General features: G+C 58.4%; 53 protein-coding genes and 1 tRNA gene (1 of these 54 running past the window's edge). 31 read left to right on the forward strand and 23 right to left on the reverse strand.

What is annotated here, in order from left to right; all coding sequences use genetic code 11:
- The first annotated feature begins 254 nt into the window (after window positions 1-254).
- From MGMAQ_RS08850 to MGMAQ_RS08875, 6 genes are all read left to right on the forward strand, one after another.
- The gene (locus MGMAQ_RS08850) at window positions 255-899 is read left to right on the forward strand and encodes a c-type cytochrome (RefSeq protein WP_052716270.1); all 645 of its coding nucleotides are present in this window, start codon (window positions 255-257) and stop codon (window positions 897-899) included.
- 16 nt (window positions 900-915) lie between these two features.
- The gene (locus tag MGMAQ_RS08855) at window positions 916-2,217 is read left to right on the forward strand and encodes an NAD(P)/FAD-dependent oxidoreductase (protein ID WP_046021255.1); all 1,302 of its coding nucleotides are present in this window, start codon (window positions 916-918) and stop codon (window positions 2,215-2,217) included.
- A gap of 205 nt (window positions 2,218-2,422) precedes the next feature.
- The gene (locus tag MGMAQ_RS08860) at window positions 2,423-2,965 is read left to right on the forward strand and encodes a NapC/NirT family cytochrome c (RefSeq protein WP_046021256.1); all 543 of its coding nucleotides are present in this window, start codon (window positions 2,423-2,425) and stop codon (window positions 2,963-2,965) included.
- A gap of 63 nt (window positions 2,966-3,028) precedes the next feature.
- Entirely contained in the window at window positions 3,029-4,402 is a 1,374-nt protein-coding gene (locus MGMAQ_RS08865; RefSeq protein ID WP_046021257.1) for a hypothetical protein, read from the forward strand.
- A gap of 114 nt (window positions 4,403-4,516) precedes the next feature.
- Window positions 4,517-4,939 carry a cyclic nucleotide-binding domain-containing protein gene (locus tag MGMAQ_RS08870; protein ID WP_052716271.1) on the forward strand — a complete coding sequence of 141 codons (423 nt, stop codon included), beginning with the start codon at window positions 4,517-4,519 and terminating at the stop codon, window positions 4,937-4,939.
- Between the two features lie 163 nt (window positions 4,940-5,102).
- Window positions 5,103-5,645 (forward strand): TlpA disulfide reductase family protein, encoded by a 543-nt coding sequence (locus tag MGMAQ_RS08875; RefSeq protein ID WP_082085352.1) that lies wholly within the window; start codon window positions 5,103-5,105, stop codon window positions 5,643-5,645.
- Here the strand turns inward: MGMAQ_RS08875 and hemB are convergent, their stop codons facing one another.
- From hemB to soxX, 7 genes are all read right to left on the reverse strand, one after another.
- The gene (gene hemB / locus MGMAQ_RS08880; RefSeq protein WP_082085572.1) at window positions 5,646-6,611 is read right to left on the reverse strand and encodes a porphobilinogen synthase; all 966 of its coding nucleotides are present in this window, start codon (window positions 6,609-6,611) and stop codon (window positions 5,646-5,648) included.
- Between the two features lie 135 nt (window positions 6,612-6,746).
- Window positions 6,747-7,490, reverse strand: coding sequence for a cytochrome c biogenesis CcdA family protein (locus tag MGMAQ_RS08885; RefSeq protein WP_046021259.1), 744 nt, complete (start codon window positions 7,488-7,490; stop codon window positions 6,747-6,749).
- A gap of 79 nt (window positions 7,491-7,569) precedes the next feature.
- Complete coding sequence (soxB, locus tag MGMAQ_RS08890; protein ID WP_046021260.1) at window positions 7,570-9,258, reverse strand: thiosulfohydrolase SoxB; 1,689 nt, start codon at window positions 9,256-9,258, stop codon at window positions 7,570-7,572.
- Between the two features lie 105 nt (window positions 9,259-9,363).
- Window positions 9,364-10,185, reverse strand: coding sequence for a sulfur oxidation c-type cytochrome SoxA (gene soxA, locus MGMAQ_RS08895; RefSeq protein WP_046021261.1), 822 nt, complete (start codon window positions 10,183-10,185; stop codon window positions 9,364-9,366).
- Window positions 10,186-10,233: 48 nt separating this feature from the next.
- Window positions 10,234-10,560 (reverse strand): thiosulfate oxidation carrier complex protein SoxZ, encoded by a 327-nt coding sequence (gene soxZ, locus MGMAQ_RS08900; protein ID WP_046021262.1) that lies wholly within the window; start codon window positions 10,558-10,560, stop codon window positions 10,234-10,236.
- Between the two features lie 43 nt (window positions 10,561-10,603).
- Window positions 10,604-11,089 carry a thiosulfate oxidation carrier protein SoxY gene (gene soxY / locus MGMAQ_RS08905; RefSeq protein WP_252508704.1) on the reverse strand — a complete coding sequence of 162 codons (486 nt, stop codon included), beginning with the start codon at window positions 11,087-11,089 and terminating at the stop codon, window positions 10,604-10,606.
- Between the two features lie 48 nt (window positions 11,090-11,137).
- Window positions 11,138-11,599: a sulfur oxidation c-type cytochrome SoxX gene (gene soxX, locus MGMAQ_RS08910; RefSeq protein ID WP_046021263.1), complete on the reverse strand. Its 462-nt coding sequence runs from the start codon at window positions 11,597-11,599 to the stop codon at window positions 11,138-11,140.
- Window positions 11,600-12,112: 513 nt separating this feature from the next.
- On the opposite strand from soxX, the gene MGMAQ_RS08915 reads away from it, so the two are divergent.
- From MGMAQ_RS08915 to MGMAQ_RS08945, 7 genes are all read left to right on the forward strand, one after another.
- Window positions 12,113-12,607 carry a DsrE/DsrF/DrsH-like family protein gene (locus MGMAQ_RS08915; RefSeq protein WP_046021264.1) on the forward strand — a complete coding sequence of 165 codons (495 nt, stop codon included), beginning with the start codon at window positions 12,113-12,115 and terminating at the stop codon, window positions 12,605-12,607.
- A gap of 196 nt (window positions 12,608-12,803) precedes the next feature.
- Window positions 12,804-13,028 (forward strand): sulfurtransferase TusA family protein, encoded by a 225-nt coding sequence (locus MGMAQ_RS08920; protein ID WP_046021265.1) that lies wholly within the window; start codon window positions 12,804-12,806, stop codon window positions 13,026-13,028.
- A gap of 16 nt (window positions 13,029-13,044) precedes the next feature.
- Entirely contained in the window at window positions 13,045-13,410 is a 366-nt protein-coding gene (locus tag MGMAQ_RS08925) for a hypothetical protein (RefSeq protein ID WP_046021266.1), read from the forward strand.
- A gap of 123 nt (window positions 13,411-13,533) precedes the next feature.
- Window positions 13,534-16,410: an EAL domain-containing protein gene (locus MGMAQ_RS19535; protein ID WP_052716272.1), complete on the forward strand. Its 2,877-nt coding sequence runs from the start codon at window positions 13,534-13,536 to the stop codon at window positions 16,408-16,410.
- 111 nt (window positions 16,411-16,521) lie between these two features.
- On the forward strand, window positions 16,522-17,403 hold the full coding sequence (locus MGMAQ_RS08935; protein WP_046021267.1) for a dienelactone hydrolase family protein: 882 nt from the start codon (window positions 16,522-16,524) through the stop codon (window positions 17,401-17,403).
- Window positions 17,404-17,540: 137 nt separating this feature from the next.
- Window positions 17,541-18,620, forward strand: coding sequence for a BMP family protein (locus tag MGMAQ_RS08940; protein ID WP_052716273.1), 1,080 nt, complete (start codon window positions 17,541-17,543; stop codon window positions 18,618-18,620).
- A 7-nt stretch (window positions 18,621-18,627) separates the two neighbouring features.
- The gene (locus MGMAQ_RS08945; protein WP_158498824.1) at window positions 18,628-20,553 is read left to right on the forward strand and encodes a SpoIIE family protein phosphatase; all 1,926 of its coding nucleotides are present in this window, start codon (window positions 18,628-18,630) and stop codon (window positions 20,551-20,553) included.
- Here MGMAQ_RS08945 and MGMAQ_RS20370 read toward each other — a convergent pair.
- Window positions 20,534-20,944: an NUDIX hydrolase gene (locus tag MGMAQ_RS20370; protein WP_082085573.1), complete on the reverse strand. Its 411-nt coding sequence runs from the start codon at window positions 20,942-20,944 to the stop codon at window positions 20,534-20,536. The two genes, MGMAQ_RS08945 and MGMAQ_RS20370, sit on opposite strands and share 20 nt — an antisense overlap.
- Window positions 20,945-21,044: 100 nt before the next feature.
- On the opposite strand from MGMAQ_RS20370, the gene MGMAQ_RS08955 reads away from it, so the two are divergent.
- From MGMAQ_RS08955 to MGMAQ_RS08965, 3 genes are all read left to right on the forward strand, one after another.
- On the forward strand, window positions 21,045-21,440 hold the full coding sequence (locus MGMAQ_RS08955; protein WP_046021270.1) for a cyclic nucleotide-binding domain-containing protein: 396 nt from the start codon (window positions 21,045-21,047) through the stop codon (window positions 21,438-21,440).
- 165 nt (window positions 21,441-21,605) lie between these two features.
- Window positions 21,606-22,400 carry a DUF502 domain-containing protein gene (locus tag MGMAQ_RS08960; protein ID WP_065814686.1) on the forward strand — a complete coding sequence of 265 codons (795 nt, stop codon included), beginning with the start codon at window positions 21,606-21,608 and terminating at the stop codon, window positions 22,398-22,400.
- On the forward strand, window positions 22,390-23,001 hold the full coding sequence (locus MGMAQ_RS08965) for a LysE family translocator (RefSeq protein WP_046021271.1): 612 nt from the start codon (window positions 22,390-22,392) through the stop codon (window positions 22,999-23,001). Before MGMAQ_RS08960 ends, MGMAQ_RS08965 begins: the two co-directional genes overlap by 11 nt.
- Here MGMAQ_RS08965 and recG read toward each other — a convergent pair.
- A complete protein-coding gene (recG, locus tag MGMAQ_RS08970; protein ID WP_046021272.1) occupies window positions 22,998-25,079 on the reverse strand; it encodes an ATP-dependent DNA helicase RecG in 2,082 nt (693 codons plus the stop codon). The two genes, MGMAQ_RS08965 and recG, sit on opposite strands and share 4 nt — an antisense overlap.
- Before the next feature lie 82 nt (window positions 25,080-25,161).
- Here recG and MGMAQ_RS20375 point away from each other — a divergent pair, with 82 nt between their 5' ends.
- Both MGMAQ_RS20375 and mfd read left to right on the forward strand, forming a co-directional pair.
- Window positions 25,162-25,422 (forward strand): succinate dehydrogenase assembly factor 2, encoded by a 261-nt coding sequence (locus MGMAQ_RS20375; protein ID WP_252508705.1) that lies wholly within the window; start codon window positions 25,162-25,164, stop codon window positions 25,420-25,422.
- Window positions 25,419-28,889: a transcription-repair coupling factor gene (gene mfd / locus MGMAQ_RS08980; RefSeq protein WP_046021273.1), complete on the forward strand. Its 3,471-nt coding sequence runs from the start codon at window positions 25,419-25,421 to the stop codon at window positions 28,887-28,889. Before MGMAQ_RS20375 ends, mfd begins: the two co-directional genes overlap by 4 nt.
- Here mfd and MGMAQ_RS08985 read toward each other — a convergent pair.
- The 3 genes from MGMAQ_RS08985 to MGMAQ_RS08995 all read right to left on the reverse strand — a co-directional run bounded on the left by MGMAQ_RS08985 (window position 28,886) and on the right by MGMAQ_RS08995 (window position 36,706).
- A complete protein-coding gene (locus MGMAQ_RS08985; RefSeq protein WP_158498825.1) occupies window positions 28,886-29,572 on the reverse strand; it encodes a DsbA family oxidoreductase in 687 nt (228 codons plus the stop codon). The genes mfd and MGMAQ_RS08985 overlap by 4 nt on opposite strands.
- A 245-nt stretch (window positions 29,573-29,817) precedes the next feature.
- Entirely contained in the window at window positions 29,818-36,249 is a 6,432-nt protein-coding gene (locus MGMAQ_RS21545; RefSeq protein WP_046021274.1) for a FecR domain-containing protein, read from the reverse strand.
- Between the two features lie 367 nt (window positions 36,250-36,616).
- Window positions 36,617-36,706: transfer RNA gene (locus MGMAQ_RS08995), tRNA-Ser, on the reverse strand.
- A 173-nt stretch (window positions 36,707-36,879) separates the two neighbouring features.
- Between MGMAQ_RS08995 and MGMAQ_RS09000 the strand changes: the two genes are divergently transcribed.
- The 11 genes from MGMAQ_RS09000 to MGMAQ_RS09050 all read left to right on the forward strand — a co-directional run bounded on the left by MGMAQ_RS09000 (window position 36,880) and on the right by MGMAQ_RS09050 (window position 46,595).
- Window positions 36,880-37,125: a hypothetical protein gene (locus MGMAQ_RS09000; protein WP_148560908.1), complete on the forward strand. Its 246-nt coding sequence runs from the start codon at window positions 36,880-36,882 to the stop codon at window positions 37,123-37,125.
- Between the two features lie 72 nt (window positions 37,126-37,197).
- Window positions 37,198-37,983: a YdcF family protein gene (locus MGMAQ_RS09005; RefSeq protein WP_046021276.1), complete on the forward strand. Its 786-nt coding sequence runs from the start codon at window positions 37,198-37,200 to the stop codon at window positions 37,981-37,983.
- A 24-nt stretch (window positions 37,984-38,007) separates the two neighbouring features.
- Window positions 38,008-39,210 carry a lytic murein transglycosylase gene (locus tag MGMAQ_RS09010; protein ID WP_052716274.1) on the forward strand — a complete coding sequence of 401 codons (1,203 nt, stop codon included), beginning with the start codon at window positions 38,008-38,010 and terminating at the stop codon, window positions 39,208-39,210.
- A 38-nt stretch (window positions 39,211-39,248) separates the two neighbouring features.
- Entirely contained in the window at window positions 39,249-40,226 is a 978-nt protein-coding gene (locus tag MGMAQ_RS21045) for a septal ring lytic transglycosylase RlpA family protein (RefSeq protein WP_158498826.1), read from the forward strand.
- Window positions 40,227-40,244: 18 nt separating this feature from the next.
- Window positions 40,245-41,396: a D-alanyl-D-alanine carboxypeptidase family protein gene (locus MGMAQ_RS09020; protein ID WP_252508706.1), complete on the forward strand. Its 1,152-nt coding sequence runs from the start codon at window positions 40,245-40,247 to the stop codon at window positions 41,394-41,396.
- Entirely contained in the window at window positions 41,393-42,034 is a 642-nt protein-coding gene (tmk, locus tag MGMAQ_RS09025) for a dTMP kinase (protein WP_046021277.1), read from the forward strand. Before MGMAQ_RS09020 ends, tmk begins: the two co-directional genes overlap by 4 nt.
- Window positions 42,031-43,077, forward strand: coding sequence for a DNA polymerase III subunit delta' (locus tag MGMAQ_RS09030; protein WP_046021278.1), 1,047 nt, complete (start codon window positions 42,031-42,033; stop codon window positions 43,075-43,077). The genes tmk and MGMAQ_RS09030 overlap by 4 nt, the downstream gene beginning before the upstream one ends.
- A gap of 23 nt (window positions 43,078-43,100) precedes the next feature.
- Window positions 43,101-44,660, forward strand: coding sequence for a methionine--tRNA ligase (metG, locus tag MGMAQ_RS09035; RefSeq protein ID WP_046021279.1), 1,560 nt, complete (start codon window positions 43,101-43,103; stop codon window positions 44,658-44,660).
- Between the two features lie 29 nt (window positions 44,661-44,689).
- Window positions 44,690-44,995 (forward strand): hypothetical protein, encoded by a 306-nt coding sequence (locus MGMAQ_RS09040; protein WP_046021280.1) that lies wholly within the window; start codon window positions 44,690-44,692, stop codon window positions 44,993-44,995.
- A gap of 22 nt (window positions 44,996-45,017) precedes the next feature.
- Window positions 45,018-45,809, forward strand: coding sequence for a TatD family hydrolase (locus MGMAQ_RS09045; protein WP_046023156.1), 792 nt, complete (start codon window positions 45,018-45,020; stop codon window positions 45,807-45,809).
- Between the two features lie 12 nt (window positions 45,810-45,821).
- Window positions 45,822-46,595 carry an MBL fold metallo-hydrolase gene (locus MGMAQ_RS09050; protein ID WP_046021281.1) on the forward strand — a complete coding sequence of 258 codons (774 nt, stop codon included), beginning with the start codon at window positions 45,822-45,824 and terminating at the stop codon, window positions 46,593-46,595.
- 228 nt (window positions 46,596-46,823) lie between these two features.
- On the opposite strand, the gene rsgA is transcribed toward MGMAQ_RS09050, so the two are convergent.
- Window positions 46,824-47,774: a ribosome small subunit-dependent GTPase A gene (gene rsgA / locus MGMAQ_RS09055; RefSeq protein WP_198409181.1), complete on the reverse strand. Its 951-nt coding sequence runs from the start codon at window positions 47,772-47,774 to the stop codon at window positions 46,824-46,826.
- Between the two features lie 354 nt (window positions 47,775-48,128).
- Between rsgA and MGMAQ_RS21290 the strand changes: the two genes are divergently transcribed.
- Window positions 48,129-48,383 (forward strand): hypothetical protein, encoded by a 255-nt coding sequence (locus MGMAQ_RS21290; RefSeq protein ID WP_046021283.1) that lies wholly within the window; start codon window positions 48,129-48,131, stop codon window positions 48,381-48,383.
- Window positions 48,384-48,427: 44 nt separating this feature from the next.
- Window positions 48,428-49,225: a nucleoside triphosphate pyrophosphohydrolase gene (gene mazG, locus MGMAQ_RS09065; RefSeq protein WP_046021284.1), complete on the forward strand. Its 798-nt coding sequence runs from the start codon at window positions 48,428-48,430 to the stop codon at window positions 49,223-49,225.
- Here mazG and MGMAQ_RS09070 read toward each other — a convergent pair.
- From MGMAQ_RS09070 to MGMAQ_RS09115, 10 genes are all read right to left on the reverse strand, one after another.
- Window positions 49,222-50,088, reverse strand: coding sequence for an NAD(P)-dependent oxidoreductase (locus tag MGMAQ_RS09070; protein WP_046021285.1), 867 nt, complete (start codon window positions 50,086-50,088; stop codon window positions 49,222-49,224). The genes mazG and MGMAQ_RS09070 overlap by 4 nt on opposite strands.
- 35 nt (window positions 50,089-50,123) lie before the next feature.
- Complete coding sequence (locus tag MGMAQ_RS09075) at window positions 50,124-50,933, reverse strand: inositol monophosphatase (RefSeq protein WP_046023157.1); 810 nt, start codon at window positions 50,931-50,933, stop codon at window positions 50,124-50,126.
- A 10-nt stretch (window positions 50,934-50,943) separates the two neighbouring features.
- Window positions 50,944-51,213: a hypothetical protein gene (locus tag MGMAQ_RS09080; RefSeq protein WP_046021286.1), complete on the reverse strand. Its 270-nt coding sequence runs from the start codon at window positions 51,211-51,213 to the stop codon at window positions 50,944-50,946.
- 83 nt (window positions 51,214-51,296) lie between these two features.
- On the reverse strand, window positions 51,297-51,923 hold the full coding sequence (locus MGMAQ_RS09085) for a LysE family translocator (RefSeq protein WP_046021287.1): 627 nt from the start codon (window positions 51,921-51,923) through the stop codon (window positions 51,297-51,299).
- 11 nt (window positions 51,924-51,934) lie between these two features.
- Window positions 51,935-53,212 carry a GTPase HflX gene (hflX, locus tag MGMAQ_RS09090; protein ID WP_046021288.1) on the reverse strand — a complete coding sequence of 426 codons (1,278 nt, stop codon included), beginning with the start codon at window positions 53,210-53,212 and terminating at the stop codon, window positions 51,935-51,937.
- A gap of 40 nt (window positions 53,213-53,252) precedes the next feature.
- Window positions 53,253-53,513 carry an RNA chaperone Hfq gene (gene hfq, locus MGMAQ_RS09095; protein WP_046021289.1) on the reverse strand — a complete coding sequence of 87 codons (261 nt, stop codon included), beginning with the start codon at window positions 53,511-53,513 and terminating at the stop codon, window positions 53,253-53,255.
- 151 nt (window positions 53,514-53,664) lie between these two features.
- Window positions 53,665-54,348, reverse strand: a complete 684-nt coding sequence (locus MGMAQ_RS09100) for an HAD family hydrolase (protein ID WP_046021290.1) — start codon at window positions 54,346-54,348, stop codon at window positions 53,665-53,667.
- Window positions 54,341-55,198 carry a D-amino-acid transaminase gene (locus MGMAQ_RS09105; protein ID WP_046021291.1) on the reverse strand — a complete coding sequence of 286 codons (858 nt, stop codon included), beginning with the start codon at window positions 55,196-55,198 and terminating at the stop codon, window positions 54,341-54,343. Before MGMAQ_RS09105 ends, MGMAQ_RS09100 begins: the two co-directional genes overlap by 8 nt.
- 10 nt (window positions 55,199-55,208) lie before the next feature.
- On the reverse strand, window positions 55,209-56,585 hold the full coding sequence (gene trkA / locus MGMAQ_RS09110; protein ID WP_046021292.1) for a Trk system potassium transporter TrkA: 1,377 nt from the start codon (window positions 56,583-56,585) through the stop codon (window positions 55,209-55,211).
- Between the two features lie 15 nt (window positions 56,586-56,600).
- A protein-coding gene (locus tag MGMAQ_RS09115; RefSeq protein ID WP_046021293.1) for a sigma-54 dependent transcriptional regulator crosses the window boundary here: on the reverse strand, window positions 56,601-57,671 show its 3' portion. Its footprint extends 324 nt past the window's final position; 1,071 of the gene's 1,395 nt are visible here — the last part of the coding sequence; its start codon lies beyond the right edge, outside the window; it ends in the stop codon at window positions 56,601-56,603.

Genomic DNA, 57,671 nt, shown 5'->3' on the forward strand with positions numbered 1-57,671 from the left:
CGACTTCACGGTGAATAAAGGGGAAGGGCGTCCTGAGGGACGCCCTTTTTCTGTCATTTGCAGGAAAAGGCAAGAATTTGTATGAATATTAGATAATTCTAAAATTAGAAATATTGGATATATGTGTTGTTAATTCTGGATTTATATTTCTAATTCGGGGGATGATTTTGATAAGTATTATACTTTTGTGTTTTAATCCCGAATTCAGTGTGGTATCGAATCCTTACATAAACTTTGTTTTTCAGGGAGGCAAAATGGTGTCCAAGACCGCTTTGCGTACCGCCCTCGCAGCTGTTCTTTTCAGCGGCCTGGCCGGTACCGGGATCGCTCACGCCGATAGCCACGGTGGCATGGCGTCAGCAAGCATGTTGGCAAATACCTGTAACGGCTGTCATGGCCCGGACGGGAACAGCTATGGGCCGGCATCGCCGTCCATCGCCGGCATGAATGACCTTTATCTCACAGAAGCGCTTATGATGTACAAGAGCGGCGAACGCCCCTCGACCATCATGGGCCGGATCGCCAAGGGCTATTCCGAAAAGGAACTCGAGGCTATTGCCAAGTTCTTCGCCGGCAAAAAGACCATACGCGTCGCCAAACAGAAGTCGGATGCTAAAATGGTCGAAATGGGCCAGAAGATTACCCGTGATCTCTGTGAAGGCTGCCACGAGAAAGACGGCTATGCCGCCGAGGATTACCCGATCCTGGCCGGTCAGTTGATGCCGTACCTGCGCAACAACCTGGCGGATTTCGCCTCCGGTGCGCGTAACCTGGACACCAACCCCTCGCTTTCGGCCAAGGAACGCCGCAAGAAAAAGGGCAAGTTGAAGGATCTCCACGATAAGCACGGTAAAGACGGCGTGGAGGCCGTTGTTCAGTTCTACGGCAGCCGTAAGTAAGGGGAGACACGTATCAATGACTGATTTTAATCGTCGCGGATTTCTCAAGCTGACCGGTGGCGCTGCCGCCGTGGCTGGAGCCGCTGTTGCCGCCCCGCATGTGGCGAAAGCCGCTGGGGGCAAGGTTGTCGTGGTTGGCGGCGGTGTGGCTGGTGCCACCACTGCCCGTTACCTGAAGATCGCCGACAAGGCCATCGACGTGACCTTGATCGAGCCCAATGCCACCTATCATACTTGCTTCCTGTCCAACGAAGTGCTGTCTGGTGATCGCACCATGGACCAGATTGCCGTCACCTATGACGGCCTAAAGTCCATGGGTATCAAGGTGGTCAAGGACATGGTTACCGGCATTGATGCCATGGGCAAGAAGGTCATGACCAAGGGGGGAGAGACCTTCTCCTATGACCATTGTGTCGTGGCTCCGGGTATCTCCTTTAAGCTTGATGGTTATGGCGGCGTGTCCGATGGCATGTTCGACAAGATCCCGCATGCTTGGAAGGCCGGTCCGCAAACCGCCCTATTGCGCAAGCAGTTGGAAGCCATGCCTGATGGTGGCACCTTCTGTATGGTGGCGCCGCCGAATCCGTTCCGCTGCCCCCCCGGGCCGTACGAGCGGGCCAGCCAGATCGCCATGTACTTCCAAAACCACAAGCCGAAGTCCAAGATCGTCATTATTGATCGCAAGGAGAAGTTCTCCAAGTTCGGCCTGTTCATGGGAGCTTGGAAGAACCTGTATGGTTACGGCACCGACAACAGCATCATCAAGTGGGTGAAGGCGTCTGAAGCCGGGGCCATTGAGTCCATCGATCCCTCGACCATGACCGTCACCACCGACTTCGAGACCGTCAAGGCCGATGTCATCAACTACATCCCGCCGCAAGTGGCCGGTGAGATCGCCATCAAGGCCGGTCTGACCAACGCCAAGGGCTGGTGCGATGTGGACAAGGTGACCTTCGAGTCCAAGGTACACAAGGGCATTCACGTGCTCGGCGATGCCTCGGTGGCGACCAAGATGCCCAAGTCCGGGTATTCCGCCAACTCGCAAGGCAAAGTCTGTGCCGCCGCCATCAACGCTGCCCTCAAAGGCATGGAGATGGGGCATCCGTCCTACGTCAATACCTGCTACTCCATTGCCGGTAAGGACTATGGCTTCTCGGTCGCGGCTGTCTACAAGTACAACAAGGCCGAGGACCTCATTGCTCCGGTCAAGGGTGCTGGTGGTCTGACTCCGGGTGATGCGTCCGCCGAGGCGCGTCGTCGCGAGGTGGAATTCGCCTACAGCTGGTACGACAATATCGTCAAGGATACCTGGGGCTGATAAGCGCCGGGTCGGGGGCGCAACGACGCTTCCTGACGCTATCCACTGACTTGGCGAGGGCCCTTGTCCCCAAAGGGGGGCAGGGGCCTTCCGTCCCAACAGCAATAACAAAAACAAACTAGAAAAAATTGATCCAGGAACACGTTGGTGCCGACCGCGAGGTGTGTCGGGTCGCGCCATTGCAGAGAGGAACGATACAGTGCGTATGATCTGGAATTGGCTGAAAAATCCCGGTGTCCGCTGGGGGCTGATCGTCGGCGTCGTGGGGACGTTTGTCGGCATCGTCGGCTTCAATGTTGTGGTCGCCCACACCAATACCATGGAGTTTTGCACCTCCTGCCATTCGATGTCTTATCCTTTGGCGGAGTACAAAAAGAGCTTCCATTACAAGAATACCGTCGGTGTTCAGGCCGGGTGCCCGGACTGCCACGTACCCCATACCTATCCCGATCTGCTCATCGCCAAGGTCATGGCGGCCAAGGACGTGTATGGCGAGATCATGGGCCATATCGAGACCCCAGAGCTCTATGAAAAGGAGCGGCTGACCATGGCCAAGCGGGTTTGGGCCAAGATGGAGGCCACGGAATCCAGGGAATGCCGCAATTGCCACGATTTCGAGGACATGCTTTCCGATGAGCAGGGACGCCGCGCCCGCCGTAAACACAGCGAGGCGCAAAAGAAAGGCGGTCATTGCATCCAATGTCACAAGGGCGTCGTGCACGAAATGCCGGAAGGGTATGAAGGATAATACCTTGCCCGACCAATCGTGTTACATTAGACAAGCCTGATATTGATGAGGAAAGGCTCAGATATGTTCAATAGCCGCACTGTATCGGTGGCGAGTGGAGGCCTGTTAGCGGCTGCCGCGTTGCTGATCGCCGGGGCGTATTTCGCCGAACCGGCTACCGCCAAGTCCATGACTTCCGGCGAGACCCATGAAGACAATCTGGTGGCCTCGGTGGCTGCCGGGGGGCGTTTGTACGATGATTGGGCTCGCGAAACCGCAGCCCGTAAGCCACGCAAGGTCCATCCGCTTTATCCCGAGGAAGGCCTCTATGCCGACCAACCTTGGCAGACCTGGCGTTGTGTTACCTGCCATGGCTGGGACTACAAGGGATCCGAGGGTATGTACCATACCGGTCCCAAGTATACGGGGATCAAGGGCATTGCGGGAAAGAGAGGCGCCGAGATCGGCGAGGTCATCGAGATCCTCACCGACGGGAAGCACGGCTACGGCGATATGATGGACGACCAAGACCTGCTTGATGTGGCGTCTTTCGTGGTCAATGGTCAGACCGACGTGGATCAGGTCATCGATCCGGTGACCCGCCGGGCCAAGGCCAAACCGGCGGCGTCGTCGGTGTATTTCTCCACCATCTGCGTGAGCTGCCATGGGGCCGACGGGCGCATGATGGATACCATCCCGCCGGTGGGTGATGTGGCTCGGACCGATCCCTGGCAGTCGTTGCATAAGATGCTCAACGGCCACCCGGGTGATGACATGCCGGCTTTGCGAGCTTTCAGTCTGCCGACCATCCTGTCGGTACTGGCCTATACCCAGACCCTGCCGTCCCATGATCGGCTGGCCTCCATTTCCCGGGGCGGTAAGCTCTATGACGACTGGGCCAAGGAAATCGATCGGCGCTTCCCCGAAGACCCGCATCCGTCCTTTCCCACGGGGGTCGAGATTGCCGTGGGCAGCAACACCTGGCGCTGCGTGGAGTGCCATGGCTGGGACTACAAAGGCAACAACGGCATTCGCGGTATCCGCAATCTGGCCGGGGCCCATCCGCTGGCGATCGAGAAAATCCTCACCGATGAGACTCATCGCATGGACGATTTTCTCAAGCACAAGGATATGACCGACCTGGCCAACTTCATCAGCCAGGGGCAGGTGGAGGTCAACGAGTTCATCGACCCGACCTCCAAAAAGGCTAAGGGCAACAAGGACACCAGTCCGGAATATTTCTTGACCCTTTGCGCGACCTGTCACGGTGAGGACGGTCGCGCCATCCGCACCATGCCGCCCTTGGGCCGGGTCGCCGACAACAGCCCCTGGAAGGTGCTGCATCGTATGTTCCATGGCCATCCGGGTGACTATATGCCCGCCTGGCAAGCGTCCATGCCGCCGACCATCGCCAAGGACGTGCTGGCCAAGCTACAGACCTTGCCGGTGAAGAAGTAGGGCAAGGCTTAGGCCCGACATTTGATCAAGGAATGAAGAAGCCCTGCGCCTCAATGGTGCGGGGTTTTCTTTTGTGCCACACTGGGAAAGGTAATTGAGCAAGGGGGGACGTTCATGGATCGACAAACCTTCGCGCCCGGTGAGGTTCTTTTTAAGCAAGGGGACGACGGTGAGATCGCCTACCTGGTGGAAAAGGGCGCCATCGAGATTTCGGTCAACGAGGGAGCGGACAAGCAGGTGCTCGGCCAAATCGACCCGGGCGGCCTGTTCGGCGAGATGGCGCTGATCTCCAGCATGCCGCGCATGGCCACCGCCACGGCGACCGTTGAGGCCACCTGTGTTGTGATCCCCAGAATGGTCCTGAGCGTCCTCATCGGCGGCGCCGACCCTTTGATGAGCGCCTTGCTTCTCAACCTCATCGGCCATATCCGCTCACTGAACGAAAAGCTCACCCCCGAACTGTTCGAGGACGACGAGGTCCAGTTCTTCTTCCAGGGAGCCGACGGGGCCTATCGGCGGGAAGATCGGCGGGCGTGAGTGGATACTGATCAAGCCGTCGTATATTCCCGGGACGAAGTAGGGGCTTCGATGCGCAGAGCACGACCTTGGCCACCTCACAACTCACACTCCCTTCACACCAGTTTGATTTCCCGATCCGGACCTCGAACTCTACCATCGTGAAATCCTGGGAGGTCCGACCATGCGCCTGTTGCTGCTCATTCTAATGTTGCTGTTCACCGTCGCCACTCCAGCGCGCGCAATGGAATCCGCCCCACCCATGGCCCCGGACTGGACGGTCTCGGAATGGCTGAACGGGGAGGGGAGTACCCTGGCCGACCTGAAAGGCAAGGTCGTGGTCATCGAGTTCTTTCAGATGTGGTGTCCAGGCTGCAATAGCTTCTCCATTCCGCTCATGCACCAATGGCAGACCGAAACTTTCAAGGGCGCCGTGGAAGCAGGGGCATTGCAGGTGGTCAGCATCCACACGGTGTTTGAAGGCCATTCGGTCCAGACCCCGGCAAAACTGCGCAAGTTCATCAAGCGCAAGGGCATCACCAACCTGGTGGGCATCGACGCCTACGAGAAGGGTGATCACTATCCCATCACCATGCGCCGGTGGAAGACCGGCGGCACGCCAGAAGTGGCCATCGTCGACAAGAAGGGCCGCCTGCGATTCCAGGAGTTTGGCGGCTTCAATACCGATACGGCGGAAGCGCTGATCAAAAAGCTGTTGAAGGAGTAGCTACCCTGTCTTCAACAATTTGGCCGCTTCCCGCGCCGCATAGGTGAAGATCCCGTCCGCCCCGGCGCGCTTGAAGGCCAAAAGGCTTTCCATCATCACCGAGTCATAGTCCAGCCAGCCATTGGCGGCGGCGGCCTTGAGCATGGCATATTCGCCCGAGACATTGTAGGCGAAGGTGGGCGTAGCAAAGCTGTCCTTGATGCGCCGGATGATATCCAAATAGGGCAGGCCGGGCTTGACCATCAACAGGTCGGCGCCCTCGGCTATATCCAAGGCCACTTCGCGCAAGGCTTCGTCGGTGTTGGCCGGGTCCATCTGATAGGTTTTCTTGTCGCCTTTCAGGGCACCACCGGAGCCCACCGCATCGCGGAACGGGCCGTAGAAGGCCGACGCATATTTGGCAGCATAGGACATGATCTGCACATCTTGTTGGCCTGCATTGTCCAGGGCTTGGCGGATCTCGCCGATGCGCCCGTCCATCATGTCCGAAGGCGCGTTGATATCGCAGCCGGCCTCGGCCTGCACCACGGCCTGCCGACACAGAGCCTCGTTGGTCTCGTCATTGAGGATCACGCCGTCTTGGACAATGCCGTCATGGCCATTGGAATTATAAGGATCCAGCGCCACGTCACAAATCACGCCCATGTTTGGATGGGCCGCCTTTACCGCGCGCACGGCCCGGCAGACCAGGTTTTCCGGGTTATAGGCCTCGGCGGCCTCGGGGGTTTTGAGCGCAGGGTCGGTATAGGGGAATACCGCGACCGCCGGAATGCCCAAATCCACAGCCACACCGACTTCGTCTACTAGTAGATCTATGGAAAGCCGCTCGACGCCGGGCATGGAGGCCACGGCCTGACGCTCTTTGTCGCCTTCGAGGACAAAGACCGGCCAGATCAGATCGTCGGCGGTCATCCTGGTTTCGCGGACCATGCGCCGGGCCCACTCGGTCTTGCGGTTGCGCCGCATGCGGGTCCAAGGATAGCTGCCCAGGCCCAGGCTTGCGTTATCGGTCACGTCCAGATCCTCCCAAAGTGCGACCGTCGAAGCATAGCGCCGACGGCCCTATTTGAAAGGGGTAATTGCCCCTCAATCACGTCGCAACTAGCTCAATTTCTGCAAGGCCGGGAAGGCTTCCAGGATCCAATTGCTGATGCTGTTCAACCCACCGGTGAGAATAAGCACGCCGGTGAGCACCAGCAGACCGCCCAAGGCCATCTCGATCTTGCCCAGATGGCGGCGGAACTTGGCCAGGAATAACATGAAGCGGCTGGCAAAGGCGGCGGCGAGCAGGAATGGAATGCCCAGTCCGGCCGAGTAGATGGACAGCAGGATAATGCCGTCCCAAATGCTTTCGCCCATGGCCGCCTGCATGAGAATGGTCGACAATACCGGTCCGACGCAGGGGGTCCAACCGAAGCCAAACGCCATACCGATCAAAAAGGCGCCGATCACCCCTGCTGGTTTGTTTTCCAGGTGAAAGCGCTTTTCGAAGTTCAAGAATCCGATCTTGAACAGGCCCATGTAATGCAGCCCGAAGATAATGATCAAGATGGCGCCGAAAATGGCGAATTCCCGTTTGTGCTGACCCATGAAGCCGCCGATGGTGGTGGCTCCGGCGCCCAGGCTGACAAACACGAAGCTCAGGCCGAGGACGAAAAACAGGCCGGAGATCAATGCCCGGCGGGTTGTTTCCGATCGCTGCTTGGAATCCGCGTCGGTCAGGTCTTCCAGCGAGGCGCCGGAGATGAACGACAGGTAGGCTGGCACAAGCGGCAGAATGCAGGGGGCCAAGAAGGTGAGGATACCGGCAACCATCGCCGTACCGTAGGAAACGTCCATGCCCATGATCGGGAACTCCTGACAAACGGGGGCCCCGCGCTCTCAGAGGAGAGGCGCGGGGCAGTAACGGGGGAAACGAACGCGCTTAAGCGCCGACGACCTTAATACTGCGATTGGGCGGTAGGTCGATGACTTTCTTGCGTTGGATGTAGTCGGAGACCACGTCCCAGATGGGCGGACCCTCGGTGCCTTCATTGACCGATGCCCAACCGCCGACGGTGTAGTCCTTGGAGGCCTCGACCTTTTCACCATTGGACAAAAGGGTCATGTCGGAAACCCGGCTACCCATTTTCTCGTGGATATTGAAGGTAAAGCCCATGCCGCCGACACGCACCATGTCGCCACCCTGCTGGTAGTAGGGATCCGGGTTGAACAGGTTGTCGCCCACGTCTTCAAGGATGTCCTTGATGGTTTTTCCGCTCATCTGCGAGCGGTAGCAGGCCGGATAGGTGATGCCGGTCTGATGATAGACATGCTCGACCAGAATGTCCGAGCCCGGGGGCAGGGACGAGCCCCAACGGAACCCTGGCGACAGGGAAATCTGACAATCGCGCTCTTCGATGATCGACTGACAGATCAGATCGTCGAAGGTACCGTTGAAGTTGCCCCGGCGATACAGCAGGGAATCGGTGCGGCCCAGGACCTTGTTGACGTCCTTTTCGTAGGGCGCGCGGATCTGATGCACCAGCTTGGCCATTTCCGGGTCCGGGGTGATGGCATCGGTGAACACCGGCATCAGCTTGAACCGGTAGTCGGCCACTTTTTTGTTTTCCACCTTAACGTCCAGGCGGGCCAGGAACTTGCCGTGGGAGCCGGAGGCCACCATCAGGGTATCCTTGACCTTGATCACGTCGGGAATGGCGTCATGGGTATGGCCGGTCAGCAGCACGTCGATGCCCTCGACCCGCGAGGCCAGTTTGCGGTCCACGTCGAAGCCGTCATGACTGGCCAACACGACCAGATCGGCGCCTTCATCGCGCGCCTTGGTCACATGCTCCTGTACGGTCTCTTCACGGATACCGAAGGACCACTCGGGGATCATGAAGCGCGGATTGGCCACCGGGGTGTAAGGGAACGCCTGGCCGATGACCGCGACTTTGACGCCGCCGCGATCGAAATAGGCATGGCTCTCGAACACCGGCTCCTCGAAATCATTATCCACCACGTTGCCGCAGAGGAACGGGAATTCGAGCATATCCACCAATTCCTTGACCCGCTCGGCGCCATGGGTGAATTCCCAGTGGGCGGTCATGGCATCGACACCCAGGGCGTTCATGGCCTTGACCATGTCCTCGCCGCGGGTCTTCAGGGCGGTGTAGGAGCCTTGCCAGGTATCGCCGTTATCGATCAGCAAGGTATTGTTTGGGCGCTCGGCGCGGATGGCCTTGACCAGCGTGGCCATATGGGCCAGTCCGCCGACCCGTCCATAATCCTTTGATAGGTTGGCGAAATCGGTGCTGCTCAGGGCATAGGCCTCGGGCGTCCCGGCTTGCAATCCAAACATCTTGAGAAAGGCCTCGCCGGTGATGTGGGGCGGCAGGCCATGGACTTCACCAACGCCCAGATTGACCGACGGCTCGCGGAAGTACAATGGCATCAGTTGGGCATGGATATCGGTGAAGTTCAGCAAGGTCACTTGACCTGTGGAATCGAACTTCAGCAGTTCGTCCTGGGTGATCTTGCCCCGCGCGGCGGCATGAGAGATCCCCCCTAAGGGACCGGCAAAGGCGGCGGTGGCAGCGGCGACCTGTAGGAAATCGCGTCGAGTGAGCATCGGAACCTCGCAACTCTCTGAAATATTGTATTTATAGGGACGAAAAAGGGACGGCGCGCGCCTTTGGCTTGCATTGCCGTCCCTAATCTTCAGTCGTCCAGAACCTTAGCGGCGAACCGACGGGGATTCCGAAGGCAGACCGTTGGAGCGCCACATGACGAACAGCTCCAGGTTCGTGTACTCGTCGGAACCACGCTTGTAGGGTTCCGCGCGAATGTTTTTGTTGCAACCGGTGAAGCGGCGTTGGATGGACCCCAGCTTCTGCCATTTCAGGCGGAAGGTCGGGAAACCATTGCCCATGCCGTGGCTCAGCAAGTCGGCGCGGATCATGTTACCGGGATTGTCCATATGGCACATGTTGCAAGACAGGTCCATCTGGCCACGACGCTGAAAGTAGAAGTCGCGTCCGGCTTCGAAGAACGGCTTGGCTTCGCCATCCACTTTGACGTTGATCGGCATGCCGCGAGATTGCAGCTTGATGAGGGCGACCATGCCCAGCATCGGGTCCGATTCCCACTTCCAATCCTTGGCGCCCATCCGTTCGGTCAGGCACTCGCTGATGCGATCTTGCAGGGTCGCAAGCTTTTTGTGCTTGTCGTAGTACTTCGGATAGGTGACCGACAGACCCTTGAAGGTTTCCACGCTTCCGTGGCAGCTGGCGCAGGCCTTGCCCTTGGAACCGTTGACCTCATCCCAGTCTTCCTGCGAATCCTCGATCCATTGGAAAGCGGGGTTTTCGAAGTCGTCTTCCTGGATATCGCGGGTCTCTACGGTGGAATAGACATAGCCGGACTCTTTGTCGCCGACGATGTAATTCTTGATCCGCTCATCGTTCATGATGTTGTCGAATGGGCCGGCTTGGGCCGAGGCACTGACCAGCACGATGCCGGCCAATGCACTCATAATTCCCAGTTTAATCTGCCCCATGACGTGTTCCTCCCAATTTTTATTCACGGCATCCGGTTTTCCGGTTGCTCAGCTAACGGTGATCTTCTTGGTCGCGCTGACGGATTCACCGGTTTCCTCGCTCCAAGTCATCTTAAACTCGCCACTTTCCGTGGCCCGATGGAAGAAAGCGATGTAGGGGCTAGCGGACACAGCGCCTTCGAGAGACATGCCGAACACCGGCTTGCCATTGAAGGTCACATCGAACTTATTGATGATCTTGCGCGGCACGATCTTGCCACCCTTGCCCTTGCGCAGGCCGGATTCCATGTCGTGCTTGATCATGGTCTTGATCTGGAAAGTGTCGCCCTTCTTGGCGCTCTTCGGTACTTTCACGCGGGGTTTCTGCAAAGCCATTAGGTCTTACTCCTTAGAATAACCAATATCGAACCGAGGGAAATCAGCCGCCGCAGCCGCCGATAGTCACCTTGGTTTCCTTCTTGTTCGAAATCACCGATCCGTCGCTCATTTCGGCTACGGCCACGATATTCTGAGTCTTGGCCATGCGGATACGGGTGGCCACTTCGGCCTTGCCGCATTCGGCGGAGAGCGTAAAGGAGCAGACACCCGGGTTGGGGTTGCCCTCGGAGATGATGTGGATTTTTTTGACGTGATCAGCGGCGGTCATCGGGCTTTCGACCTTGACGGTCACCGGCACGGTGTTGCCGTTCTCGGCGATCTCCGGCAGCTTCAGAGACACGCGCGCGTCACCGCCAGCGGGCATCTTACCGGATAACTTCTTGGCCAATTCGGCGGCCTTGTCGGGAGTGGCCTGGGCGGATTTGGGGGTCAGGGTTGCACCGGCCACGGCCAGGGCGCCTCCACCAAACACACCGAGCAGACCGCGGCGGCTTACCGCCATAGAGGTCTTGGATTGATCGGACATGCTACTAACTCTCCTCGTTTTCTTGCGTTGTCGCTCTTGGTCGAGCGGTCAATTTTCCTTCAGGGTCTTCAAATAGGCAACCACATCTTCCACTTCCTGAGCGGAAAGCATGGTCTTGCCCTGATGCTTTTTCATCACCCGATTGAGGCCTTCGATCCGGTAGAACGAGGGCATCATGGATTCAGAGTTGGTGATTTTGGGATCAACGATACGCAGACGAAGCTCGGCTTCACTCATGCGGCTTCCCACACCAGCCAGGTCGGGACCGACCTCGCCGTGAAACTGTTCTTCCGGAATCGGCATTTTATGGCAGGCAAGGCAGTTGCCTTTCTTGCGGGCAACAGCGGTTTTCTTGCCTTTGGCTGCATCTCCGGCCACACCAGCAAGGTATTCGGGGATGCCTTCGCCAACCACGAAAAAGTCAATGGTATCAGCGGCGCGGGCGTCGGTGTGCACCGAAGCGGTCACGGTCAGCGCCAAAGCGGCGCCAAGAATGGCCTTGGATCGCATAATTCCTCCCAAATGTATTTCACGACTGTTTGAGCCGTATGGTTTTTTGAACAGGCCAATGGGCCCTTGCACAGAAAACTAGTCGCCCACGGCTGCCCAATCAACCGAAATATTGAATCTGGGTCGTAATTTTCCGCTATAACGCAATGCAATAACGTAAGATTGATGCGCTATCTGGGAAATTTTACATAGATTGTGCCTAAAATGGTTCGTCGATGAACGAAAGAATCATGTGGCACATGATGGCTGGCCGGATTCGAAAAAATTTGTCGGTCGTCTGTTTCGGTTGGTCTGACCGGATAAAATGAATTACAATCAGTGCCCTTGGGATCAAGTGAAATGATCTTTGAACGACCTTTGAGGTTCTTGGCACCCCCTTGGGTTCACAATTTCCTTTTATCCCTGAGGTTAAATGTATTAGAGTGCCATTAATTAGGAAACGCTAAACTAGCCGGTAGCGCTGGCTGGCAGGGAAAATTCACCTATAGACGCAATGGGTTAGGGAGAGACGTGATGAGCAATACCGACGGCAAGAAGATGAGCATCATTGTGACCAAGGGGACGCTGGACTGGGCATATCCGCCCTTTATCCTGGCGACCACGGCCGCCAGTCTTGGCGTCGAAGTGACCTTGTTCTTTACCTTCTATGGGCTGCAACTCTTGAAGAAAGACATGAGCCACCTGAAGATTTCCACACTGGGCAATCCGGGTATGGAAATGCCGATGATGGGCATGCATATGGCGATGCCGAACATGGTTTCCATGCTTCCGGGTGTCGACGGCATGGCTTCCGGCATGATGAAGAGCCTGATCAAAAAGAAAGGCGTGGCTTCGTTGGAAGAACTGCGGGAAGCGACCGTGGATCTGGAGTGCCGGATGATTGCCTGCCAGATGACCGTGGATCTTTTCGAACTGAAGCATGAGCAATTGATCGATGGACTGGAGTTTGCCGGTGCCGCGACTTGGGTGGAAGTGGCCACGGAGTCGGAAATCAACCTGTTCATCTGATCTCAGATCAAAGAGATCGGGCCTTCGATCATTTTGAGGGCTTGCACGAACCGGCGCTCGCTTTAGAGTGTGCGTTCCGTTTTTTGAGCACGCGGCGGACTTCGCCGTAACGTTAGGGGAAGGTGGTCGCGGTAGACCCGTGCTGCCACCAGGAAAACCGGGGTCTGCCCCGGGATAACAGGAAAGAGGAAAACCTATGACCGTAGAACTTGACACCAAAGGCCTGAACTGCCCGCTGCCCATCCTGAAAGCCAAGAAAGCCATCAAGGATCTGCCGGCCGGTGAAACCCTGAAGGTGATCGCCACCGACCCGGGCTCGGTGAAGGATTTCGAGGCTTTCTGCCGCTCCACCGGTAACGAGTTGCTGGACAGCTCCGAAGACGGTGGTGTCTACACCTTTATGATCAAGAAGACCTCCTAAGGGGTTGAAATTTTTGATGAATAGATTGAGCGCGACAGGGGTGGCAGGGGCCATTCTTGTTGCGCTTTTTCTGTTATCCAGTCCTGTCCAAGCGGCTCAGTTGCTCATGTTTCATGAGGAAGGCTGCCCTTGGTGCCAGGCTTGGGAGCATCAGATCGGTACGATCTATGACAAGACCGACGAGGCGAAAGTCCTGCCGCTGACCCGCTTGGATGTACATGAAGACCTGCCTGCCGATCTGGAACTGAAGTCCCCGGTCAATTTCACGCCGACCTTTGTGGTTATCCAAGATAACAAGGAAGTGGGGCGAATTCCCGGCTATCCAGGCGATGAATTCTTCTGGTTCCTGTTGGCGGAATTGATTGAAAAGATCCCGGAATAGACCCCGCTTTTCGCGCGGGCGAAGGTTTTGCTGGTCTCTCGGCCCTGATTCATGACATAACTAATTGGTGTTGTTGATAAACCGTTCGATTGAATAGGGGCGGCGCAGGCCTGCGAATCAAATATGGCCAGGAAACAAAAGTCGGCCAAGAAGACGCCGACCTGGATGGAACAGCTAACATCATCGGTCAGAGACCTGATCGTCTGTTTTGCCGACGGTCACGTCGTCGAAGCCAATAAGGCCGCCTTGACCCGTCTGGGCTACAAGAATCTATCGGATATGACGGGCGTTACCCCTGAGGCTTTGTTGGTTGTCGGGGATGATTTCGATATATCTTCATTGAGCGACGGCAGAAACCGGTCGCTCCGGTTGCGCCCGCGCAAAGGGGCTGCCTTCGCCGTGGAGGCCAGTCTGCAAAAGGTCGAGGGTGTTCCTAACAAAGTTGCCTTGATCGCCCATGACCTTTCTCTCCATATGGAATCCGCGGATGCCCTATCGGCAAGTGAATCCCGATTTCGGGACCTTGTAGAGAGATCCATCAGCTTCCTTTGTGCCTGTGAGAATGGGATTATCACCTACCTCAATCCGGCCGGATTGGAGATGATCGGACGGAAGAAGCTTTCCAAGGTTGTCGGCAAACCTTTTTCCAACATCGTCCACGAAGATTACCGAGCATTGATTGATGGGGGCCTTGGTGCCTTGTCGGAAGAAGGGGACGTGATCCCCATGAAGTTCCTTTATCGCAGCCGCAAGACGATCGATGTGGAAGTGGGCGTGACCCCGGTCGGCGTGGTCGGCGCCTATATGGTTCAAGCCCGTGACATCACGAGACGGCTGCTTTCAGCCAATCGGTTGCGGGAGCGCGAGGAATGCCTGCGCGGTATCGTCGATACGGTGGCCGAGGGAATCATCACCACCAATACCAAAGGAGAAATTCAGGCCTTCAACAAGGCCGCGGAACGCATCTTCGGCTATTCTCAGACCGAGATGATGGGCGCAAGCGTGAATGGCTTGATGACTCGGTCCCATAGCGTCCGTCACAACGGATTCGTAAAGAATTATTTGAAGGGCGGAGGGCGTCCATTGCAAGGACATGCCCGTCTTCTCGAAGGCTTGCGCAAGGATGGCACTAAGTTCCCATTGGAAATCACCCTAAGCGAACTACGGCAAGGCAAGGAGAAGCTCTTTACCGCCTTGGTCCGCGATATAACCGAACGCAGAAAGACCGAGGATGCCTTGCGCCTGGCTCAGGATGATCTGGAGCGGCGGGTGGAGGAGCGGACTCAGGCCCTGACCCAGGAAGTGGCCGAAAGACGTCGAATTGAAGAAAGCTTGCGCCTGACGGCCCGCGTGATCGAGGCCACCAGCGAAGGGGTGGTGCTCACTGATCCGGAATTTCGGGTGACCAGCGCCAATCCGGCTTTTACCCGTATCACTGGCTATTCCGCCGATGAGATCATGGGCAAGAAGCCGCAGTTCCATACCAAGCTGAAGCGGGACAAGGAACTCTATGCCCAGATGCTGGAGAGCATAGAGAGTAAGGACCATTGGGAAGGCGAGATCTGGAACAAGCGCAAAACCGGCGAACGCTATGCCCAACGCCTGGCCATATCCACCATCCATAGCGAGGAAGGCGAGATCCATCAATATGCGGTGCTGGTTTCCGATATCACCCAACGCAAGCAAGACGAGGAACGAATTCGCTATCAGGCCAATTACGATGCCCTGACCGGACTTCCCAACCGCAGCTCTTTCCTTCAGAGTCTCAATCAGGCTCTCTTGCTCGGCAAACGCCAGGAGCGCAAGGTCATCTTGATGTTCATCGACCTGGATGGCTTCAAGCTGGTCAACGATACCTTGGGACATGAGTTGGGAGACCTCTTGCTCACCCAAGCGGCGGCAAGGCTTTTGGATTGCGTCCGGACCTCGGATACGGTGGCCCGTCTGGGAGGGGACGAGTTCACGATCTGCCTGACAGAAATCTGCGATGAATATGATGCGCCCATCGTCGCCCAGCGGGTCATTGATAGCCTGTCCCAGGCCTTTATTCTGAAAGGACAGGAGGCCTTCGTCTCGGCCAGCATCGGCATCACCACATTCCCCGATGATGCGGAAAACGCTACGGATCTGCTGAAACATGCCGATGCCGCCATGTACCGGGCCAAGGAGAAGGGCAAGGATAACTTCCAGTATTTCACTGCCGACATGAACGAGGAGGTGAAGGAACGCCTGTTCATGAAGAACGGACTGTCCAATGCCCTGGAACGGCAAGAGTTCGTGCTCTACTACCAGCCCAAGATGGGCCTGGAAACCGATGGCCTGACCGGTGTTGAAGCGCTGATGCGTTGGAAGCACCCTGAAATCGGTTTGGTGCCGCCGGGCCGTTTTATCCCGGTGCTCGAAGAAACTGGTTTGGTGGTGGATGTCGGAGTCTGGATCCTGCAGGAAGCCTGTCGTCAGCATGTCGCGTGGATCGAGCAGGGGCTGCCACCGATCCGCGTGGCGGTGAACCTTTCGGCGCGTCAACTAAGGGATACGGCGCTGATCGGTATCTTCGAGCAAGTGTTGAAAGATGCCGGGATTGGACCGGAGTCCATGGAAATCGAAATCACCGAAAGCATGCTGATGTCCGATCATGGCCCGGTGATCAAGGTGCTGGGTGCTTTGCATGAGATGGGCTTGCATGTGGCCATGGACGATTTCGGGACCGGCTACTCATCGCTCAGCTATCTCAAAAAATTCCCCATCGACACCATCAAGATCGATCGTTCGTTTGTCGCCGATATCGCCGTGGACAAGGACGATGCGGAAATCATCCGCACAATCATCAACATGGCACAAAGCCTGCGCCGCCGGGTGGTTGCCGAAGGGGTGGAAGACGCCGAACAGCTTCAAATTCTCAGAGACTACAAATGTCATGAAGTGCAAGGCTATTTCTTCAGTCCACCCATGCCGGCCGCGGAAATGAATGCCTATGTTCTCGGGCTCAAGACTGACTAGAAAAAAGACGGGAAATTCCCAAATCCTCTCCCATATGTGATGAATCCCCGCCGGAATGGGCGGGGGCCGGAGTCTGACTCCACAGTTTCTGGATATCGACGGGAGATACCGATGGACCAGCAAGAAATCGATCCAAAAATTTATGATCTATATGACGAGTATTGCCATAGCCAGATGACCCGGCGGGAATTTCTGAGCCGCGCCTCGGCCATTGCCGTGATCGGAGGCACCGGGTTGGCCATGGCCGAGGCTCTGTTGCCCCATTATGCGGCGGCCCAGACCATTTCCTTCACCGACCAACGCATCAAGGCGCGATACGTGGAGTATGAGTCTCCTGGGGGAACATCCGGTAAGATGCGCGGCTATTTGGTTCAACCGAGCGGAGAAGGGCCTTTCCCTTCGGTGTTGGTGATCCATGAGAATCGCGGCCTCAACCCCCATATCGAGGATGTGGCGCGGCGGGCCGCGACGGAAGGGTTTTTGGCCTTGGCGCCCGATGGTCTCTCTCCCATCGGCGGCTATCCTGGCAATGACGATGACGGCAAGGTGATGCAGAAAACCTTGGACAAAGGAAAGCTGTTTACCGACATTCTGAATGGCGCCAAGTTCTTGAAAAAACACCCTCTATCCAATGGCAAACTGGGGGCTACCGGCTTTTGCTATGGCGGTGGCGTGGTCAATTCTCTGGCCGTGGAAATGGGCGCGGACTTGAATGCCGGGGTGCCTTTTTACGGACGGGCTCCCATGACATCGGATGTGGCCAAGATCCGCGCGCCCATGTTGGTCCATTATGCCGAGGACGACAAAAGGGTTAATGCCACGCGGGCTGACTACGAAGCCGCTCTTAAGGCCCATGGCGCGGATTACCAGATGCACAGCTATGAGGGCACGCGCCACGGGTTCCACAATAATTCGACCCCGCGCTATAACGAGGCGCAGGCCAAGCTGGCTTGGGAGCGTACGGTGGCCTTTTTCAAGCAGCACCTTTCTTAAACCAGATGCCGGGAGCGGCGGGATTCGTCGTTCCCGGTTTTTGTTGAATTTCACGTTTCCTTGATATCGAACGGTTTCCTCAACGGAAGGTTCGGCCTATTCTGCCTCCCGGTGCAAGAGCGGGGAAGGGGGCCGACGTGTTGCGTATTGGTGTTGTCGCGATCGGGCAGTTTGCTCCGCTGCTCATCTGGCTGCTTATTCTTGGCGGTGAAAGTCATGCCGCGCCGCCATTCAAACCAGCCATCTTGTTCGACACCAACGTTCTATTCGATGGTGGCTTTACCGAATCAGCTTATCGTGGCGCTAAATCCTTCACGGAAATCAAGGGAGTAGATGTTAAGACTTTCTCTCCTGGATTTCAGGATAAAAGCAATGACGACGTGGATTATCCACGGATTATACGGGACGCCCTGGCGGCCAAGCATTCGCCGCTCATTGGAGTCGGATACGGCTTCACGGATGAGTTTTCCAGAGTTGCTCCAAAATATCCCGAAACCAAGTTCATTCTTGTCGATGCTGTCATCGATGCCCCCAACGTGCAATCGATCATTTTCCGCGAGGAGCAGGGGTCCTATTTGGTCGGTGCGATGGCGGCCATGGCCTCCAAAACGGGCAAAATCGGTTTTGTTGGCGGACAGGATCTCGGGCTGATTCGAAATTTCGGTTGCGGGTATAGCCAAGGCGCTAATCGCGCCAATCCCAAAATAGAGATCATCACCGCCATGATTGGGGACGATGTGTCAGCCTTTGTGAATCCGCGTGCAGGGAAGGTTCTCGCGCAAAAGATCATCGCGGCCGGGGCCGATGTGATCTATCACGCCGCGGGGCTTTCCGGAAACGGGGTCATCGAAGCCGCGGCACAAGCCGGGGTGCTGGCCATTGGTGTTGATAGCAATCAGAACGCCCAGGCACCAGGCCATGTATTGACCTCCATGCTGAAACGCCTGGACGTTGCCATCTACCGGGCGCTATTGGACCTGGATGAAGGGCGCTGGTATCCAGGCACCCAACATCTGGGGCTGACCGAGGGAGCCATCGGTTGGTCCCTGGACGAAAACAACATCGAATTGGTGTCTCAGGACATGCAAGACCACGTGGAAAACCAAGCCTTCGAGATCATGACCAACCGTGTCCGTGTGGCAGTCTATGACGACGAGGAAGGTTGTCCAGTGGCCGATCCGGTGAAAGTCGATGATTGGGGGATCATTGATGACTGACGGGGCCATGAATGAAGAATCACGGCGCCGGGGCGTGGCCTTTTACCTGCGGGCCGGCTTGCTCGGCTTGAGCATTCTGTCCATTGCGACGCTTTTGGTTGCGTTGTTCTTTTTTTCGCGTATGAGCGGCAATCTCAGTCAGATTAGCCAAACCACCCTTCCCGTATTGGCGCTTTCACAGGACCTGACCCGCCAGACCAAATCCATCGAATCGACCGCCCGACGGATAGCCAACCTGCGCCAACCCTTTGAACTCCAATCCTTGAGTTTTCAGCTATCGGGGGACCTGGACCAACTGACTCAGACGGTGGCCAACCTGGATAAGGCTGGCATCGATGCGACCCGCCGGACTCGCATGACCCATCTGATCGGCGAGATCCGCCAGACGGTGGAGCGGTTGGATTCCCTGGTCGCACAGGTCATCAACGCCGAAGCCCGTTTCCGCCGTTATAGCGCCAGCCTTGTCACGCTGGCCCAGAGGGCCACCGGCCTGGATGCCTACTTGGAAAATGAGAGCATTCTGACCCTGGAACAGCGCCGACGGGTGACGGAGAAGCTGTATGGCACTTTGGAACATGCATTTGTTTCTCTTTCGACCACTGTGCCCGAGGAAATTATCCAGTCGAAGGTTGGATTTCTGTTTTCCGCTTCGGAATTCGAAATTCTCTTAAAGGAACTCAATTTAACCCTGTCCTCTGCAGTTTGGGAAATCCCAGAATTGCTGAAAAGCGTCAATGGGATGTTCATTGACCGACTCAGCCTCATGCGGGTTCAGATGCGGGTGCGCGGGGCCGCCAAGCGACTGGTGATCATCGAGAAAATGATTGCCCTGTCCACGGAGATTTCGCACGAACTGAGCGCCGAGGCCGAGGCTCAGGCTCAAGCCATGCAAGACCGGGCGGGAAACCTGACCCAAGTGATCGCACTGGTGGCCTTGCTTTCCCTGGTATTGGCCATTGCGATCAACCTATTCATCAACCGGCGCATCGTCCGGCGCATGAAGCGGCTGCAACAATCCATGCTGGCCCGTGTGGATGGCTCCGAAGCAGCCATTGATACCAGCGGGGCCGACGAAATCACCGATATGGCCAACAGCTTCAAGTTCTTTGTCGAGGAAGTCAAAGCGCGGGAGGCAAGTCTCCAGGTGCGCACCACCGAGCTACAGGGTGCGTACGACGTGATCGCCGATTCCATTCAGTACGCCAGTCGCATCCAACGTTCCATCCTACCCAACACCGAGATCCTGAATGACTGGTTCAGGGACCATTTTGTCCTTTGGGAGCCCCGGGATGTGGTCAGCGGTGATGTCTACTGGTGCGAGCCCTGGGGCGAGGGCCTGTTGGTCATGCTGGCCGATTGCACGGGCCATGGAGTCCCCGGGGCTTTTGTGACGCTCGTAGCCACGGGGGCCTTGGAGCGGGCTAAACTGGAGGTCCCCGAGGGCGATGCCAGCCTGTTGATCCAACGCATGAACCAGTTCGTCCAGCAAACCCTTGGCCAGGTGGAGCACTCGGGCGAATCCGATGATGGATTGGAATTGGGGGCCTGCTACATCACGCCGGGGGGCAAGGACCTGCATTTCGTCGGCGCCCGTTTCGATCTATTCGTCTGTAAAGATGGAACCATGGATGTGGTTCGGGGGATGAAACAGGGAATTGGTTATCGCGGCGTTCAATCCGACCAAACCTATGACAGTCATGTGATCTCTTTGAAGCAAGGCACGGAGGTTTTCCTGATTTCAGATGGGTTTTTCGATCAGGTGGGAGGCGAGCGCCGTCGTGGGTTCGGCAAGAAACGCCTCGTCGCTTTGCTTGAAGCGCAGCATGGGCAGCCTTCTGTGGATCAAAAAGAACGTCTTTACAAGATGTTCCTGGACTATCAGGGCGCCGAAGTGCGCCGCGACGACATCTCCATCATCGGGTTGCGCTGCTGAGACGCTCCGCTCCCGCTTTGATGACCCGTCGGACATCTTCGCTCAGGCCCAATGTGGCCCATTGGGACGGCTCCGCCCAAATCAGGTCCGCAGCGTCACTGCCCGCTCGGGCACGACCGGAAAGCCAACGGGCGGCCATTTCCGTTACAACGAAATGATGGTCGTCGGCGATCAAGTCCACCACATCAATCAGGCACACAAGATCAATTTCGATCCCCGTTTCTTCACGGACTTCGCGCACGGCGGCTTCCGCAACGGTTTCGCCCCATTTCTGTCGCCCGCCTGGGAGGGTCCACTGCCCGACATGTGGCGCCTGACCTCGCTGAACCAATAGGACCCGGTCGTCCTTCCATACGACAACGCCGACGGCAGAGGTAGGGGCAGGGGGCATGAAGTCTTCACCAGGAATGCGGAAAAATTGAAATTCTTGTCGTATCATGCAGATAATGGAATGGCGTGACCAGGGATCTATTGGCCGGGAATAAAAGCTCATGCGCGGAGAAGTGCTCGACCGAAAAGTGGTCTATGACCAGGAACTGGTGTTCAGGGAAGGGGACAAGGGTGACCGCGCCTATATCCTCCAGGAAGGCAAGATTTCCATTCTCAAGCGTCTTGGCGAGAAGGAAGTCGACGAGAATGGCGAGGAAGTGGAAGTCCCCAGCCTGATCGGTGAAATCAATCCCGGCGGCGTGTTTGGCGAAATGGCTTTGGTGGATGACCAGCCCCGCATGGCCACAGCTCGTTCAGAGGGGTCTTCGACATTGGTCGTAATACCGCGCCGCACCTTTATGGAAAAGCTCTCCAAGGCCGATCCGTTCATCAAAACCCTAATGGGAATCTTCGTGCGCAGCATCCGCACTCTCAGCAATGAGAAGGCAAAAGACTGAATTTTAGGCATTTTCACTGTAAATACCCGCCATTATCCCGCCATGCTTTACGTTTAGGCATTGACCTATGGGCCGCGATACCGGCAAATGATGCGGTTGCGAAGGGATGAAGGCATGAGCAGCGAGACCACGGAACCCCAGAGTAAAAAAACGAGCCCTATTCAAATGAGCTTGGCCAAGCGCCTGCGGGCCTATCTGCTTGCCGGTATCCTGGTCACGGCGCCGATCTCCATTACCGTATACTTGGCCTATTTGTTCATCAATTTCGTCGATGAGCGGGTCGGCACGCTGATCCCAGATAAATACAATCCCGAGACCTATCTGCCGTTTGGCCTGCCGGGACTGGGCTTGATCGTTATCGTCGTCGTCCTGATCTTCATCGGTGCCTTTACGGCGGGCGTGGTCGGTCGGTTGTTTCTCAAATTCTCCGAGAACCTGTTAGCCCGCATGCCTGTGGTGCGCACCATCTATGGCGCCACCAAGCAGATCCTCGAAACCGTATTGGCGCAGAGTTCACAGGCCTTCCGCGAGGCGGTGCTGGTGGAATATCCGCGCCGGGGGATTTGGGCCGTGGCCTTCATTACTGGCCGCACCGAGGGTGAAGTGCAGAACCTCACCGAAGAGGAATGCGTCAATATCTTCCTGCCCACCACGCCCAACCCGACATCCGGTTTTCTGTTATTCGTGCCCAAGACCGATCTCATCCCGTTGAATATGTCGGTGGAGGAGGCCATCAAGATGGTCATTTCCGGCGGCATTGTCACGCCGCCGGATCGGCGGTCGGCGGAACAACAGGCCAAGCCCCTGACCTCGGCCAAGGTTTACGAGGACGTGGATACGTTGCGCGAGCATGAGAATGCCCCCGTCCTGGTCTCCAAACGGTCCGTGGCGCCGACGCATGAACCGGGCACCGCCGCGACGCCGGTCAAAAAGACAGACTTGGAAAGCAATGAGTCCTGAATTCCTGATTACCTCGTTGGTAGTGGTCTTAGCCCCTGGAACCGGGGTTCTCTATACCCTGGCCGTGGGCCTGGGACGCGGCTCGAAACCCAGTATCGCGGCGGCATTTGGCTGTACCATCGGGATCGTGCCGCATCTACTGGCCGCTGTGCTCGGGCTGGCGGCGCTGCTGCATGCCAGCGCGGTGCTGTTTCAGATCGTGAAGATCGCCGGGGTGCTCTACCTGCTCTATTTGGCCTGGCTGACCTTGCGGGAGAAGGGCGGGCTTTTGGTCGAACGGGAGACCCGGGCGCGGTCCTATGGCGATATCGCCATCAAAGGCACTCTGATCAATATTCTGAACCCCAAACTATCGTTGTTTTTCTTCGCTTTCCTGCCCCAGTTCGTGAGCCCGGGCACGGCGACGCCGACCATGGAAATGATCGGCCTGGGATTGGTGTTTATGGCCATGACTTTTGCCGTGTTCGTGGTCTACGGCCTGTTGGCGTCAACGGTCAGAGAGCGGGTGATCGGCAACGCCCGGGTGATGGCCTGGCTACGCTATGGCTTTGCCGGCTGCTTCGCCGCCCTGGGCGCGAAGTTGGCCTTGGCGGACCGCTAACCCGACCGCAGAAACCGTACCGCCGCGTCGCGCTCGAACAGATAAAGCAGGGTACGCAGATTCTGGCCGCGTTCGTTCTTCAGGTCCGGATCCCGATCAATAATCAATTGCGCATCGTCGCGCGCCGCTGCCAGCAGGTCCCCATGGACCGATAGGTCGGCCAGCTTGAATTCCGGCAGGCCGCTCTGCCGGGTTCCCAATAGCTCCCCGGCACCGCGCAGCTTCAAGTCTTCCTCGGCGATGCGGAATCCGTCCTCGGTCTCGCGCATGACTTCCAACCGTTTGCGGGCAGTCTCGCTCAGGGGCGGGGCATACAGCAAGAGGCAGGAAGACTCCCGCTCGCCGCGCCCGATACGGCCCCGGAGCTGATGCAATTGCGCCAGGCCGAAGCGTTCCGCATGTTCGATGACCATGACCGTCGCCTCGGGCACGTCCACCCCCACTTCGATTACCGTGGTGGCGACCAGCACCGACAGCTCCCCCGAGGCAAAGGCGGCCATGACCCGGTCTTTCTCGGTACCCTTCATACGGCCATGGACCAGACCGACCCGGTCGCCCAGCACTTCCTTGAGATGCTCGTGGCGGGCCTCGGCGGCGGCGGCATCGGTGGTTTCCGATTCTTCCACCAATGGACAGACCCAGTAGATCCGGGCGCCAGAGTCCATGGCGCGACGAATCCCCGCCACCACCTCTTCGAGACGGGAATTGGGCAGAACACGCGTGCTCACCGCCTTGCGACCCGGCGGCTTTTCATCCAGCCGCGACACATCCATATCCCCATAGGCGGTTAGCATGAGGGTGCGGGGGATCGGCGTGGCGGTCATGACCAGCACATCCACCGCCCGCCCCTTGGCGGCCAGGGTCAGGCGCTGATGGACGCCGAAGCGGTGTTGCTCGTCAATGATGGCCATGCCGAGATCTTTGAACGCCACATCGTCTTGAAAGAGCGCATGGGTGCCAATGGCCAGGGGGATGGATCCGTCAGCTAGGGAATCGAGAATGGCTTGGCGTTTCTTGCCTTTTTCACGCCCGGTCAGAAGCACCACCGGAAGCCCCAGGGCTTCCGCCAGAGGCGTGATGGTTTTGATGTGCTGGCGGGCGAGAATCTCCGTTGGCGCCATGAGGGCGGCCTGGGAGCCGCATTCCACCGCATTGAGCATGGCGGCCAGGGCGACCACCGTCTTGCCGCTGCCCACGTCCCCCTGCAACAGCCGCAGCATGCGCGAGTCTGAGGCCATGTCGGCGGCAATCTCCTGGCCCGAGCGTTGCTGCGCGCCGGTCAGATCGAAGGGCAGGGCATCAATCAGCTTGTTGCGCAGGGACCCGTCGCCGTTGATGGACCGGCCGCTCAGCCGACGCATGTTCAATCGAACCAGGGCCAGAGCCAGTTGATTGGCCAGGAGCTCGTCATAGGCCAGTCGTCGACGCACCGGCGTGAGGGGTTCGAGATCCTGGGCCTCCTCGGGCGCGTGGGCCTGTCCCAGGGCGGTCCGCCAATCGGGCCAGCCTTCCCGGGTCCGGAAGGCGGCATCCTGCCATTCCGGCAGGTCCGGGGCCATGGCGATGGCGCCTTCGATGCCATGGCGCAAGCGTTTGAGGGTCAGCCCTGCGGTCAGCGGATAGACCGGCTCGACGATGCGCACCTTGTGGGCGTCTTCCGGTGGCACCATGTGGTCCGGGTGGGGCATTTGAATGTCGTTGCCGAACACCTCGACTTTTCCACTGACCAAGCGGGTCGTGCCTTCGGGCAATTGCCGCTTCAGGTAGTCCCCGTGGGCATGGAAGAACACCAGGGTCAGGGTGCCCGTGTCATCGGAACAGAACACCTTGTAAGGCAGCTTGGGGCGTGGCGGCGGGATATGGTGATCCACCGTGACGGTCAGGGTGGCGATGGCTCCCGGCGGCGCCTCGGCGACCTTGGGCGAGAACCGCCGATCCACCAACCCGCTGGGCAAATGCCATAGCAGGTCCGCCAGATGGGGCCCTGCCAGGCCCTCGATCAGCTTGGCAATGCGCGGCCCGACGCCATCCAGGGCGGTCAGGGGCTTGAACAAGGGAAACAGGATCTCGGGGCGCATGGCGTTTTCGGTGGCTGACAGGAACGGTGCTTACCGTTATATCCTAGGGCCAACCACTCGGACAGTACACGGAACCTTTGCCTTGGATCCTCGCCGCAAACGATTGCTCTTTCGCGCCAACCATATGGGCATGCAGGAAACCGACCTGTTGCTTGGCGGTTTTGCCAATGCCTTCATGGCCGACATGAGCGAGACTCTGGTCGATCAATTCGAGGCGCTTCTGAAAGAAGGGGACAACGATCTGCTGAACTGGATCACCGGCAAGCAAGAGCCTCCGGCGGCCCTGGACAATGATCTGATGAAACGCCTGCGGGCCTTTAAAGACAATAACCTGAAGCCTTGATACACCTCGATTCCCTTTTTCAACTGACCGGGCGTCTGCAGCTGGGCGGCGCCCCCGAAGGCTTTGACGGCCTGCTGTTGTCGCGTCTGGCCGACAAGCATGGTCCGCTGCTGTTCATTGCCCGCGACGAGGCCCATATGGCGCGCATGGCCGATTCCTTGGCCTTTTTTGCCCCCGACATCCCGTGTTTGCAGATGCCCGCTTGGGATTGCCTGCCCTATGACCGGGTGTCGCCCAAGGGCGAGGTGGTGGCCCGCCGACTGGCCACTCTGACCGCCCTGGCCCAGAACACCGGAAAGGTAGGCGTGGTGCTGGCGACGGTCTCCTCGGCGACCCAGAAGCTGCCGCCGCGCGCCGTCTTCGCCGCCTGTTCCCTGACCGCCAAGCCGGGGGACGATCTGCCCCTGGACAAGCTGACCGGATTTTTGGAGCGTAACGGATATCACCGCACCGGAACGGTGATGGAGGCCGGGGAATATGCCGTGCGCGGGGGGATTGTCGATCTGTTCCCGCCGGGGCTGAACGCGCCATTAAGGCTGGACTTTTTCGGCGATGAGTTGGAGAAGATCCGCGCCTTCGACCCAGTCAACCAGACCAGCATCGGCTTGGTGGACAGCCTGACGCTGCAGCCCGTTGGCGAAGTGGTGTTCGATGAGGAATCCATCGCCCGCTTCCGCACCGGCTATCGGGATCTGTTTGGGGCCGAGGGCACGCGGGATCTGTTGTACGAGGAAATTTCCGCCGGACGCCGGGCCGACGGCTTCGAGCATTGGCTGCCTTTGTTTCATGAGGGCATGGAAACCCTGTTCGACTATTTGGGCGACTGGCCGTTGGTGCTGGACCATCAGCTGGATGAAGCGGTAGAAGCGCGGGCGGAACAAATCCGCGAGCATTATCAAGCCCGTCTGGATGCCTTGAGTATAGAAGGCCTGGCGGCGGGGCCCGCCTACAGACCGTTGCCTCCGGAAAGACTCTATATTGACGAGGACACTTGGCGGGATCTACTAGTAGATGGGAGGGCGGTTCAGTTCTCACCCTTTGATCTGCCCGATGGTCTGGGCACCGGGTCGGCCGATGGGCGCATGGGCCGGGATTTTGGCGATGTGCGCTCGCGTCCGGGGGAGAATGTTTTTGACGCCCTGGCTGAACACCTAAAGGACCTGAAGAAGGAAAAGCGGCGGATTTTATTGGTTGCTTTGACCGAAGGGGCAGGGGAGCGCCTGCTCCATGTGCTGGCCGATCACGGGATCGAGGGATTCGCCAAGGGACGCGGCTGGGCCTCGTTCCTGAATGGGAAAGACGGCAATCTGGTCATCGAGGTGGCCGGCTTCGAGCGCGGCTTCACCGGCAAGGGTTTTGCCGTCATCACCGAACAGGACATTCTCGGCGATCGATTGGTGCGTCCGGCCCGCAAGACCCGTATTCGGGCGGAAAACTTTATTTCCGAAGCGTCGACGCTGAGTGAAACAGACCTGGTTGTCCATCTTGAGCATGGAATCGGGCGCTACGAAGGCCTGGAAACCATCGACGTGGCCGGGGCGGCGCATGACTGCTTGCGGGTGATCTATGATGGCGGCGACAAGCTGTTCGTTCCAGTGGAAAACATTGAAACTCTGTCCCGTTACGGATCCGAAACGGATGGTGTTCAGCTAGACAAGCTGGGCGGTGTGGGCTGGCAGGCGCGCAAATCCAAGCTCAAGAAGCGCATCCGTGACATGGCCGACAAGCTGATCGAGATCGCCGCCCAGCGGGCCTTGAAATCCGCCGAGCCCTTTAGTCTCCCCGAAGGTTTGTACGACGAGTTTTGTTCCGGTTTCCCCTATGTGGAAACCGACGACCAATTGCGGGCCATCCATGACACCATCGAGGACCTGGGTCGTGGCCGCCCCATGGATCGGCTGGTCTGTGGCGATGTTGGCTTCGGCAAGACCGAAGTGGCTTTGCGCACGGCCTTTGCCACGGCCATGGCGGGCAAGCAGGTGGCGGTGGTGGTGCCGACGACATTGCTCAGTCGGCAGCACTACAAGTCCTTCACCGAACGGTTCAAGGATCTGCCGGTGCGGGTGCGGCAATTGTCCCGCCTGGTGACCGCGAAAGAGTCCAAGGAAACCAAGGCCGGGCTCGCCGATGGGACCGTCGATATCGTTGTTGGTACTCACTCTGTATTTGTGAAAGGCAACACATTCAAGGACTTGGGTCTATTGGTCATCGACGAGGAACAGCACTTCGGGGTCAAGCACAAGGAGCGTTTGAAACAGCTCAAGTCCGATGTGCATGTGCTGACCCTGACCGCCACGCCGATCCCGCGAACCCTGCAACTGGCCCTGACCGGGGTGCGGGAGCTGAGCCTGATCGCCACGCCGCCGGTGGATCGCTTGGCCGTGCGCACCTTCGTTACGCCGGAAGACCCTGTGGTGCTGCGCGAGGCGATCCTGCGCGAACATTATCGCGGCGGCCAGACTTTCTATGTCTGTCCACGGATCGAGGATCTGGGCCGCGAGCAGGAACGTTTGCACAGCCTTGTTCCCGATATACGGGTGGCCGTGGCCCATGGACGCATGACGCCGACGGATTTGGACGCCACCATGACCGCCTTCACCGATGGCGAATACGATCTTTTGCTCTGTACCAACATCGTCGAGAGCGGCTTGGACCTGCCGCGGGTCAACACCATCATCCTGCATCGCGCCGACCGCTTCGGTCTGGCTCAATTGTATCAGTTGCGGGGCCGTGTCGGTCGTTCAAAAAAGCGCGCCTATGCCTATTTGACTCTGCCGCCGGGTCGGAAATTGACAGCCGGAGCGCAGAAAAGACTGGAAGTCATGCAGACTTTGGACACTCTGGGCGCCGGATTCACCTTGGCCAGCCACGATTTGGACATTCGCGGCGCCGGAAACCTGTTGGGCGAGGAACAGTCTGGACATATCAAGGAAGTGGGCATCGAACTCTATCAGCACCTGCTTGAAGAGGCCGTGGCCGAGGCCAAGGGGCTCGGTCTGGCCGACATGGAACGCGATTGGAGCCCGCAATTGAACTTAGGCATCCCGGTTCTGATTCCCGATACCTATGTGGCGGACCTGGGGGTACGGATGGGACTCTATCGCCGCCTGGCTACTTTGGACACTCGGGATGCCGTGGAGGGATTCGCGGCGGAGTTGTTGGATCGCTTCGGCCCCTTGCCGTCGGAAGCGGAAAACCTGTTGCAGACGGTGGTCATTAAACAGCTTTGCAAACAGGCCCATGTGGCCAAGGTGGATACCGGGCCCAAGGGGGCGGTATTGACCTTCCACGAAAACAGCTTTCCCAATCCGGCCGGGCTGGTGGCCTTCATTACCAAGCAGACCGGCACCGCCAAGCTACGCCCGGATCACAAGATGGTTTATCGGCGCAATTGGCCCCAGGGTGACCATCGGGTGATTGGAGTGCGGCGGTTGATGATCGGTCTGGCGGAAGTGGCTGCGGGTTAATCGTCCCGGAGCAGGGTTTGGCCCGCCAATTCCTTGGCCACATCAATCAAACGCAACAGAACCTGGGGCTCATGGGCTCCGGACAGGGCAGGGCCGCCTTCGAACAGGTAGGTTGGGACCCCATTGATACCTTGACGATGGGCCCAGGCATTGTCAGTCAATACCTGCTCGACACCATTCAATCCTTCAAGGTATCCCTGCACCATTTCTGAATCGTAACCATTTTCGGCGGCGATATCGATAAGGGTCCAAGGGTCACCGATATCGCGGCCATCAACGAAATGGGCCTCGTAAAGGGCGTCGACGATCTGTTCTTGTCGTCCCAAATCCGCCGACAATCGAATCAGCCGATGGGAATTGAGACTGTTGGGGACCTTCTCGACCCGCTCGAAATTGAACGGGATCTCTTCGGCCCGGCCCACGTCCTCGATCGCATCCAGAATGCGTCCGATGCGCTGTTCATTGCCAAAACGCCGGGACATATAGGTGACCTGATCAACGCCTTCGTCGGGCATGTTGGGATTGAGCAGAAAGGAACGGGTCCGCACCCGGATATCCAATCCCGGTCGCTGGGCCACAGCCTTTTGCAGCCTTCTGCGCCCGATATAGCACCAAGGACAGATGGTATCGACCACCAGATCAATATGCAGGGTCGGCAAGGGTGATTGGGACTGGATGGTCACGAATGCGCATGTCCTTATATGGGGCGGAGCCATGGAGACTAAACCACGTCGGGTTTGAGTCCAATTGGGTCGCGCCTGTCCAGCGGGTCCGATGGGTCCCGACACGCGCCAGGATAGTCCTCTGGATCGTTTCTGCCAATGGGCAGGGGGGGGCGAATCCGATCAAACGCGACGGGATCGAGGGCCGAATAGATACAAAAACGGCGACCTTTCGAGGCCGCCGTTTTCGGTCCATTGGGGTGGGATCAGTTGAGCGGAATCTCTCCGTCTCGTTGGCCCGCTCCCATGTTCCCCGTGCCGAAGCTTTCTGCGGCCGCCTGGTCCTCGAAATTGATGGTTGCCACCTGGGAGTAGGAATTCGAGCTGGAGCCTCCCTGTGCATAGTAGAGGTGACCTGTCTGATCGTCGCCGGTGCCTTCGGAGTAGAACACGAACACCGACTGCCCATCGCTCAAGGGAAGCTCATCAACGAAGCTGCCGATGGTTCCCTGATAGGCCACACCGTCACTGGTCATGTTGAAGAAGGTACCGTTGATCATCGGACCTGAACTACCGCTATCGCCATAGCCGAAGCTGGTATAGCCCCAGAACATCGGACCGTCGAAACCGTGGAAATAGAAGGAATCGTCGGCACCGAAATCGAGGATGGTATCGCCGCCTTCGTCCACGATGTTATCGAACAGGTACTTGAACACGTCCGCTCCAGCCCCACCGTCCAAAACATCGGCGCCCTGGCCGCCCATCAGGGTATCGGCCCCGGCACCGCCGAGCAGAAGATCATTACCACTGCTGCCGGTGAGGAAATTATCCAGATCGTCGCCACTGAACAGGTCGTAATCGCCGTCATCGAAGCTCAGGGTTTCGACGTTGGTGATCACATCGCTGCCATCGGCTCCGACCACCGAAACCACATCGCTGCTTTCCACGGAGTAGGCGATGTTGTCGATGGCGCCATAGTAGGCATCCGGACCGAACTGAATGACGAACCCGGAGTTCGAGGTCATATTGATATCCACATGGCTTGCATAAGCCGGGTCGACCCCGACGGTGGTGAGTGTGGACCAATCCCCGGTATCCAGATCCTGGATCTGCACCGTGATGTCGAGGGTACCCGAACCCCAGTTGCCCAGGTCGAAGCCGTCCAGAGTGATCGCGCCACCCAGCTGGGATTCCAGCGTGATCTGGCCCACGGTTTCGTTGTTGTCGTAGTCCCCGAAGGCCACGTCCACAAGATCACTGTATCCGGTGCTCCAGTAGTACATGGTGTCGTAGGATTGGGTGCCATCCACCGACAGGGAGCGGTAGGTCACATCGACGAGGGCGCTGTCTCCGTAGGATTGTGGAATGACATCCCAGTCGGCGGTACCACCGGTGCTGAAGTCGAGCACGGTTTCTTCCCGCACCGCCGCGAACTGATAATCAGCGATGGTGCCCGAGAATAGGGCGGTATCGTCGCCGTCGCCGCCATCAAGGACGTCGTCGTTCGCTCCACCGTCGATCAGGTCATCCCCGGCACCGCCGGTAAGGATGTCATTGCCCGAGCCACCGGACAGGCTGACGCCGTCCACATCGGCCAGCAAGGTGATGGTGTCATCGCCGTCGCCGCCGTCGATGAGGATCTCGTTGACCGCTTGATCCGCCGTATCGGTATTGGTCGGGTCGCCGGTCACGGTCAAGGTGCCGTTGACGGTGATGGTGTCGTCCCCATCCTCGCCCATCACCTTGATATCGTCGGAGGCGGTAAAGGAACCGGCCATGGCGATGGTATCGTCGCCGGAACCCGCTTCGATGCGGATATCCTCGTCGTCGTTGCCTTCGTCGTTAAGACCGTTGGTGCCGTCGATGGCGCTGAAGGTACCATTGAGGGAGATGGTGTCATCACCGGCACCGCCAAGCACTTCAATGTCGTCGTGGGCCGCGACCGTGCCGCCGACCAGGATCGTGTCATCATTGTCGCCGCCGGAGAATTCCACGTCGTCGTCGGCGGTGATGGTAGCGTCCACGGTCAGGATATTCTGGCCGGTGCCGCCTTCGCCCACGCCCCAACCGGTGTCGATGACCACGTCGTCGGTCAGCGCGGTCAGGGAGCCCGTCACGTTGATGATGTTCTCGCCCTGGCCGCCGTCGATGCTCACGTCCTCGTAGGCGGTGATGGTGGCGTCAACGGTCATGGTGTCGTTATCGTACCCACCATCGATATCCACGTCATCGTCTTCACTGACGATGGTTCCGGACACCGTCATGATGTCATCGCCATATCCGCCTTCGATCTCCACGTCGTAGGTCTGGGCGGTGATGGTGCCGGAGACGCTCATGGTGTCGTCTCCATCTCCGCCTTCGATGTCCACTTCGTCATAGGCGGTGATGGTCGCGTTCACATCCAAGGTGTCGTCGCCGTCGTCGCCATAGATTTCCACGTCAGCGCCGGTGGAGGTCAGGGTGCCGCTGACGGTCAAGCTGTCATCGCCCGAATCGCCCTCTATTTCCAAGTCATCCGCGGCGGTCAGCGTGCCGCTGACGGTCAGTGTGTCGTTGTCGTAGCCGCCCTGGACCTCGATATCATCGTCTACGGAGGTCAGGGTCCCGGCCACGGTGATGATGTCGTCGCCGTCATCGCCCCAGATCTCCACATCGTCGTAGGCGGTGAGGGTGGCGTCGGCGCTGACGGTGATGGTGTCATCGCCATCGTCACCGTAGATTTCCACATAGTCCCACTGGGAGGTCACGGACCCGAAGATATCAATGGTGTCGTTGCCCGCGTTCCCCTCGATGTAGACATCGTAGTAGGCGAACAACTCGGCGCCACTCTGGATGGTGATGGCGTCGTTGTCGGCAAATGCGCCCTCGCCTTCGCCGTAATAGGCTCCACCCCAGATTTCCATGTAGCCATACTCGGCTCTCAGGGTGCCGCCTATGGTGATGCTGTCATTGCCAAAGCCACCGCCGATCTCGATATCCTCGTAGACCGAAATGTCGCCGCTGACGGTCAGGGTGTCGTTGCCGCCGGCATACTCGTCACCGATGAAGGACCATTCATCAAAGGGAATCTCCTGGCCTTCGCCATAGTCATAACCGAAATCCCCGTAGTCGTATCCGAACTCACCGTAGTCGTAACCCCCTTCCCCGTAGTCATAGCCCCCTTCGCCAAAGCTATAATCGAAGTAGCTGAGCAAATCGCCGAAGTCCTCGGTCATGGAACCGTCGCCGTACATGAACAGCATATTGCCGTCGCTGTTGGTCGCGTTAACGGTCAGGGTGTCGTTGCCCAGGCCACCCAGCATGGCGTCCTGGCCATCGCCGATCAGGGTGTCGTTGCCGATCCCGCCGTGCATCAGGTCGGCGCCCGCGCCGCCATCGAGGTAGTCATCGCCGCCGACGCTGTCGCCAGTGCCAAAGTCAGTGACTTGGAACAGATAGTCCGACCCGTCAGGAATGGCGTACTGCGGGTAGTCGGCGAGCTTCATGTAGTAGGTTCCCGCCTCGCTGAAGGTATGGACCAGCCAGCTGTCATAGCTGTCCACGGACCCCGGATCGAGCGGCGAACTGTCGTCGTCGGAATTGATTTGGTTGCCGCTGGCGTCGTAGAGGTAGAGGTAGGGATCGAAATCGTCCGAATTTCCGTTCAAGTCCGTATCGTCATAGCCGAAATCCATGTCGAACAGCATGGTGGTTCCGGCCTCATCGACAGTGAAGCTGTACCAATCGTAGGTCCCGTCACCGGTGCCATAGATTGATGCATGGGCATAGAGTGCCGACCCCTGAACCAACGGGTCGGCGGCATTGACGAAGGTGCCGTCGATGTTCTGTGCGGTCTCCAGGCTGTCGTTGCCGCCAACCTCGAAGCCCGTCGGGGTACCGGATTCGTCGATATCGAGCCATTCGCCCGGCTGCGGATTGATGGAGGAGCCGCTGATTTCGTCGCCATCGCCGATCAGCAGGTCCATGGCGGCACCGCCGGTCAGGACATCATCGCCGCCCAGGCCAACGATCAGGTCCATGCCCCCGTAACCGTCGATGACATCATCACCACTGGTGCCCACAAGGAAGTCATCTCCCTCGGTTCCGGAAAGCTCCGAGAAGGGGATGGCGCCCACGTCGCCAACTGCGTATGTCGTTTCATCGCCTTCGAACGTGAAAAACTCCACGCCGGTTACAAGGTCGGAGCTGGATTCGTCCAGCTTGTTGACCTGGAAGCTACCGTCTTCGGTCATGCGAATTTCGTAGTCGGACAATTGACCGGCGAACACCGCCGTATCGGTGCCCGCGCCACCGTCGATCTCATTGCTGCCGGTGCCGCCGGAAAGCACGTCATTGCCGGTGCCGCCCAGGATCACGTCGTCCCCGGCCTCGCCGTCGATGATATCATTGCCAGCCCGGCCATTGAGGTTGTCCTCGTTGTTGGTGCCGATAAGAATATCGTCACCGCCGGTTCCGGTGCGGCCCGCGACCTCGGCTATGGCCATGGGATCGGCGAGCAACGACAGGTCTACGCTGGATGCGCCGCTGGAGACGTCCTGAATGGTCTGGGACAATTCGTCCTGGATATAGGCCGAGGTCGCGGCCAGGCTATTCAGGAAGGCATCGGAGTCGTCGGAAAAGTTGATATTTTCAATGGCTTGGTTGGCGCCCGCCAGAACGCCGCCCACGGCTTGTGCTTCCGCGGAGGAAATGGTCACGCCAGCCCCGGCGGCCGCATCGCTGACCAAAGAGGTCATATTGCCGGAATTGATCAGATCCAAAATGCCGCCATCGGTCAAGCCGGTGAGGGACTCGAAGGCCTGACTCAAGGCGTCGGCTTGGCTCACGCCCTTACCCTGTAGGGCACCGGCGACCTGATTGACCATATTGGCGACCATCACCGACTGGCGCATCAATTCCACGTCCTCCGCTTCGGCTAGGGCCTGCGGATCGGCGTCGAGCAGGTCATAGCCTGTCAGCCCCAGGCTGTTGGCCACGTTGGCCTGTGCCGTCGCCAGATCAACCCCGCTCTCCACCTGAATTTGAATCAGCGTGGTCAGAGGCGTAATGACCGGAGTCGCCACACCTTCCACCATGGGGGCCTTCAAAACCCCCATAAAAGCCAGACCGGTTTGGGTATCGGTGCCGCCGGAGGTGGTCAGGACGCCTTCTTGCGTTGTTGAAAGCGAATAATTGCCCGAGGAATCCGTGGAGGAATCCGTGTAGGTGTAATCTTCGCCCGCGTCCCAAACACCGTTCAGGTTGACGTCCACGAACACCAGGGCATCGGCCAAGTAGCCGTCGACCACTTGTCCGGTAAAGACCGTCGCTTCCGGAATGGGGGTGTCGTCAATGGTGGGGAGGTCTTCGTTGTCGCCCTCGGTCGTGGTGACGTCACCATCACCATCATCTTCATCGTCCGTGTCCTCGGTGGTGCCACCACCACCACCGCCATCATCATTACCCTGAATCTGATTGATGATATCGAGCAGAATTTCATCGCCACTGCGGCTACCGAACAGGTCTCCGCCCTGACCGCCGTCTTCTTCACCGCCCGAGGCGGTATCGAACTCATCGAGGCCTTCACCCAGGCCCAGTTCGTCTTCGATGTTGACGTCATAGCCGAGGTTCTCCTCGACTTCCTGGAGCGCTGCTTCCAATTCGGCTTCAGCCTGTTCGGCCTCGGCCTCCAGCTCGGCGGCCTTGGCTTCGTCGCCGTTCTCGCGGGCTTCCTGCGCCTTGGTGCGGATGTCCTGCAACCGGTCCATCACGTCCAGGGCCTTCTCTTCCAGGGTGCGCGGAAGGATGGTGCTCACCTGGGTGACGATGTTCTGAATTTGCGCAGAGTCCATCTGGAACGAGGTCGGCGTCGCCGAGGCCGACGGCGTCCAGTTCCAGCCGCCGCCCAGGTTGTTGATGGTGCCCAGGGTGTCGCCGGAGGGGCTCATCAGCACGATCTCGCCCACCGTCTCGCCGCGCAGGGTGCTCTCCGGCAGGTTCACTGCTTGAATGGAGTCGCCATCGGTTTCCAGGAATACCTTGGTGCCGCGAATGCCGATGGTGGCCACCGGGGTGTTCACCACCATGGCATCCTGGCCAAACTTGGCGATCTGGCCCGACACGAAGGTCGCGGCGCCGGTCAGAAGGGCAAAGGAGGCCGAGCCTTCCTGGCTGCCCGGGTCATAGACCATCTCGTCGAGCACCATGCGGCCACCTTCGCCCAGCGAGAATACCGAATTGTCCGCCAGAATGACGCCCACCGCGCCGTCGGAAGCGGTTTCAAGAATGTCGCCCTGGTAAACGGAATCGCCCTTGGCAAGCGTTTCCTTGGTGCCGTCCGCATGGGTCACGGTCACCGTGCCGGTGGTGGTGTCCACCTGGCCGATGGGGGCCATGCCCTCCATGGCGGCGATTTCACTCTGCGCCACCTGGCCCGGAGCCAGCGGTCCGGCCAGCTTGCTGGCCACGCTGCCGGTGATGACCGCGCCGTCGGCGGTCGCCAGATCCGGCGCCTCGTCCTGGGCGAAATAGTCCACCAGAACCACCTTGTCACCGTTGCTGCCGGTCATGATCAGGTCCGAGCCCTCGCGGTCGTATTCCGCCGTGGCCATGCCAAATTCCGTCGGCAGAACAACCTGTTCGGTGCCCGCGTCGACCGTTGCGGTAAAGGCGCTCCCGTTGCCCGAAGTGCCGCCGAAGTCCATGTCCAAGGTTTTCATATGACTAATTCCGATCCCATGCCAAGTGGTTTGTCTACCGGTTGCCAAGGGACCTGTGTCCCAGGGCGCTTTCCTGAATTCATCGAAAGTCTATCAAAATCTGCCGTGGTCACGAAGTGATCAAGATCACAGGAAGGTCATTCTATTGGCTCTCGCGACTGCGGAAATCCTGGATAGACCCACCTTTACCATACCACTTCGCCAGGTGTGACTCATCCACCAAAGGGTGGAATCCACCTTTTGGTGGTGGAGTTTGACAGTGAAGTGCAGTGAATAGAGAGGGGATGCCAGGGAGATGTTATGGGGATAATAAACTCAAATGACTCGATTACAGAAGCAGCCTGTTAGGGCATTAGCAGTGGAAATCTGGCGGATGGGGTGGGATTCGAACCCACGAGAGGCGCGAACCTCTGCCGGTTTTCAAGACCGGTGCCTTCAACCGCTCGGCCACCCATCCTCGGAGGCCTTAGGTCCCAGATTTGGGCTCGAGCGTCAAGGGAAGACGCAAGGAATGTGAAACCAATCGCCTCGCCGGGTCACTCAATGTTAGAAAAGAACAAGCGCCATTGATGGAGGAGGACCGCAACGGTGTCCTATGGAATACACACGAAACAACTCGCGACCGGCCTATTGCTCCTGGCTTTGAGCCTCCCTTGCGCTGCCCGCGCCGCTGATCCGGATCCCAAGCAAATGCTGGAGGAGGGGGCTCGGACAATCTTTGGGGCATTGGAACTGCTGATGCTATCCATCCCCCAATACTCGGCGCCTGAGATCTTGCCCAATGGCGATATTATCATTCGTCGAGTCCAGCCGATGCCAAAGAAAAATGGGGATGAGCCGACCAAAGGCACCCACGACAGCGAAACGCGCACCTGACCTATCCGTTTACTCCCCTTTAAGGGGATTGGGGCATTCTCGACTCTGCCAAAGTCCGCAGCGGGTGCCCGGTTGTTTTTTTACGCTTCCAAGATTTTCTGGTTTCTGGTCGGGCCTCTCAACCTCACCTTTTTGTTGGTGCTGATTGGGGGGCTGCTGCTTTGGACCCGATGGTTCCGACTGGGTCGGGGACTGATTGTCGGCGCCTTGCTGATCATCGGCTTTGTTTCCGTGGTGCCCCTGGGGCCCTGGTTGGTGGTCAGCCTGGAGGACCGGTTTGTCCCGCCAACAGGTTTGGAAGCGGTGGACGGCATCATTGTCTTGGGCGGAGTGATCTCCGGGCCTCTATCCGAAGCGCGTGGGCAGGTTGCCTTGGGCAGCGCCGCTGAGCGTCTGACGGTGCTTCCAGGCCTGGCGCAGAGGTACCCCGAAGCAACAATCGTCTTTACCGGCGGCTCAGGGGATCCGTTTGACCAAAGCCGCAAGGAAGCCGACTACCTGCGGCCATTGCTGGTTTCCATGGGCATGGATCCGGGCCGGGTCATTTTGGAGAATCAATCGCGCAATACCTGGGAAAATGCCACGCGGACCCGCGAAAAGGTTCAACCGGGCGAGGGGTCGAAATGGCTGCTGGTGACCTCCGCCATCCATATGCCCCGGGCCATGGGCTGTTTTCGGCAAGCCGGCTGGTCGGTGATTGCCTATCCGGTAGACTATGGCACCCGGGGAGGAGAAGATATCGCGCCATCTTGGAATCCAGGCATCGGATTCGGCGCATTGAGCGCTGGACTGCATGAATGGCTGGGGCTGTTGTTTTACTACCTGACCGACCGCACGAATGCCTTATTTCCGGCCTAACGCAACAAGAGTTCGAGCACAGAAATGGTGAGAATCAATATGAAATTGGCTGGTTCGCTGGTCTTGGCGACATTGCTGGGGGGCGTATCCCATCCTGCCGCGGCCCAAGCGCCCTTTGAAGATTGGCTGGGGGGCTTGCGTCAGGAGGCGCAAAGGAAAGGGGTTTCAAAGGGAATCCTCGACCGCGCCCTGAAAAACCTGCAACCAGTGCCGCGGGTGCTGGAGTTGGATCGCTCGCAGCCGGAATTTACCCAGACCCTGTGGTCCTATCTGAACAAGCGTATTAACGACACGGTCATCAACCGAGGGCGGGAGATGCTGGCCAAACATGGCCCGCTGCTGGATCGGGTGGAAGCCCAATACGGTGTCCAGAAACGCTTTTTGGTCGCTTTCTGGGGCCTGGAAAGCTACTTCGGCAAGTATACCGGCACGTTCCCCCTCGTCGGTGCCTTGGCCACTCTGGCCCATGACGAACGGCGATCCGAGTTTTTCCGTGCCCAACTGCTGGCGGCGCTGCAATCCATGCAAGACGGGGATATCCCGGTCGAGGCGAAAAGCTCCTGGGCCGGGGCCATGGGCCATTGCCAGTTCATTCCCACCACCTTTCGCGGCTATGCGGTGGACTTCAATGGCGACGGCAAGCGCGACATGTGGAGCAGCCTGGAAGATGTCTTTGGCTCGGCGGCCAACTACCTTTCCAAATCAGGCTGGAACCATGATCGAACCTGGGGCCGGGAGGTCAGCCTGCCGGATGGGTTCAACCTGGATCAGGCGGGCCTGAAGATCAAAAAAAACCTGGCCGAATGGCAGGCATTGGGCGTGCGCCGGTTCGACGGGCGCGATCTCCCCAAAGTGGATATCGAAGGCTCGGTGATCCTGCCTGCCGGAATCGAAGGACCGGCTTTTATGGTTTATCAGAATTTCCGCACCATTATGGTTTGGAATCGGTCGCAGCTCTATGCGGTGGCCGTGGGTCATCTGGCCGATCGATTGGTCGGGAAAGGGCCATTCCTGACTCCGCAACCGAAAAACACCAAGGCCATGGCCCGTAAGGATATCAAGGCGATGCAGGACACTCTTAACGAATTGGGTTTGGATGCGGGCAAGCCCGACGGCATCGCCGGACCGCAGACCCGCGAGGCGGTGAAGGCCTATCAACGACACCATCATCTGCCCGCGGACGGCTACCCGTCTCATGGTCTTCTGGAACGGATGGGGATACTTTAGATGGGCATGGCTTGCCCGCTTCGGCGGGGAGAGATAAATTGGCTCGCGATCACCCGGGAATGGAACTGATGGTAACTTGGCAGACTCTTCGCCGCCCCCTTTGGGGCATCGCCGCTCTGACGGGCCTGGCGCTTTCCATGGCCACCAGCGGCTGCGCGCCGACCCAGCTTGTCGCCCATACGGCCAAACAAGTACAAGGACCGGCGGAAGTGGAGCCTCGCACCGAGTACGGCGGTACCTATAAGGTCGGCAAGCCTTATCAGATTGCCGGTATCTGGTATTACCCGGCGGTGGACTACGATTTTGACGAAACCGGGGTTGCCTCCTGGTATGGCCCGAATTTTCACGGAAAAACCTCCGCCAACGGCGAGATCTTCAATCAATGGGCATTGACCGCCGCCCATCGTACCCTGCCCATGCCCAGCTTTGTCCGCGTGACCAACTTGGAAAATGGCCGCAGCGTGGTGGTGCGGATCAATGACCGGGGACCCTTTGCCCATGAACGGGTGATCGATATGTCGCGCCGAGGGGCCCAGTTGCTGGGCTTCGAAAAACAGGGCACGGCCCGGGTTCGGGTCCAAATCATCGCCGACAAAAGCCGTCAGGTGGCCTCTCGGGCCCACGCCGGAATCGGCGTGGCCGAAAAGGACCGGACCGCCGTAGTTTCCCCGATTGTTTCCGGGGGCCGCCCCAGCGCAGAGGTGAATCAGCAGACTCTTTCTCCGCCGACCCTGGCCCCTGTGGCCAAGGCATCGCCGCCCGCTCAGCCCAAGGTCAATCCCGGTGTAGCGGGAGTCTATGTGCAAGCCGCGGCCTTCTCGGTTTATGAAAATGCCAATCGGGCCCGCGAGAGTCTGTCCACCATCGGCCCGGTGGAAGTTCACCAGATTCTGGTCAATGGACGGGATTGGTACCGGGTCAGGGTGGGACCGTTTTCTTCCGGCACTCAAGGGGCAAGGGCTTTGGCCCGGGTCGTCAACGCGGGTTTTGCCGATGCCCGTTTGGTCACCGAATAAGATATGGGAATGAACAAGATGGGTATGTCGACCTCCGCCACGCTGCGCAATCTGGTATTCGGCCTGGCGGCATTCGCCCTGCTATGGACCCCTCGCGCGCAAGCCATAGAAACCAAAGCCAAACAAGCCATCTTGCTGGACTTCAACACCGGAGCGGTCTTGTTCGAAAAGGAACCGGATACGCGCATGGCACCGTCATCCATGAGTAAGCTGATGACGGTCTTTATGCTTCTCGAAGCGCTCAAGGACGGTCGTTTGTCCCTGGAAGATACCTTTCCGGTCAGCAAAAAAGCCTGGAAAATGGGTGGCTCCAAGATGTTCGTCGAAGTGGACACCCGAGTGAAAGTGGAAGATCTGCTGCGCGGCATTATCGTTCAATCGGGCAATGACGCCTGTATCGTGGTGGCCGAGAGCCTGGGCGGGTCGGAGAGTGCCTTTGCTCAACTGCTGACGGCCAAGGCCCATGACCTTGGCATGGTCAACAGCAACTTCATGAATGCCTCAGGCTGGCCCCACAAGGAACATTGGTCCACGGCGCGGGATCTCTCTATTCTGGCGCGCGAGACCATAGCCAGCTTCCCCGAGTATTATCATTATTATTCCGAGCGTTCGTTCACCTTCAATAAAATCCGCCAAGGCAATCGCAACCCCTTGCTGTTCAAGGAAATGGGCGCCGATGGTCTGAAGACCGGCCATACGGAAGCGGGAGGCTATGGCCTCACCGCCAGTGCCCAGCGCAACGGGCGACGGTTGATCATGGTGGTCAATGGGTTGAAGTCGGTCCGCGCGCGGGCTTCCGAAGCTGAACGCCTGATGGAATGGGGCTTCCGGGAGTTCGGCAATTACGATCTGTTCCGCGCCGGTGACACGGTTCTTGAAGCGCCGGTTTGGCTGGGCGAGGCGGGCCAGGTGCCTTTAATTATCGAAGAAGACCTGATCATTACTCTCAAGCGCACCGCGCGTAAAAAAATGAAGGTTACGGTATCTTACGAAGAGCCAATTCCGGCGCCAGTGGTCAAGGGGACCCGCTTGGCGACCCTGCATATCTCCGCCCCGGAAAGCGAAGTCCACGAAATTCCGCTGGTGGCGGGAGAGAATGTGCCGCTCTTGGGGCCGTTGGGCCGCCTGGTCGCGGCCGTAAACTATTTGATTTGGGGGGGCAACGGGTGAGCCGTGGCCGCTTCATTACCTTCGAAGGCGGCGAAGGCGGCGGTAAAACCACTCAGATCGCGCGCCTGAAAGCCGCTTTGGAAGCCCGAGGAATCGTGGTCTTGCATACTCGCGAGCCCGGCGGCACCGAAGGGGCCGAGGAAATCCGCCATCTGTTGGTAACCGGTGACCCGGGCCGCTGGGATCCTGTTACCGAAGCCCTGCTCAACTTCGCCGGACGCCGTGATCATGTGGAGCGCAAGATCCACCCGGCCCTGACGGCCGGGACCTGGGTTCTCTGCGACCGATTTGCCGATTCCACCCGGGCTTATCAAGGCTATGGTCATGGCATGGATGACGACGATATCGAGAGCCTATACCGGGTCGCCGTGGGCAATCTGGTACCGGATTTGACGCTCATTCTTGATCTTCCGGTGGAGCAGGGGCTCCATCGCGCGGTTCATCAGCGCGGCGGCAGCGAAGACCGTTACGAACGGATGGACAAGGACTTCCATCAACGTCTGCGCGACGGCTTTCTAGACATCGCCCGTCGCGACCCCAAGCGCTGCACGATCATCGACGCCTCTTTGGAAATGGATGCGGTCACCAAGGCCATCTTCAAGGCGGTCCGCGATCGCTTGGACCTGGATCTGTCATGACCGAGTGGGCCTCGCCACGTGAAACCGCGGTACTGATCGGTCACGAGGCGGCGGAACAAGCCTTTCTCGATGCCTACAATGGTGGCCGCATGGCCCATGCTTGGCTGATCTGTGGCCCTAAAGGGGTTGGCAAGGCCACCCTGGCTTTCCGCATGGCGCGCTTTTTGTTGTCCCAAGGAGAAGAAGTTCAAGGCGGCGGCCTGTTTGGCGAGGCTCTGCCGCCCATGATTCCCGAAAGCTTGCATATGGATCCCGAAGATCCGTTGTTCCATCGGGTGGCCGCCGGAGCCCACGGAGACCTGTTGGTGGTTGAAAAGGAAATCAACCAACGCAGCGGCAAGCTGCGTGACGAGATCGTCGTGGACAACGTGCGCGGGGTCGGTTCATTTATGTCCCAGACGGCGCGGGAAGGGGGCTGGCGGGTGGTGATTGTCGATGCCGCCGACGAAATGAACCGCAATGCCGCCAATAGTCTGTTGAAAGTCTTGGAGGAACCACCCCGCCGAGCGATTCTGCTGCTGGTTGCCCATTTTCCGGGGCGATTGCTGCCAACCATCCGATCGAGGTGCCGCAAGCTGACGTTGCAGCCGCTGGACGATTCGATCATCCTTGACCTGCTGTTGAAACAAATGCCGGATTTGTCTTCCGAGGAGTCGCGGACCCTGGTGGCTCTGGCCGAAGGCAGCGCCGCCCGCGCCCTGACCCTGGCCGCCGAAGGGGGGTTGGAACTGGGGCAGGGGTTATTGGCTATCCTGGATGGCTTGCCGGACCTGGACTTGCCCAATCTACATAAACTGGCTGACAGCCTTGTCAAAGCTGGAGCGGGCGACCGTTTTGGCGTGGCCTGCGACATGGTTCGCTGGTGGTTGTCACGCCGAGTGAGACAAGCGGCCCTATCGGGGAAAGGGGGCGCTCTTGATCCCTGGCTTCAGGTATGGGAAAAGACCGATGATCTGTTGGCCCGCGCGGCTGGTCTGGACTTGGACCGCAAGCAGGTCTTTCTCACCCTGCTGCTGACCCTTCAAGGGGCGGCGCGGACCTGAACCCAAACCTGCCCGAGGTTATTATGTCGGCCCCCACCTATTACGTCACCACGCCCATCTACTACGTGAACGACGCGCCGCATATCGGGCACGCTTATACGACCTTGGCCTGCGACGTTTTGGCCCGGTTCAAGCGTCTGGACGGTTTCGACGTCAAGTTCCTCACCGGCACCGACGAGCATGGGCAAAAGGTAGAAAAATCCGCCCAGGCCGCCGGGACCGACCCGCAGGCCTTTACCGACAGGGTCTCGCAGAATTTCCGCGATCTGGCGGATTTCATGAATTTTTCCCACGATGATTTCATCCGTACCACCGAGCAACGCCACAAGATTTCAGTGCAGGATCTGTGGAAGAAGCTGCTGGCCGCGGGAGAGATTTATGAAGGCTCCTATGCCGGTTGGTATGCCACCCGCGACGAGGCGTTCTATACGGAATCCGAACTGGAGAAAAAGCCCGATGGCACCCGCATCGCCAAGGCCTCCGGTGCCGAGGTGGAATGGGTCGAGGAGCCCAGCTTCTTCTTCAAGCTGTCGGCCTGGCAGGATCGTCTGCTGGCCTATTATGACGCCAATCCCGATTTCATCCTGCCCAAGACCCGTCGCAACGAGGTGATCAGCTTCGTCAAGGGCGGGTTGCAGGATTTGTCCGTATCCCGCACCACCTTCAAGTGGGGCGTGCCGGTACCCGACAACGACGACCACATCATGTATGTCTGGCTCGATGCACTGACCAACTATATTACCGCCGTTGGCTATCCGGAGACCGAGAACGGGGAATATGCCACCTATTGGCCCGCCGACGTGCATATGGTCGGCAAGGATATCCTGCGCTTCCACGCGGTCTATTGGCCGGCCTTTTTGATGGCCGCCGGCCTGGAAGCGCCCAAGCGCGTGTTTGCCCATGGCTGGTGGACCAATGAAGGGCAGAAGATCTCTAAATCCCTGGGCAATGTCATTGACCCGATCCAGCTCGTGGAGACCTATGGCCTGGACCAGGTGCGCTATTTCCTGCTGCGCGAAGTTCCCTTCGGCAACGACGGCGACTTTTCCCATAGCGCCATGGTCAACCGTATGAATGGCGAACTGGCCAATGATTTCGGGAACTTGGCGCAGCGCGTGCTGTCCATGGTGTTCAAGAACTGCGACAAGGCTTTCCCGGCCCATGGCGAGTTCACCGCCGAGGACAACGAACTGCTGGAGGCCGTGCACGGATTGATCGACGATCTGCGGGCGTCCATCGACCTTCAGGCCTTCAATGAAGCGTTGGAGAAAATCTGGGTGGTCATCCGCGCGGCCAATGCCTATGTGGATCATCAGGCGCCCTGGGCGCTGCGTAAGACGGATCCCGACCGCATGAAGACCGTGCTCTATGTGCTGAGCGAAAGCATCCGTCATCTGGCCATTGTGGCGCAGCCGTTCATGCCACAGACCATGGAAAAGCTGCTTGATCAGCTCAAGGTCTCGCCGAATCATCGGACTTTCGCTTTCCTGGGCCCCGAACACGCCCTGGAAGCGGGAGTCGAATTGGATAAGCCGCAGGGGATTTTTCCCCGTTTTGTTGATCCGGAGGCGGACAACGCCTGACCGGGAGTTCTTTTGGGAGGATTGCATTGATGAAAACCTGGATTGCCGCCGCCACCTTGGCCGCCGCCGCCTTGATCGCACAGCCGGGCCAGGCCTTGGACGCCAACTACAGTGCCGCTCAGGAAGCCCAGTTCCTGGATTGGTGCACCGGCACCAAAAGTGCCTCCGAAGGCATCTGCTCATGCACGCTGAAAAGCATTTCGGCCACCGTGCCGACCCAGGCACTGACCATGTTCCTCAATAGCCAAGGCGCCGGCGGCATGCCTACCTTTAATCAAGGGCTTGTGGCCACCACCGCCTCGGTGACTCAAGCGCTGGCCGTTTGTAGCCGATAGGAAATCCGCCATGTCCCGTTCCATGCTCGTCGATAGCCATTGCCATCTGGACTTTCCGGATTTCGATGACGATATGGACGGTGTCCTGGCGCGGGCGGCGGAGGCGGGGGTCGGCCTGATGCTGACCATCTGCACCCATGTAACCAGGTTCGATCAAGTGCGGACCTTGGCCGTGGAACATGATCAAATCTACTGCACCGTCGGCATTCATCCGCACAACGCCGAAAGCGAACCGGAATGCACCGCCGAACACCTGGTGAGGCTGGCTGATCATCCCAAGGTGGTCGGCCTGGGGGAAACCGGGCTGGACTATTTCTATGAGCATGCATCAAGGGAGTCCCAGCAACGAAGTTTCCGGGCTCATATCGAGGCGGCTCGGCGCACGGGGCTTCCGGTGGTCATCCATAGCCGCGACGCCGACGACGACATGATGGCCATCTTGGAAGATGAACATCGAAAGGGGGCTTTCCCCGGTCTCGTCCATTGCTTTAGCTCCGGACCGGAACTGGCAGAAAAAGCTGTTAATTTAGGTCTTTATATCTCCCTGTCCGGGATCGTCACCTTTAACAAGGCCGACAGTTTGCGCGAGACGGTTCGCGGGCTGCCATTGGATCGTCTCCTCGTAGAGACAGATAGTCCGTATTTGGCGCCGGTGCCCAAACGGGGCAAGCGCAACGAACCGGCTTTCACGGCTCATACGGCGGATCGTTTGGCCATAGAACTGCAAATGGACCAAGATCGATTTTACCAAGCCACAACGTACAATTTCCTTCGGCTTTTCAGCAAGATACCGGCTATCGAACAGGTGGCCTAAGGAGCACCCATTATGCGCGTGACCTTTCTCGGAACCGGTGGTTCCTCCGGTACGCCGGGTGTGCTGCAAGGTTGGGGTGCCTGCGATCCATCCAATCCGAAAAACCGCCGCCTGAGACCGTCGGTCCTGGTAGAAACCGCCACCACGTCCATTCTCGTCGATACCTCGCCGGATTTCCGCGAACAATGCCTGCAATCGGGCCTGAAGAAGCTGGATGCGGTTCTCTTTACCCATGCCCATGCGGATCATCTGCATGGCATCGACGATCTGCGCGCCATCAATCGACTGATTGATGCGGCGCTGCCGGCCTATGCGGACCATGAGACAATCCAAAGCATCAAGCATCGCTTTGGTTATGTATTCGAACCATTGAATCCCCAGGCCACGTTTTATTACAAGCCAACATTGGATGCCCATGAATTGCACGACGGCGATCATTTTGAAGTCGGCGACATGACCATCACTTGTTTTCGCCAGGACCATGGTTACAGCCATTCCATGGGGTTCCGCCTGGGTGACCTGGGATATTGCACCGATGTGGTGGCAATCCCGGATCATGGCTTCGAGATTCTGAAAGGGGTCTCGACACTGATCGTTGGATCATTCCGCGAAGAACCCCATGAGACCCATGCCCATGTGAACCGGGCACTGAGCTGGATTGAACGGGTGCAGCCTGAGAAGGGCTTTCTGACGCACCTCAGTGCCGAGGTCGATCACGATACCCTGGAGGCCAAGCTGCCGCGCGGCGTGCGCCTAGCCTATGACGGCCTGGTCATCGACGCCTGACAGCGCGGACAGTCCAAACCCACAAGAAACCGCCAACAAATTGATTTACAGGCCCTTTTCACGACAGCTATTATTTTCCATAATATACATTATGCGATAATTGGAGTTCCCCTGTTGCGCAAACGGGTTCGGTACCTTTTGGCCAAACGCTGTTGAATTGGTTTATGACTCTCTCCGATCAATGCCCGCTCATCGAGCGACCTTGATCGGATGGATGTTTGGCATTGGCTACTGCCTTTTTTGCAATTGCACCTGCCGGATCATCTTGCCCAACTGGCGATCCTTTCGTTTTCGTTCGGCCAGGCTGGAGGCATTGAAACGCTCTTCTCGAACCAGCTTGCGCCATCGGGCCAAACGGTCGCCATCGACGGCCCCGGTCTCGATGGCCTTGAGTATGGCGCATCCCGGTTCGGTCTCGTGCTGACAGTCGTTGAATCGGCAATGTTCCGACAGGTCTCGCAGGTCGGAAAAAACGTCCCCGACCCCTTCCTTGGCGTCCGTGAGCTGCAATTCCCGCATGCCCGGTGTATCCAAGGCCGTGCAGCCATTGGGCAACACATGGAGGTGGCGTCGTGTGGTAGTATGACGCCCCTTGCTATCGTCTTCGCGGATCCCTTGGGTGGCAATGGCACCATTGCCCGACAAGCCATTGATCAAGGTGGATTTGCCGACCCCGGAAGACCCTAGGAATGCCAAAGTCTGGCCCGGCGCGCACCATTCCGCCAACACGGCCTTCGGGGAGCCGCCGCGGGCATCCAGGATCCGTACCGGGACCCGGTTCGCTATTGCTTCGGCCCGGGCACGATAGTCGTCAGCGATCTCACAAAGATCAGCCTTGGTCAGAACGATCACGGGAACGACCTGAGCCTCGAAGGCCAGGGCCATATAGCGTTCCAAGCGGGCGATATTGAAGTCGTGGTTGCAAGACGAAACAATGAAGGCCGTATCGATATTGGCGGCGATCAACTGGATTTTCCGGTCCGTCCCGGGCGCGCGGCGCTTGAAAAGGCTTTTCCTCTCCAAGAGACGGCTTGAGCCGGGCCTCTCGCGATTGTAGAGCAACCAATCGCCGACCGTGGCATCGGCCATGGGCGGCAGCCGTGTATCAATGTCCTGGCCGACGATATGGTGCCCCGCCCTGTGCCCTTCAGTGATGCGGACTGGCGGCGTTACAGCCATTTCATCGGTACTGGTTTGCTGGGCGAAAAAAGGTTGCCAACCAAGAGCTTGCAGGATTGTTGTTGGGGCTGGCCTGGTATCGCGATGGTCCGAAACGGACGGCAGAAATTGCGAATAATCTCGTTTCATGGCTATGGAATCTTTCAAGATCCGGCCCCGGACACGAAGTCCGGGCACATAAGATGTCAGATAGTCTCATTCAGAGTGTCTGAAAACGCAGACCACCGCCGCACCTGCCGCGGGTTGGCGGGTGCTGTTCTCGGGTCCGGGTCTGCTCGGAAGGACCAAGGTCCTTCCCATCTTATCGGGTCATAAAATCTCCATTGCGATGGACCGGAGGTATCATCGCTTCCGGTGGATGTCAATCAATCCGTCGGATCGGTCCTGGAACGTCAATCCACCAGCGACTATCTGGAAAACCGGCAGCGGATCGAGCATCGCAAAGCCGCCCAGTGGATCCGCCATGCCACGAGAAACCTGGCCGCTGGGGCCATGTTGACCATGATCGCCGAAACCATGCTCCCGGAAGCCTACCTGAAAGGCGGTTCGCTCGTGGGCCTTTCCACCCTGTTCGGATTCCTCACTGCCATTTTGTCCTCGACCCTGTAGGGGCCATTGGCGATGATGCGCCCTGCCCTTACCGGAGTCTTTTCATGACCGAACAAACCGACCGCCTGCTCGCCATCATGGCCCGCCTGCGCGATCCCGATGGCGGATGCCCCTGGGACATCGTGCAGACCTATGACAGCATCGCGCCCCATACCATCGAGGAAGCCTATGAAGTGGCCGACGCCATCGAGCGCCGGGACATGCCGCATTTGAAGGATGAACTGGGCGATTTGTTATTTCAGGTGGCCTACCATTCTCAGATGGCCACCGAAGAAGGACATTTCACCTTTGAAGACGTGGCCAAGGCCATCTCGGACAAGATGGTACGGCGCCATCCCCATGTGTTCGGCGACGCGGAAATCGCCACGGCGGCCGACCAGACCCGGTCTTGGGAATCCATCAAGGCCGAGGAACGCAAGGCCAAGGCCGAGCAAAAGGGGGCCTTTCACTCCGTGCTAGACGATGTGACCCCTGGCCTCCCTGCCCTCACCCGTGCCCTGAAGCTGCAAAAACGCGCCGCCCGGGTGGGGTTCGACTGGCATGCGGACCACGATGTGATCGACAAGATCCGCGAGGAAGTGGACGAACTGGAAGCCGAACTGGAGAGCGCCGACAAGGACCGGATGCGCGACGAACTGGGCGATCTGCTGTTCAGTCTGGTCAATATGGCCCGGCGCCTGGAGATCGAACCGGAAAGCGCCCTGCGCCACGCCAACAGCAAGTTCATTCGGCGCTTCCAGGGCGTTGAACGGCAATTGGACCGTCTAGGCAAGACCCCGGATGAGGCGTCTCTGGAAGAAATGGACAGCCTGTGGAACCAGGTGAAAAGCCGGGAATCCTAACCCCTTAACAGTCGGATCAGCGACGAGGTATCCCACCGTCCGCCCCCCTGCTCCTGCAATTGGGCATAGAACTGATCCACCAGGGCGGTGACCGGCAGGCGGGCGCCGTTGCGGCGGGCCTCGTCCATGCAGATACCCAGATCCTTGCGCAAGAGATCAACCGCAAAGCCAAACTCGAATTTGTCGTCAAGCATGGTGTGGGAGCGGTTATCCATCTGCCAGGACTGGGCGGCGCCCTTGGAAATCACCTCCACCACCTTCTCCCCGTCGAGACCCGCTTTCTGAGCGAAATTGAGGGCTTCGGAGAGGCCTTGCAACAGACCTGTGATGGTTATCTGATTGACCATCTTGGTCATCTGGCCCGCCCCCACCGGTCCCATCAGGGTCACCGCGCGGGAATAGGCCGAAATCACGCCATCGACCTTGGCAAAATCCGTTTCGGAGCCGCCGACCATGACCGTCAGGGTGCCGTTCTCCGCCCCAATTTGGCCACCGGAAACCGGAGCATCCAAAAATCCCACGCCTTTTTCCATGGCCTCGGCCGCCATATCCCGGGCAACAGCAGCCGATGTGGTGCTGTGGTCGACGATGATAGCGCCTTTGTCCAGACCGGTCAGGACTCCATCCTCGCCCTGAAGCACAGAGCGCAGATCATCGTCGTTGCCCACGCAAATGCAGACCACGTCGGCATCCATCACGGCTTCGCGCGGTGTTTGCGCCATATCGCCATCATATTCGGCGATCCATTTTTCGGCTTTTGCCGTCGTACGATTGAAGACCGTGACCTCGTGACCGGAAAGGGAAAGGTGCCCGGCCATGGGGTAGCCCATGACCCCGAGGCCGATGAAGGTGACCATGCTCATGAAGGGAAACTCCGAAGGACTGCGATAGCTGAATTCTAACCCTCGGCCAGGACGGCGGAAAGGCTTTTCCAGGATGTTTCATCGGGGGCGACCACCAACTGGCCCGCCAGCGGTCCACCGGGGCGATAGGGTTGGCCATCGGTCGTCATGCCATCGAATCCGCCCGCCTCGCGGTGAATGAGGATGCCTGCCGCATGATCCCAGGGTTTCAACCGATCATACTGGACGATTTCTAAATCCCCCTCTACCAATGCCATATATTCGCAGCCAGCACAGAACATTCGTGGCACAACACGCGGCAAGCCAGACCGGCCCCGATTGGCCTTAATTTGGATTTCTCGCCCAATATGGCGATTCATGGCCGCCCTTTGACCCTCCAATGAGCGGTGCGTTTGAATGGTGAGACGCCGATCATCCCGCCAGGCCCCCCGCCCTTTGATGGCCCAAACCGAGCGATCCTGCAAAGGTCGGTGGATCCACCCGGCAATGGTCTCGCCGCCATGGCAGAGTGCAACAATCATTGCAAAATTTGGACGCCCTTGAGCATAGTTGTTGGTCCCATCGACCGGGTCCAAGACCCATACCGGGGCTTCGCCGGAAAGCAAACCCAGCTCCGCGGGGTCGGCGGCGACGCCTTCTTCTCCCATAACCACGGAGTTAGGCAGCAATTTCGTTAATTTATCACGGAGTGACACTTCTGCGAGAGTATCAGCAACCGTCACCAAGTCATGCGGGCTTGTTTTGGCTTGAATATCCAACTTGGACAGTTTTTTGTACCGCGAAAGAACCTCTTGATGCCCAACTTCCTTAATAATTCGTAAAACTTTGGCGGGGTCGGGGATCATCAAATTGCTTTCAGTCGGCATACATGTCGCGATCACGAAGGTAGGACTCCTCGAACAGGGTCATGAGCCGCGCCGCTTCATCGTTGAAATCTGCCTGTTGCCGGAGCGCCTGGGTAATGAAGCAGGCGAAGGCCACGGCCTCCCCCTTGCCCTTCAAATTTTGGACATCGGCAATGTCATCCAGACTATCATGAACGAGCTTACGGGCCATCACATTGAGTTGCCGTTTCACGAACCGATTCTTGTCACGCCATTTGGCTTGGGCCTGGGTGGTGGCCATGGGGCAGCTCCGATGAAATGATCAATGTCTACTAGTAGACACAATACGCCCCGTCGCTTCATGCCGCAAGGACAGAATTCCGATTAACGTTCCACCGCAATGGCCGTGCCGACGCCGATGAAGATCCCCCCGGTGACCCGATCGATCCACAATCGCGCCGCTTCATAGCGCCGTGCCACTCGATGGTCACTGAACAAGATGGCCATGGTACCGTACCAGGAAATGGAAATGGTGACGATGGCGGCAATGCTGGACAACTGGAGCCATAGGGGCGGGTCCAGGGGCATCAATGAGGCATAGAGGCTGGCGAAAAAAACCGCCGTCTTGGGATTACTAAGACTGGTCAATATGCCGACCCGGAAAGTGGTGATCCCGCCACGGGGGCGGCTTTCACAGGACGCTCTGTGAATCACACTGCCGATGCCCTTGGATAGCATAAGCCGAACACCGAGAAAAATCAGATACCCGGCCCCGGCCAGTTTAAGCAGCAGATAGAGCCATTCCACGCGGGCAAACAACGCCGCCAGTCCGAAGGCGCTCGCTGTGGCCCACAAGGTCGTTCCGGTGGCCAGGCCGAGGACCACCAGCAGGCCGTGATTGCGCGATCGGGACAAGGTGAAATGTACGGTTGCCAGCAGATTCGGGCCCGGGGTCATCACTCCGGCCAACCAGATCCCAGCGATGGCCAACAAGTTCGGCAGATGCTCCATTCGTGCTTTCCTCAGGCCGATTTTTGCAGAATTTTCAAACGGCCCAGGTTCTCCGGGCTCAGGCGAACAGTGACGGCGGTATGGTCCTCGGTATCTTCGCGAGCCAGCACCTCGCCATGATTATACAGCCAAGCCAGCATCTTGCCTTCGGTGGGACGCAAGGCCAGTTCGACCGTTTCCCAGGCGACCGACAACCGGGCATCGATCATGGCCAGAATACTGGCGCACCCCTCACCGGAATGGGCCGACAGGGCTACCGCCAGGGAATCCGGTCGCGTCGTCCGATTGATCAGGGCCTCAAGGGATTCCTCGTCCAGCAGGTCGGTTTTATTGAGAGCCTCGATGGTGCCCTGTTCGGCCATATCCTCCAGGCTCATCTCGTCCTTGAGAACGCTCAAGACGTCCTGCTTTTGGGCTTCCGTATCTCCATGGGCGATATCGCGCACATGAATCAAGAGATCGGCCTCGCGCACCTCTTCCAAGGTGGCATGGAAGGCATTGACCAACTCGTGCGGCAGATCGGACACGAAACCCACCGTGTCGGACAGGATCACCCGCCGACCCGACGGTAGATCCAGTCCGCGCATGGTTGGGTCTAAGGTGGCGAAGAGTTGATCCTTGGCCTCCACATGAGCGGCGGTCAGGCGATTGAACAATGTGGATTTTCCGGCATTGGTATAGCCCACCAGGGCGACAATGGGATAAGGCACCCGTTGGCGGGCCTGGCGATGCAGCAATCGGGTGCGGCGGACGTCTTCCAGATCCCGTTTCAACCGCACGATCTTTTCATCGATCATGCGTCTGTCGGCTTCGATCTGGGTTTCGCCGGGCCCGCCCACGAATCCCAGGCCGCCACGCTGGCGTTCCAGGTGGGTCCAGGAACGCACCAGCCGGGATCGGGCATAGGTCAGCGCCGCCAGTTCCACCTGCAAGACACCTTCCTTGGTGCGCGCCCGATCGCCGAAGATCTCCAGAATGAGCCCCGTGCGATCAATGACTTTGCAATCCCAGGCTTTTTCCAGATTGCGCTGTTGCACCGGGGTCAGGGCGGCATCCATAACCACCACATCAACCTTGTTTTCTTCGATGATTCGGGCGAAGCGCTCCACCGACCCACCGCCAAGCAAGGTGGCGGGCTTGATGCGGGAAACAGTGACCGCTTCCCCATGCACGATATTCAGGCGAATGGCTTCGGCCAGCCCGCGGGCTTCCTGCAAGCGTCCTTGCGGGTCCCGCGCCGCATCGCGACGGTGCAGAACCGGATGAATGACCAGGCAGTTATCGCTCACGTCCGGCCCGTCCCCACGACTTCCGGAGATGAACGTCTAGTCACGATTCCTCTTCGGCCTTTTCTTCGCCGGCACCCTCAAAGAGCTGGATGGGCGTCGACGGCATGACCGTGGAGATGGCGTGTTTATAGACCAGCTGAGTGTGGCCGTCCCGGCGCAGAAGCACCGAGAAATTGTCAAACCAGGTTACGATACCTTGCAGCTTGACGCCATTAACCAGAAAGATCGTGACAGGAGTTTTGTTCTTGCGGATAAAATTCAGAAAGACGTCCTGAACATTTTGGCCTTTTTCCGATGGCATGGCTTTGCGCCCCCATTGAGATTATTTGTCGTGGGCACCCTGGTTCGGGCACCGATGAATATCATATTGTCGACCAATTTAGTCGACCACCCTCATATGCGCGAGCAGCCCCGCGCTTCCCACGCAGATGAGAGGCTTTCTCAATTGAAGCTTATTGTGCGGCGTTCGTCCAGTGAATTTCTACAACTCGACAAAGTAATTCCGCGTCCGAAACGTGCAGGGATGGGGGATGGTCGTCGAACTCCCCCTCCTCCGGCGCTTCCGGACGCAGAAGCACTGGTAGACATCCGGCCGCATGGGCACAAACCAGATCAATGTCCGTATCGCCAACGAACCAGACATGGGGGCCGGGCTCAATTCCACTCCCGCGCAACGCCATATGCACCGGATCAGGCGCGGGTTTATCTTTTTCGGCGTCTTTGGCACCAATGAGAGCGGCGAAAAAACCGTTCCATCCCAATTGCTTGGCTTCTTCGCGCAGATAGGTCCCGGTCTTGTTGCTGACCACGCCCAAGTAGATCCCGCGCTTGCTTAGACAGCGCAGCAGGTCTTCGCTACCGGCAATGGGATTGAGCAAATCCAGGTGAATGGCCAGAAAGCGGTCATAGAACACTTTTTCGGCCTCTTTCCATCGTTCTCCGAACAATTCGGGAAAGGCCTCGCGCATGGAACGGCGCACATTGACTCTTGTTTCAGCCATGGTCCAAGGCTTGTGTCCCATGGCTCTCAAGGTGTGATTGCTGGCATCATGAATCACATCCCAGGTATCGACCAAAGTGTTATCCCAATCGAACAAAATGGCCTTCGGCGCCGGAAGGCTCAAGGGGTCAACCATCGACACCGAAAACCTCCATGTAGCGCTCAAGGAGTTTTTGGGTCAGCGGGCCAGGCTGGCCGTCGGCGACCGCCTTGTCATCAATCCGAATCACCGGACGCAACCAATTGGTTGAACTGGTCAGGAAGGCTTCCTTGGCCAAACGGGCTTCCGCCACTGAAAAAGCCCGTTCTTCAAAGCCGATCCCGAGCGCCCGCGCCACATCCAGAACGCCCAAACGTGTTATCCCATTGAGGATGGAATGGGTCGCTTGACGGGTAATCAAGACCCCCTCCCCGGTGACGATCCAGGCGTTGGACGCCGTGCCTTCGGTAATGTTTCCCTCCCCGTCCACCATCCAGGCATCGAAGGCACCCTCGGCCATGGCTTCCTGTTTGGCCAAGACGTTCGGCAGAAGTCCAATGGACTTGATATCCCGGCGCGTCCATCGCTGATCAGGAACAAGCCGGACCGCGACTCCCCGTTCTGCTTGCATGGGATCAAAAGGCTTGGTGCGTTTGGTGGTCAGGACCAACGACGGATGGGGGGCCGGATCGGGCACCGCATGGTCGCGCGGCGCAACGCCACGGGTGATTTGCAGATAGACAAAGCCATGGCGCAGGCCATTCATGCGGATCAATTGGGCGACGATGAATTCCAACGCCCGGCGGGACATGGGCCAGTCGATGGATAGAGCGCCGAGGGAATGGTCCAGGCGCTGCCAATGGCGGTCAGCCTCGACTTGTCGTCCGTCGCGAACACAGATGACCTCATAGACCCCATCGCCGAACTGATAGCCCCGGTCTTCCACATGCACGGCGGCACGAATGTGGGGCACATAGGAGCCATTGACGTAGGCCAGTCTCGGCATGACGCAATCCTTAGAAATACTCGAATTGGACAGAGAACATCTTTTCCACCTTGCGGATGGATTCGGCAGCGGCGAACACCACTACCCGATCCTTGGGCTGCACGATGGTCGACCCGCGCGGCATGATCACTTCGCCATCCCGGACGATGGCGCCCAAAAGGACGTTGTCCGGCAGTTTGGCTTCTTCCAATGGCGTGCCGACCAAACTGGTGGTTTCCAGGGCCTCCGCCTCGATCAGTTCACCAAAGCCATCGCGCAGGGAATGGACGGAATGAATGCGTCCGCGACGGACATGCTGGAGAATCGTCGATACGGTAATGGTGCGTGGACTGACCACCACATCGATCCCCAGATTGGTGATCAAGGGTTCGAATTTACCCTCGTTGATCAGTGTAATGGCGCGCTGCGCCCCGTGCCGTTTGGCCAAAAGCGAGGCCAGAATGTTGGTTTCGTCATCGTTGGTCACTGCGACCACGCTATCGGTACCGCTCACATTGGCCTCTTCGAGGATCAGCGGATCGAGGACATTGCCGTGGATAACCGTGGTTTGTTCGAACCGTCCGGCAATTTCCTGGGCTCGTTCCGCATCGCCTTCGACGATCTTGGCATGTACCCAGGGATATTCGGCCTCGATGCGTTCGGCCAAGTAGTATCCGATATTTCCGCCCCCCAGGATGACCAGATGGCGGGCTTCCGTCTCTTCATGTCCAAAGGCGGTCAGGGCTCGTTGCACATGATCGCTATCGACGATGAAATAGGCTTCGTCTCCGGCCAGCATCTGCTCGTCCCGTCGCGGCAGAAACGATTTGCCATCGCGGACCAGGCCGATGATGACGATATTCAGTTCCGGGAAGAGCACGGCCAGCTGACGAAGCGGTGTATGCAGCAGCGGGCAATCTTCCTCGCAGCGAACACCAAGTAACTGCACTTTGCCCTCGACCAGGGGAATCATTTCGAAGGCCCCCGGCACGCGCAACCGTCGGGTCACCGCATTGGCCACCTCGATTTCCGGCGAGATGATCACGTCGATGGGTAAATGGTCGCGAGAAAACAGATTGGCCCACAGGGGATCCAGATAGCTCTGGTGCCGCACCCGGGCAATTTTGGTGGGAACGTTGAACAAAGAGTGGGCCACCTGACAGGCGACCATATTGATTTCGTCGGCATAGGTCACCGCGATGACCATATCGGCATCTTCGGCCCCGGCTCGGGCCATGACATCCGGATAGGAGGCATGACCAACCACGCCCTGCACATCAACCGTATCAGTCAGACGCCGAATCAGTTCGGGGGATTGATCAACGACGGTGATGTCATTGTTTTCCAAAGCCAGGTAGCGCGCAATGTTGGCGCCCACCTGACCGGCTCCACAGATAATGACTTTCACCGCCCGCTCTCCATGCTATTTGGATTCGGCCTTGCGGGCCTTGTCCTCGCCCTGAATTCCCAGGGTCTTTAACTTCCGGTGCAGGGCCGAGCGCTCCATGCCGACAAAGCTCGCCGTGCGGGAGATATTGCCGCCAAACCGGTCCACCTGAATGGTCAGATACTGACGCTCGAACAATTCCCGGGCCTCGCGCAGGGGTAAGGCCATGATCTCGCCGCTCTTATCCCACCCCAAGGCGGCATTGGCCGAGGATCCGATTTCCGCCGGCAAGGCATCCGCCCGGATGGGCTCGCCCGCGCCCCCCGGCGCCATAATCAACAATCTTTCAACGATATTGCGCAGTTCGCGAACATTGCCCGGCCAATCGTAAGCCTGCAAAGCCGCCAGGGAATCATCGCCGAATGACCGCGTCGGCTGTCCGGTTCCCTCTGCGGCGCGTTTCATGAACTGCCTGGCCAACACCGGAATATCTTCACGCCGCTTGTTGAGTGGCGGCATGTCGATGGGGACAACACTGAGGCGGTAGAACAGGTCTTCGCGGAAATGACCGGCGGCAATCTCTTCGTTTAGGTCTCTGGTCGAAGAGGCCACCACCCGCACGTCCACCTCGATCCGCGATCCGCCGCCAACCCTTTGGAATTTTTGCTCTTGCAGAATCCGGACGATCTTCCCTTGGGTCTCCAAAGGCATATCGGCCACTTCATCGAGCAACAAGGTCCCTGAATCAGCACGCTCAAAGGTGCCGGTTTGGATGCTTTCTCCGTCCTCGGTCCCGAACAGAACCGCTTCGACTCGGTCCGGTTCCATGGTGGCGCAATTCACCACCACAAAGGGGCCTTCGGCGCGGCGCGATTTGGTGTGAAGCAGCCGCGCCGCCACTTCCTTGCCGGACCCGGCCGGGCCGGTGATCAAGACTCGGCTATTGGTGGGAGCCACTTTTTCAATGGACTGCCGCACCTGTGCTAGGGCGGGAGATTTGCCAATAAGGTCGGTTTCCGGCCCGGCGCGCAGTCGCAGCTCGGCATTTTCCTCGCGCAATCGGGCCGCTTCCATGGCCCGTTGAACGACCAGCAACATTCGATCGGC

It is taken from the genome of Magnetospira sp. QH-2 (assembly GCF_000968135.1).
Classification (GTDB): Bacteria; Pseudomonadota; Alphaproteobacteria; order Rhodospirillales; family Magnetospiraceae; genus Magnetospira.

Bases quoted from the DNA above. Each gene is read 5' to 3' on its own strand.
- MGMAQ_RS08855 (WP_046021255.1), top strand. From the start codon at position 916: ATGACTGATTTTAATCGTCGCGGATTTCTCAAGCTGACCGGTGGCGCT.
- soxX (WP_046021263.1), bottom strand. From the start codon at position 11,599: ATGCGATCCAAGGCCATTCTTGGCGCCGCTTTGGCGCTGACCGTGACC.
- MGMAQ_RS08875 (WP_082085352.1), top strand. From the start codon at position 5,103: ATGCGCCTGTTGCTGCTCATTCTAATGTTGCTGTTCACCGTCGCCACT.
- MGMAQ_RS09075 (WP_046023157.1), bottom strand. From the start codon at position 50,933: ATGATCCCCGACCCCGCCAAAGTTTTACGAATTATTAAGGAAGTTGGG.
- soxB (WP_046021260.1), bottom strand. From the start codon at position 9,258: ATGCTCACTCGACGCGATTTCCTACAGGTCGCCGCTGCCACCGCCGCC.
- MGMAQ_RS08915 (WP_046021264.1), top strand. From the start codon at position 12,113: ATGAGCAATACCGACGGCAAGAAGATGAGCATCATTGTGACCAAGGGG.
- MGMAQ_RS19535 (WP_052716272.1), top strand. From the start codon at position 13,534: ATGGCCAGGAAACAAAAGTCGGCCAAGAAGACGCCGACCTGGATGGAA.
- MGMAQ_RS09100 (WP_046021290.1), bottom strand. From the start codon at position 54,348: ATGGTTGACCCCTTGAGCCTTCCGGCGCCGAAGGCCATTTTGTTCGAT.
- MGMAQ_RS21545 (WP_046021274.1), bottom strand. From the start codon at position 36,249: ATGAAAACCTTGGACATGGACTTCGGCGGCACTTCGGGCAACGGGAGC.
- MGMAQ_RS09070 (WP_046021285.1), bottom strand. From the start codon at position 50,088: ATGAGCATGGTCACCTTCATCGGCCTCGGGGTCATGGGCTACCCCATG.
- MGMAQ_RS08960 (WP_065814686.1), top strand. From the start codon at position 21,606: ATGAGCTTGGCCAAGCGCCTGCGGGCCTATCTGCTTGCCGGTATCCTG.
- MGMAQ_RS09045 (WP_046023156.1), top strand. From the start codon at position 45,018: ATGCTCGTCGATAGCCATTGCCATCTGGACTTTCCGGATTTCGATGAC.
- MGMAQ_RS09020 (WP_252508706.1), top strand. From the start codon at position 40,245: ATGGGTATGTCGACCTCCGCCACGCTGCGCAATCTGGTATTCGGCCTG.
- MGMAQ_RS08885 (WP_046021259.1), bottom strand. From the start codon at position 7,490: ATGGGCATGGACGTTTCCTACGGTACGGCGATGGTTGCCGGTATCCTC.
- MGMAQ_RS08945 (WP_158498824.1), top strand. From the start codon at position 18,628: ATGAATGAAGAATCACGGCGCCGGGGCGTGGCCTTTTACCTGCGGGCC.
- recG (WP_046021272.1), bottom strand. From the start codon at position 25,079: ATGCGCCCCGAGATCCTGTTTCCCTTGTTCAAGCCCCTGACCGCCCTG.
- hemB (WP_082085572.1), bottom strand. From the start codon at position 6,611: ATGCGGCGCAACCGCAAGACCGAGTGGGCCCGGCGCATGGTCCGCGAA.
- MGMAQ_RS09040 (WP_046021280.1), top strand. From the start codon at position 44,690: ATGAAAACCTGGATTGCCGCCGCCACCTTGGCCGCCGCCGCCTTGATC.
- MGMAQ_RS20370 (WP_082085573.1), bottom strand. From the start codon at position 20,944: ATGCCCCCTGCCCCTACCTCTGCCGTCGGCGTTGTCGTATGGAAGGAC.
- MGMAQ_RS08935 (WP_046021267.1), top strand. From the start codon at position 16,522: ATGGACCAGCAAGAAATCGATCCAAAAATTTATGATCTATATGACGAG.
- MGMAQ_RS08850 (WP_052716270.1), top strand. From the start codon at position 255: ATGGTGTCCAAGACCGCTTTGCGTACCGCCCTCGCAGCTGTTCTTTTC.
- MGMAQ_RS08870 (WP_052716271.1), top strand. From the start codon at position 4,517: ATGGATCGACAAACCTTCGCGCCCGGTGAGGTTCTTTTTAAGCAAGGG.
- soxY (WP_252508704.1), bottom strand. From the start codon at position 11,089: ATGTCCGATCAATCCAAGACCTCTATGGCGGTAAGCCGCCGCGGTCTG.
- rsgA (WP_198409181.1), bottom strand. From the start codon at position 47,774: ATGGCTGTAACGCCGCCAGTCCGCATCACTGAAGGGCACAGGGCGGGG.
- MGMAQ_RS08955 (WP_046021270.1), top strand. From the start codon at position 21,045: ATGCGCGGAGAAGTGCTCGACCGAAAAGTGGTCTATGACCAGGAACTG.
- MGMAQ_RS09050 (WP_046021281.1), top strand. From the start codon at position 45,822: ATGCGCGTGACCTTTCTCGGAACCGGTGGTTCCTCCGGTACGCCGGGT.
- MGMAQ_RS08860 (WP_046021256.1), top strand. From the start codon at position 2,423: ATGATCTGGAATTGGCTGAAAAATCCCGGTGTCCGCTGGGGGCTGATC.
- MGMAQ_RS09030 (WP_046021278.1), top strand. From the start codon at position 42,031: ATGACCGAGTGGGCCTCGCCACGTGAAACCGCGGTACTGATCGGTCAC.
- MGMAQ_RS08925 (WP_046021266.1), top strand. From the start codon at position 13,045: ATGAATAGATTGAGCGCGACAGGGGTGGCAGGGGCCATTCTTGTTGCG.
- soxA (WP_046021261.1), bottom strand. From the start codon at position 10,185: ATGGGGCAGATTAAACTGGGAATTATGAGTGCATTGGCCGGCATCGTG.
- MGMAQ_RS08920 (WP_046021265.1), top strand. From the start codon at position 12,804: ATGACCGTAGAACTTGACACCAAAGGCCTGAACTGCCCGCTGCCCATC.
- MGMAQ_RS09010 (WP_052716274.1), top strand. From the start codon at position 38,008: ATGGTGAGAATCAATATGAAATTGGCTGGTTCGCTGGTCTTGGCGACA.
- soxZ (WP_046021262.1), bottom strand. From the start codon at position 10,560: ATGGCTTTGCAGAAACCCCGCGTGAAAGTACCGAAGAGCGCCAAGAAG.
- MGMAQ_RS09105 (WP_046021291.1), bottom strand. From the start codon at position 55,198: ATGCCGAGACTGGCCTACGTCAATGGCTCCTATGTGCCCCACATTCGT.
- hfq (WP_046021289.1), bottom strand. From the start codon at position 53,513: ATGCCATCGGAAAAAGGCCAAAATGTTCAGGACGTCTTTCTGAATTTT.
- metG (WP_046021279.1), top strand. From the start codon at position 43,101: ATGTCGGCCCCCACCTATTACGTCACCACGCCCATCTACTACGTGAAC.
- MGMAQ_RS09080 (WP_046021286.1), bottom strand. From the start codon at position 51,213: ATGGCCACCACCCAGGCCCAAGCCAAATGGCGTGACAAGAATCGGTTC.
- MGMAQ_RS08865 (WP_046021257.1), top strand. From the start codon at position 3,029: ATGTTCAATAGCCGCACTGTATCGGTGGCGAGTGGAGGCCTGTTAGCG.
- MGMAQ_RS09085 (WP_046021287.1), bottom strand. From the start codon at position 51,923: ATGGAGCATCTGCCGAACTTGTTGGCCATCGCTGGGATCTGGTTGGCC.
- mazG (WP_046021284.1), top strand. From the start codon at position 48,428: ATGACCGAACAAACCGACCGCCTGCTCGCCATCATGGCCCGCCTGCGC.
- MGMAQ_RS08965 (WP_046021271.1), top strand. From the start codon at position 22,390: ATGAGTCCTGAATTCCTGATTACCTCGTTGGTAGTGGTCTTAGCCCCT.